This window comes from Bradyrhizobium sp. CCBAU 11434 (assembly GCF_028128895.1).
GTDB classification, from domain to species: Bacteria; Pseudomonadota; Alphaproteobacteria; order Rhizobiales; family Xanthobacteraceae; genus Bradyrhizobium; species Bradyrhizobium zhengyangense.
On record NZ_LBJX01000002.1, the window covers coordinates 435,773 to 490,716 of the forward strand.

At 63.2% G+C, this 54,944-nt stretch carries 58 protein-coding genes (2 of these 58 running past the window's edge); 36 read left to right on the forward strand and 22 right to left on the reverse strand.

The features are described from left to right. The 5 genes from XI06_RS04295 to XI06_RS04315 all read left to right on the forward strand — a co-directional run. Positions 1-446: the final stretch of a vWA domain-containing protein gene (locus XI06_RS04295; RefSeq protein WP_237865745.1), read on the forward strand. Its footprint begins 757 nt before the window's first position; 446 of the gene's 1,203 nt are visible here — the last part of the coding sequence; its start codon lies beyond the left edge, outside the window; its stop codon occupies positions 444-446. 13 nt (positions 447-459) lie between these two features. Further along, on the forward strand, positions 460-783 hold the full coding sequence (locus XI06_RS04300; RefSeq protein WP_271604689.1) for an XdhC family protein: 324 nt from the start codon (positions 460-462) through the stop codon (positions 781-783). 2 nt (positions 784-785) lie between these two features. Then, positions 786-1,487 carry an XdhC family protein gene (locus XI06_RS04305; protein ID WP_237872701.1) on the forward strand — a complete coding sequence of 234 codons (702 nt, stop codon included), beginning with the start codon at positions 786-788 and terminating at the stop codon, positions 1,485-1,487. After that, entirely contained in the window at positions 1,484-3,088 is a 1,605-nt protein-coding gene (locus XI06_RS04310) for an NTP transferase domain-containing protein (protein ID WP_237865747.1), read from the forward strand. Before XI06_RS04305 ends, XI06_RS04310 begins: the two co-directional genes overlap by 4 nt. 216 nt (positions 3,089-3,304) lie before the next feature. Further along, positions 3,305-3,694, forward strand: coding sequence for a DUF4189 domain-containing protein (locus tag XI06_RS04315; protein ID WP_237865748.1), 390 nt, complete (start codon positions 3,305-3,307; stop codon positions 3,692-3,694). Between the two features lie 18 nt (positions 3,695-3,712). Here XI06_RS04315 and XI06_RS04320 read toward each other — a convergent pair whose 3' ends face one another. Continuing rightward, a complete protein-coding gene (locus XI06_RS04320; RefSeq protein WP_237865749.1) occupies positions 3,713-5,320 on the reverse strand; it encodes a CYTH and CHAD domain-containing protein in 1,608 nt (535 codons plus the stop codon). 413 nt (positions 5,321-5,733) lie between these two features. On the opposite strand from XI06_RS04320, the gene XI06_RS04325 reads away from it, so the two are divergent. Both XI06_RS04325 and adhP read left to right on the forward strand, forming a co-directional pair. Beyond that, positions 5,734-6,144 (forward strand): DUF2000 family protein, encoded by a 411-nt coding sequence (locus tag XI06_RS04325; RefSeq protein ID WP_237865750.1) that lies wholly within the window; start codon positions 5,734-5,736, stop codon positions 6,142-6,144. A 131-nt stretch (positions 6,145-6,275) separates the two neighbouring features. After that, complete coding sequence (gene adhP, locus XI06_RS04330) at positions 6,276-7,301, forward strand: alcohol dehydrogenase AdhP (RefSeq protein ID WP_237872703.1); 1,026 nt, start codon at positions 6,276-6,278, stop codon at positions 7,299-7,301. 4 nt (positions 7,302-7,305) lie between these two features. Here adhP and XI06_RS04335 read toward each other — a convergent pair whose 3' ends face one another. From XI06_RS04335 to XI06_RS04345, 3 genes are read right to left on the reverse strand one after another with little or no spacing between them, the layout of a single operon-like run. Beyond that, positions 7,306-7,719 (reverse strand): GFA family protein, encoded by a 414-nt coding sequence (locus XI06_RS04335; protein ID WP_237872706.1) that lies wholly within the window; start codon positions 7,717-7,719, stop codon positions 7,306-7,308. Positions 7,720-7,731: 12 nt separating this feature from the next. Next, positions 7,732-8,196 carry an SRPBCC family protein gene (locus XI06_RS04340; RefSeq protein WP_237865752.1) on the reverse strand — a complete coding sequence of 155 codons (465 nt, stop codon included), beginning with the start codon at positions 8,194-8,196 and terminating at the stop codon, positions 7,732-7,734. Next, positions 8,193-8,528 carry an ArsR/SmtB family transcription factor gene (locus XI06_RS04345; protein ID WP_237865753.1) on the reverse strand — a complete coding sequence of 112 codons (336 nt, stop codon included), beginning with the start codon at positions 8,526-8,528 and terminating at the stop codon, positions 8,193-8,195. Before XI06_RS04345 ends, XI06_RS04340 begins: the two co-directional genes overlap by 4 nt. Positions 8,529-8,638: 110 nt before the next feature. On the opposite strand from XI06_RS04345, the gene XI06_RS04350 reads away from it, so the two are divergent. From XI06_RS04350 to XI06_RS04395, 10 genes are all read left to right on the forward strand, one after another. Beyond that, entirely contained in the window at positions 8,639-9,322 is a 684-nt protein-coding gene (locus tag XI06_RS04350) for a TetR/AcrR family transcriptional regulator (protein ID WP_237865754.1), read from the forward strand. Continuing rightward, the gene (locus tag XI06_RS04355; RefSeq protein ID WP_237865755.1) at positions 9,319-10,107 is read left to right on the forward strand and encodes an HlyD family secretion protein; all 789 of its coding nucleotides are present in this window, start codon (positions 9,319-9,321) and stop codon (positions 10,105-10,107) included. Before XI06_RS04350 ends, XI06_RS04355 begins: the two co-directional genes overlap by 4 nt. Further along, positions 10,104-11,033, forward strand: a complete 930-nt coding sequence (locus XI06_RS04360) for an ABC transporter ATP-binding protein (RefSeq protein ID WP_237865756.1) — start codon at positions 10,104-10,106, stop codon at positions 11,031-11,033. The genes XI06_RS04355 and XI06_RS04360 overlap by 4 nt, the downstream gene beginning before the upstream one ends. Further along, positions 11,030-12,193, forward strand: a complete 1,164-nt coding sequence (locus tag XI06_RS04365) for an ABC transporter permease (protein ID WP_237872710.1) — start codon at positions 11,030-11,032, stop codon at positions 12,191-12,193. The genes XI06_RS04360 and XI06_RS04365 overlap by 4 nt, the downstream gene beginning before the upstream one ends. A gap of 29 nt (positions 12,194-12,222) precedes the next feature. Beyond that, positions 12,223-13,524 carry an adenylate/guanylate cyclase domain-containing protein gene (locus XI06_RS04370; protein WP_237872712.1) on the forward strand — a complete coding sequence of 434 codons (1,302 nt, stop codon included), beginning with the start codon at positions 12,223-12,225 and terminating at the stop codon, positions 13,522-13,524. Positions 13,525-13,640: 116 nt separating this feature from the next. Next, the gene (locus XI06_RS04375) at positions 13,641-13,841 is read left to right on the forward strand and encodes a hypothetical protein (protein WP_237865759.1); all 201 of its coding nucleotides are present in this window, start codon (positions 13,641-13,643) and stop codon (positions 13,839-13,841) included. A gap of 116 nt (positions 13,842-13,957) precedes the next feature. Then, positions 13,958-14,689 carry a GntR family transcriptional regulator gene (locus XI06_RS04380; protein WP_237872714.1) on the forward strand — a complete coding sequence of 244 codons (732 nt, stop codon included), beginning with the start codon at positions 13,958-13,960 and terminating at the stop codon, positions 14,687-14,689. A 49-nt stretch (positions 14,690-14,738) separates the two neighbouring features. Continuing rightward, positions 14,739-15,983 (forward strand): MFS transporter, encoded by a 1,245-nt coding sequence (locus tag XI06_RS04385; RefSeq protein ID WP_237865761.1) that lies wholly within the window; start codon positions 14,739-14,741, stop codon positions 15,981-15,983. A 21-nt stretch (positions 15,984-16,004) separates the two neighbouring features. After that, complete coding sequence (locus tag XI06_RS04390) at positions 16,005-16,901, forward strand: amidohydrolase family protein (RefSeq protein WP_237872716.1); 897 nt, start codon at positions 16,005-16,007, stop codon at positions 16,899-16,901. Positions 16,902-17,020: 119 nt separating this feature from the next. Beyond that, positions 17,021-17,935: a PhzF family phenazine biosynthesis protein gene (locus XI06_RS04395; RefSeq protein WP_237872718.1), complete on the forward strand. Its 915-nt coding sequence runs from the start codon at positions 17,021-17,023 to the stop codon at positions 17,933-17,935. Positions 17,936-17,938: 3 nt separating this feature from the next. Here the strand turns inward: XI06_RS04395 and XI06_RS04400 are convergent, their stop codons facing one another. Next, complete coding sequence (locus XI06_RS04400) at positions 17,939-18,400, reverse strand: DUF488 domain-containing protein (RefSeq protein WP_237872719.1); 462 nt, start codon at positions 18,398-18,400, stop codon at positions 17,939-17,941. A gap of 9 nt (positions 18,401-18,409) precedes the next feature. After that, the gene (locus XI06_RS04405; protein ID WP_237865765.1) at positions 18,410-19,231 is read right to left on the reverse strand and encodes a DUF72 domain-containing protein; all 822 of its coding nucleotides are present in this window, start codon (positions 19,229-19,231) and stop codon (positions 18,410-18,412) included. 120 nt (positions 19,232-19,351) lie between these two features. Between XI06_RS04405 and XI06_RS04410 the strand changes: the two genes are divergently transcribed. The 4 genes from XI06_RS04410 (at position 19,352) to XI06_RS04425 (ending at position 22,926) form a co-directional block, all read left to right on the forward strand. Then, on the forward strand, positions 19,352-19,732 hold the full coding sequence (locus XI06_RS04410) for a hypothetical protein (RefSeq protein ID WP_237865766.1): 381 nt from the start codon (positions 19,352-19,354) through the stop codon (positions 19,730-19,732). 89 nt (positions 19,733-19,821) lie between these two features. Continuing rightward, the gene (locus XI06_RS04415) at positions 19,822-20,028 is read left to right on the forward strand and encodes a hypothetical protein (protein ID WP_237865767.1); all 207 of its coding nucleotides are present in this window, start codon (positions 19,822-19,824) and stop codon (positions 20,026-20,028) included. A gap of 246 nt (positions 20,029-20,274) precedes the next feature. Further along, positions 20,275-21,402, forward strand: a complete 1,128-nt coding sequence (locus tag XI06_RS04420; protein ID WP_237872720.1) for a glycosyltransferase — start codon at positions 20,275-20,277, stop codon at positions 21,400-21,402. An 18-nt stretch (positions 21,403-21,420) separates the two neighbouring features. Then, on the forward strand, positions 21,421-22,926 hold the full coding sequence (locus XI06_RS04425; protein WP_237872721.1) for a glycosyltransferase family 39 protein: 1,506 nt from the start codon (positions 21,421-21,423) through the stop codon (positions 22,924-22,926). Positions 22,927-22,930: 4 nt separating this feature from the next. Here the strand turns inward: XI06_RS04425 and XI06_RS04430 are convergent, their stop codons facing one another. Both XI06_RS04430 and XI06_RS04435 read right to left on the reverse strand, forming a co-directional pair. Beyond that, the gene (locus XI06_RS04430; RefSeq protein ID WP_237865770.1) at positions 22,931-23,959 is read right to left on the reverse strand and encodes an NAD-dependent epimerase/dehydratase family protein; all 1,029 of its coding nucleotides are present in this window, start codon (positions 23,957-23,959) and stop codon (positions 22,931-22,933) included. A 52-nt stretch (positions 23,960-24,011) separates the two neighbouring features. Further along, positions 24,012-25,091, reverse strand: coding sequence for a DegT/DnrJ/EryC1/StrS family aminotransferase (locus XI06_RS04435; protein ID WP_237865771.1), 1,080 nt, complete (start codon positions 25,089-25,091; stop codon positions 24,012-24,014). Between the two features lie 274 nt (positions 25,092-25,365). On the opposite strand from XI06_RS04435, the gene XI06_RS04440 reads away from it, so the two are divergent. Together XI06_RS04440 and XI06_RS04445 are read left to right on the forward strand one after the other, a co-directional pair. Beyond that, complete coding sequence (locus XI06_RS04440; RefSeq protein ID WP_237872722.1) at positions 25,366-26,112, forward strand: glycosyltransferase family 25 protein; 747 nt, start codon at positions 25,366-25,368, stop codon at positions 26,110-26,112. Positions 26,113-26,128: 16 nt separating this feature from the next. After that, entirely contained in the window at positions 26,129-26,839 is a 711-nt protein-coding gene (locus XI06_RS04445; protein WP_237872723.1) for a WbqC family protein, read from the forward strand. Between the two features lie 49 nt (positions 26,840-26,888). On the opposite strand, the gene XI06_RS04450 is transcribed toward XI06_RS04445, so the two are convergent. The 5 genes from XI06_RS04450 to XI06_RS04470 all read right to left on the reverse strand — a co-directional run bounded on the left by XI06_RS04450 (position 26,889) and on the right by XI06_RS04470 (position 30,923). After that, positions 26,889-27,656 (reverse strand): TylF/MycF family methyltransferase, encoded by a 768-nt coding sequence (locus tag XI06_RS04450; protein ID WP_237865774.1) that lies wholly within the window; start codon positions 27,654-27,656, stop codon positions 26,889-26,891. A 58-nt stretch (positions 27,657-27,714) separates the two neighbouring features. Next, positions 27,715-28,395: a metallophosphoesterase family protein gene (locus XI06_RS04455; RefSeq protein ID WP_237865775.1), complete on the reverse strand. Its 681-nt coding sequence runs from the start codon at positions 28,393-28,395 to the stop codon at positions 27,715-27,717. Beyond that, the gene (locus XI06_RS04460; protein ID WP_237865797.1) at positions 28,373-29,284 is read right to left on the reverse strand and encodes an ATP-grasp domain-containing protein; all 912 of its coding nucleotides are present in this window, start codon (positions 29,282-29,284) and stop codon (positions 28,373-28,375) included. The genes XI06_RS04455 and XI06_RS04460 overlap by 23 nt, the downstream gene beginning before the upstream one ends. Before the next feature lie 62 nt (positions 29,285-29,346). Beyond that, positions 29,347-30,189 carry an NAD-dependent epimerase/dehydratase family protein gene (locus tag XI06_RS04465; protein WP_237865776.1) on the reverse strand — a complete coding sequence of 281 codons (843 nt, stop codon included), beginning with the start codon at positions 30,187-30,189 and terminating at the stop codon, positions 29,347-29,349. Next, positions 30,186-30,923, reverse strand: a complete 738-nt coding sequence (locus XI06_RS04470) for a class I SAM-dependent methyltransferase (RefSeq protein ID WP_237865777.1) — start codon at positions 30,921-30,923, stop codon at positions 30,186-30,188. Before XI06_RS04470 ends, XI06_RS04465 begins: the two co-directional genes overlap by 4 nt. A 220-nt stretch (positions 30,924-31,143) precedes the next feature. On the opposite strand from XI06_RS04470, the gene XI06_RS04475 reads away from it, so the two are divergent. After that, the gene (locus XI06_RS04475; protein WP_237872724.1) at positions 31,144-33,174 is read left to right on the forward strand and encodes a glycosyltransferase; all 2,031 of its coding nucleotides are present in this window, start codon (positions 31,144-31,146) and stop codon (positions 33,172-33,174) included. Here XI06_RS04475 and XI06_RS04480 read toward each other — a convergent pair. Both XI06_RS04480 and XI06_RS04485 read right to left on the reverse strand, forming a co-directional pair. Further along, positions 33,146-35,032, reverse strand: coding sequence for a CHASE2 domain-containing protein (locus tag XI06_RS04480; protein WP_237865779.1), 1,887 nt, complete (start codon positions 35,030-35,032; stop codon positions 33,146-33,148). The genes XI06_RS04475 and XI06_RS04480 overlap by 29 nt on opposite strands. A gap of 66 nt (positions 35,033-35,098) precedes the next feature. Continuing rightward, positions 35,099-35,641, reverse strand: coding sequence for a FecR domain-containing protein (locus tag XI06_RS04485; protein ID WP_237872725.1), 543 nt, complete (start codon positions 35,639-35,641; stop codon positions 35,099-35,101). A 619-nt stretch (positions 35,642-36,260) separates the two neighbouring features. On the opposite strand from XI06_RS04485, the gene XI06_RS04490 reads away from it, so the two are divergent. Further along, entirely contained in the window at positions 36,261-37,349 is a 1,089-nt protein-coding gene (locus XI06_RS04490) for a tlde1 domain-containing protein (protein ID WP_237865781.1), read from the forward strand. Between the two features lie 75 nt (positions 37,350-37,424). Here the strand turns inward: XI06_RS04490 and XI06_RS04495 are convergent, their stop codons facing one another. Both XI06_RS04495 and XI06_RS04500 read right to left on the reverse strand, forming a co-directional pair. Continuing rightward, positions 37,425-38,063: a glutathione binding-like protein gene (locus tag XI06_RS04495; RefSeq protein ID WP_237865782.1), complete on the reverse strand. Its 639-nt coding sequence runs from the start codon at positions 38,061-38,063 to the stop codon at positions 37,425-37,427. A gap of 12 nt (positions 38,064-38,075) precedes the next feature. Then, positions 38,076-38,669: a cysteine hydrolase family protein gene (locus XI06_RS04500; protein ID WP_237865783.1), complete on the reverse strand. Its 594-nt coding sequence runs from the start codon at positions 38,667-38,669 to the stop codon at positions 38,076-38,078. Positions 38,670-38,797: 128 nt separating this feature from the next. On the opposite strand from XI06_RS04500, the gene XI06_RS04505 reads away from it, so the two are divergent. Together XI06_RS04505 and lepB are read left to right on the forward strand one after the other, a co-directional pair. Beyond that, a complete protein-coding gene (locus XI06_RS04505; RefSeq protein WP_237872726.1) occupies positions 38,798-39,631 on the forward strand; it encodes a LysR family transcriptional regulator in 834 nt (277 codons plus the stop codon). A 125-nt stretch (positions 39,632-39,756) separates the two neighbouring features. Beyond that, positions 39,757-40,503 carry a signal peptidase I gene (gene lepB, locus XI06_RS04510; RefSeq protein ID WP_237872727.1) on the forward strand — a complete coding sequence of 249 codons (747 nt, stop codon included), beginning with the start codon at positions 39,757-39,759 and terminating at the stop codon, positions 40,501-40,503. Between the two features lie 136 nt (positions 40,504-40,639). Here lepB and groL read toward each other — a convergent pair whose 3' ends face one another. Beyond that, positions 40,640-42,280, reverse strand: a complete 1,641-nt coding sequence (gene groL, locus XI06_RS04515; protein ID WP_271604690.1) for a chaperonin GroEL — start codon at positions 42,278-42,280, stop codon at positions 40,640-40,642. A gap of 47 nt (positions 42,281-42,327) precedes the next feature. Continuing rightward, positions 42,328-42,642: a co-chaperone GroES gene (locus tag XI06_RS04520; protein ID WP_130369321.1), complete on the reverse strand. Its 315-nt coding sequence runs from the start codon at positions 42,640-42,642 to the stop codon at positions 42,328-42,330. 401 nt (positions 42,643-43,043) lie between these two features. On the opposite strand from XI06_RS04520, the gene XI06_RS04525 reads away from it, so the two are divergent. Both XI06_RS04525 and XI06_RS04530 read left to right on the forward strand, forming a co-directional pair. After that, positions 43,044-43,331, forward strand: coding sequence for an usg protein (locus XI06_RS04525; protein ID WP_237866194.1), 288 nt, complete (start codon positions 43,044-43,046; stop codon positions 43,329-43,331). A 163-nt stretch (positions 43,332-43,494) separates the two neighbouring features. After that, entirely contained in the window at positions 43,495-44,046 is a 552-nt protein-coding gene (locus tag XI06_RS04530; protein ID WP_237866195.1) for a cupin domain-containing protein, read from the forward strand. A gap of 117 nt (positions 44,047-44,163) precedes the next feature. Here XI06_RS04530 and XI06_RS04535 read toward each other — a convergent pair whose 3' ends face one another. Then, complete coding sequence (locus XI06_RS04535; RefSeq protein WP_237873439.1) at positions 44,164-45,414, reverse strand: NupC/NupG family nucleoside CNT transporter; 1,251 nt, start codon at positions 45,412-45,414, stop codon at positions 44,164-44,166. 157 nt (positions 45,415-45,571) lie between these two features. Between XI06_RS04535 and XI06_RS04540 the strand changes: the two genes are divergently transcribed. The 7 genes from XI06_RS04540 (at position 45,572) to XI06_RS04570 (ending at position 53,745) form a co-directional block, all read left to right on the forward strand. After that, positions 45,572-46,810 carry an MFS transporter gene (locus XI06_RS04540; protein ID WP_237873440.1) on the forward strand — a complete coding sequence of 413 codons (1,239 nt, stop codon included), beginning with the start codon at positions 45,572-45,574 and terminating at the stop codon, positions 46,808-46,810. Positions 46,811-47,015: 205 nt separating this feature from the next. Then, positions 47,016-47,900: a helix-turn-helix domain-containing protein gene (locus XI06_RS04545; protein ID WP_237873442.1), complete on the forward strand. Its 885-nt coding sequence runs from the start codon at positions 47,016-47,018 to the stop codon at positions 47,898-47,900. A gap of 216 nt (positions 47,901-48,116) precedes the next feature. Next, the gene (locus XI06_RS04550) at positions 48,117-49,190 is read left to right on the forward strand and encodes an ABC transporter substrate-binding protein (protein WP_237873444.1); all 1,074 of its coding nucleotides are present in this window, start codon (positions 48,117-48,119) and stop codon (positions 49,188-49,190) included. Between the two features lie 62 nt (positions 49,191-49,252). Beyond that, positions 49,253-50,077 carry an ATP-binding cassette domain-containing protein gene (locus XI06_RS04555; protein ID WP_237873446.1) on the forward strand — a complete coding sequence of 275 codons (825 nt, stop codon included), beginning with the start codon at positions 49,253-49,255 and terminating at the stop codon, positions 50,075-50,077. Further along, positions 50,074-51,330 (forward strand): sugar ABC transporter permease, encoded by a 1,257-nt coding sequence (locus tag XI06_RS04560; protein WP_237866201.1) that lies wholly within the window; start codon positions 50,074-50,076, stop codon positions 51,328-51,330. Before XI06_RS04555 ends, XI06_RS04560 begins: the two co-directional genes overlap by 4 nt. Positions 51,331-51,354: 24 nt before the next feature. Further along, positions 51,355-52,083, forward strand: coding sequence for an SDR family oxidoreductase (locus XI06_RS04565; RefSeq protein ID WP_237873448.1), 729 nt, complete (start codon positions 51,355-51,357; stop codon positions 52,081-52,083). A gap of 48 nt (positions 52,084-52,131) precedes the next feature. After that, on the forward strand, positions 52,132-53,745 hold the full coding sequence (locus tag XI06_RS04570) for an FGGY-family carbohydrate kinase (protein ID WP_237873452.1): 1,614 nt from the start codon (positions 52,132-52,134) through the stop codon (positions 53,743-53,745). 50 nt (positions 53,746-53,795) lie between these two features. Here the strand turns inward: XI06_RS04570 and XI06_RS04575 are convergent, their stop codons facing one another. Both XI06_RS04575 and XI06_RS04580 read right to left on the reverse strand, forming a co-directional pair. Beyond that, positions 53,796-54,554, reverse strand: a complete 759-nt coding sequence (locus XI06_RS04575) for an SDR family oxidoreductase (protein WP_237873454.1) — start codon at positions 54,552-54,554, stop codon at positions 53,796-53,798. A 25-nt stretch (positions 54,555-54,579) separates the two neighbouring features. Further along, on the reverse strand, positions 54,580-54,944 hold the 3' portion of the coding sequence (locus XI06_RS04580; protein WP_237866205.1) for a proteasome-type protease. Its footprint extends 394 nt past the window's final position; the window shows 365 of its 759 coding nt (coding positions 395-759); its start codon lies off the right edge, out of view — the gene reads right to left on this strand; the stop codon is at positions 54,580-54,582.

Below are 54,944 nucleotides of genomic sequence, written 5' to 3' on the forward strand. Positions count from 1 at the left end.
GCACCCGGCTCACCAATGTGACGCGCGCGTTACGCCAGCGCGATCCGGACGAGGCGCTGGCGAGCTGCTCGGCGGCGGTCGAGGATTGGGCCGGCGGCACGAGGATCTCGGCCTCGCTGCACAACTTCAACAAATTGTGGGCGCGGCGGGTGCTGAGTCAGGGCGCCATCGTGCTGCTGATCTCCGACGGGCTGGAGCGGGAGGCCGATTCCAGGCTCGCCTTCGAGATGGACCGGCTGCACCGGTCCTGCCGGCGGCTGATCTGGCTGAACCCGCTGCTCCGGTTTGGCGGCTTCGAGGCCAAGGCCCAGGGCATCAAAATGATGCTCCCGCACGTTGACGAATTCCGCCCGGTACATAATTTGAGTTCGATCCAGGAGCTGATCACCACGCTCTCCCGGCCGCTGCCGCCGCATCACCGCAGCCTGATCCGCTCCGCAGCCTGAGAGGCAAAAGCCCATGCTCGATCGCGACGAAAATATTCTGAAGGCGGCAGAGGACTGGCAGAAGGCCGGCCGTGGTGTCGCGCTGGCAACCGTTGTCGAGACTTGGGGCTCGGCCCCGCGCCCGGCGGGCTCGAGCCTCGTTATCAACGACGAGGGCACCTTCCTGGGCTCGGTCTCCGGCGGCTGCGTCGAGGGTGCCGTGGTTACCGAGGCCATGGACGTGATCGAGAGCGGCAAACCCAAGATGCTGGAGTTCGGCGTCGCCGACGAGACCGCCTGGAATGTCGGTCTGTCCTGCGGCGGCACCATCCGCGTCTTCGTCGAGAAGGTCGGCTGACCGTGAAGCTCGCAATCCTGCATGAACTCAATGCCGAGCGCGCCGCGCGCCGGCCGGTGATTTTGCTGACCGACACCGAGAGCGGTGAGCAGCGCCTGGTGAAGGCTGCCGATTTCGCCAAGGATCCGCTGCGCGCGGAATTGGACAAACAGCTCCGCATGGGCAAGAGCGCCAATGTCGAGGCCGGCGGCAAGAAGCTGTTCTTCAACGTCTACGCGCCAACCGCAAAGCTCGTCATTGTCGGCGCGGTCCATATCAGCCAGGCCCTGGCGCCGCTGGCGCGTTCTCTCGGCTATGACGTCACCGTCGTCGATCCGCGCACGGCCTTTGCGAGCCCCGAGCGCTTCCCTGATATTCCGCTCGTCGCCGAATGGCCCGACACGGCATTGCCGCCGCTCAATGTCGATGCGTACACCGCCTTCGTCGCCGTAACGCACGACCCCAAGATCGACGATCCAGCACTGCTGCATGCCTTCGAGCGCAACTGCTTCTATATCGGCGCGCTCGGCTCGCGGAAGACGCATGCCAAGCGCGGCGACCGGCTGCGGGCGCAGGGCGCCAAGGAAAGCGATATCGCGCGCATCCACGCGCCCATTGGGCTGGCGATCGGTGCGGTCTCTCCATCCGAGATCGCGGTGGCGATCATGGCCGAGATCACCGCGGTTCTGCGCCTGCCGCCCAAAGAAAAAGAAGAAGCGGCATGAAATTCGGCCCGGCGAGTCCCAGGGATGCGATCGGCGGGGTGACCGTCCACACCCTGCGCCAGGGACCGCTCGTGCTGAAGAAAGGCACGACGATTGGGCCTGCCGAGGTCGAGCAGCTCGAGCGCGCCGGCATCAAGGACATCGTCGTGGTGCGGATGGAGGCGGGCGACGTCTCCGAGGATGTTGCCGCCGCCAGCATCGCGCTTGCGATCGGTGGCGAGGGCATCCATGTCGAGCGCGCCTTCACCGGCCGCGCCAATTTGTTCGCCGCGCAGCCGGGCGTGCTGGTGATCGACCGCGCCGCGGTCGACCGCATCAACAATGTCGACGAGGCCATCACCTTTGCCACGCTCGCCGCCTACAAGCCGGTGGTCGAAGGCGAGATGGTCGGCACCGTGAAGATCATCCCGTTCGGCGTTGAAGGAAATTTGCGCGATGCCGCGGTGAGGGCCGCCGGCAAGGACGTGCTGAAAATCGCGCCCTATGTCGTCAAGCGTGTCGGTGTGGTCTCGACGTTGCTGCCGGGCTTGTCGTCCAAGGTGGTCGACAAGACACTGCGCGTGACCGCCGAGCGTCTCGCGCCGGCGGGTGCCAGCATCATCGCCGAACGGCGCGTACAGCATGAGGAGCGCGCGCTGTCGGCTGCGATCAAGGAATTGCTCGCGCTTGGCGCTGAGCTCGTGATCGTGTTCGGGGCATCGGCGATCGCCGACCGCCGCGATGTGATCCCGGCTGCCGTTACCGGAATCGGCGGCGAGATCGAGCATTTCGGCATGCCGGTCGATCCCGGCAATCTGCTTTTGATCGCGCGCGCCGGCAGCGTGCCGGTGCTCGGGGCGCCCGGCTGCGCGCGTTCTCCGGTCGAGAACGGTTTTGACTGGGTGCTGATGCGGCTGCTCGCCGGCATCAAGGTGACGCGCTCCGAGCTGATGGGCATGGGCGTCGGCGGCCTGCTGATGGAGATCGTGACGCGCCCGCAGCCGCGCGCCAAGCCCGAGATCGAGGACAACAGGCAGGTTGCGGCCATCGTGCTCGCGGCCGGCCGCTCCACCCGCATGGGCGGGCCGAACAAGCTGCTCGCCGAGCTCGACGGCAAGAAGCTGGTGCGGATCGCCACCGAGCAGGCGCTGGCGTCGAAAGCATCCGAGGTGATCGTCGTCACCGGCCATCAGACCGAGCTGGTCGAGCAGGCGTTGCAGGGACTGAAGGTGAAATTCGTCAAGAACCCGGATTTCGCCGGCGGCATCGCGGGCTCGGTCAAATCAGGCATCGCGGCGGTGTCTGACGCCAGCGATGGCGCCGTGATCTGCCTCGGCGATATGCCGCTGATCGATGCCGGCCTGATCGATCGTCTCATCGACGGCTTTGCGCCGGATCGTGGCAATCTCATCGTCGTGCCCGTCAGCGAAGGCCGCCGCGGCAATCCGGTGCTGTGGTCGCGCCGCTTCTTCAAGGAATTGATGACGCTCGACGGCGACGTCGGCGCGCGGCATTTGATTGCCAAGCACACGGAAGCGGTGGCCGAAGTGCCTGTTGATGGCGAGGGCGCGTTTCTCGACATCGACACGCCGCAGGCCTTGGAAGCTGCTAGAGGCGGATGAAGGTGCCGTAACTTCGTAGGGTGGGTTAGACAGCGGCGGCGCGAAGCGCAGTCCGCTGGCGTAACCCACCACTTCCGTTTCCGCAGTGACACATTTGGCGGATTTACGCTTCGCTAATCCACCCGACGGCTCCTCGATTTCAACTCTCCATTCACCATCTGGAAACGGTCCCAGCTTAGAGTCGCCTGCACCTGCCTTGGGGGGAGGGGTTTTTCCATGGTTTCGAACCTCGTCGCGCGCCGTTGCGCGATGTTTTTCTTTGCGCTGTCGATCTGTGTCGCTGGCGCCCGTCACATCACCGAGGCTCATGCGGCCGGCGCCTTTGCCGTCGGCAGGTGCGGCGCCTATGGCCAAGCCTATGATTACGGCGCCGAGCACGAGGCGCGTGCCGCCGCTCAAAAGCAGTGCAAGGGTGAATGCACGACGGTGACAATGAAGCGGGCCTGTGCGGCCATGTCAGTCGACATGACCAACCCCTGTGGCGCTTATGGCTACGCCGTGAAGCCGAAGATCTCGGCCTCGCTCAACGCCGCCACCCGCGAATGCTACAAATATGGCGGCAAGGAATGCGTGATCCGTGCCTGGGCCTGCGACGCCAAGGGGTGATCAAGGGTTGAGCTGCGGTTAGCGCAGCCATCCCGCGTTGGCTTGCACCAGCTTGACCGGCTGCTCCGGCGCGTCGATCGACCAGGGCACCTTGGCCCCGGTGAATTCCGACCAGGCTTTTAGCAGGCGGACCTCGACGCCGACCATGGCGTGGGCCTGCCAGCCCGCGATCGCGGCTGCCGCCATGCCGCTGCCGGTCGCGCCGGCGTTGACGTCGGCAAGCAGTGACGTCGTCGTCGCCATGTCATTGTAGACGCCGAGCTGCTGCTGAAGGTCGGCCAGCCTGCGCGAAAATCGCTTTGCGGATTTGCCGTGCCCGCAGAGCGGAAGCAGGAAGTCGGCGACGTAGCGCAGCTTCTTGGCGGCGAGGCGGACACGATGCCGCTCCTCGATCGGCAGCGATTTGAAACGGCGACCGCGCTTCAGCACCTTGGCATGCTGCGCCGACAGGATGTTGCGGGCGAAATTGATCGCCGGCTCTGCCAGTTGCGCCAGGCCTTCGGGCGCAACGTCGCTGCGCCAGCCGCGCGCTTCGATCCAGGCGCCGAGCCCGATCACGAAGTAAGCGCAGCGCCGGTCGGCAAGGGCGCGGCGGGCCTCGTCGTAGAAGCTCGCGCGGCGTTCGTCGGCGAGCGCGCCGAGCGTGTCGAAGCCTGCAACCGACGGGCAACCCTCCGCAACGGTGTGCAACGTTTCCTGCCGGAACACATCCCAATCACGCGCGCCCGAAAGGCTACCCGCAAGCCATTTTGCTTCGGCGCGCATCAGGTCGAGCTTGGCCAGCGACACCACCGACCGCATCAGGTCCAGCGCGGAGCGCAGGCGGCGCAGCGCGACGCGAAGCTGATGCATCCCCTCGGGGTCGCGGCCATCCTCGGCGGCAGGCAACGCCTGGAGCAAGTGCAGGAGACAGGATCGCAGGATCTCGGAGAAGGCCTCGTCCAGCGAGATCGACGGATCGAGACGAAGCTTCGGCGGCTTCGGTGTGCGCGGCGGCGTATCGGCCGCGAGGTCAAATCCACGCGCCGATTTGGTGCGGATCGACGGCTTCACTTGACCATGCTCGGCGAGCCGAAGCGCGAGGTCCCAGATCGCGGACGGGCTGCCGCTCCTAAGCTCCAGCTCGATCTCGCTGACGGGCAGCGAGCGATCGCCTGACGTCAGATGGCCATGATCAAAGGCGACCTCGACCGTGCCCGACGGCAAGTCGACGAGGCGTTGATGCCGGTGGATATCGCTGCGGAAGACGGCTTCGATCGGGTGACGCTCCAGCTCGGCGCGCAGCTTGTCCGAAACGAGCGGCATCGCCAGCGCGATATCGGGCGCCATCGACGGCACCGCTGCCTCCCACTCGCCACGTCGCAGCGGATCGTTGCTGGATTCCGTTTTCACGGTCTGCGTGAATCGCGTGCCGCTCTGGCGAACCCTGAAGCTGAATCCATCGCGGCGAAGCGTGCGCTTGGGCGTATCGTAGTAGACAGCCTTGAGATGCTTGCGCGCCCCCTTGTTGCGCGCATTCGCGGCGATGATCGGCGCATCGTTGAAGTCAGCCAGACGATCGGAGTCCACGAGCAGCTTGAGTTCGATTTCAGTCGCGCGAGGCACACCGTCGCGGGGCGAAGACACATCCGGCCTCGTCGCATCGGCGCGAATATCTTCGGCGGACAGGTCGGCGTGAGAGAAACCGCTGCGCGGGGGCCCGTTGTCGGAGATTTCGGAACCAGGCTTTTGTTCCGCGTTGGAAGTTGCGGCGTTCCTGATCGCAATGTGTTGATTGTTTGACCCGGCGAGACGCCGCCTCGGTTCGAGGGCTCCCTTGATGGCGTCAATTTCGGACATTCGCAGCTTTATGACAGTTCAGTGACGGGCATCGACATATATCCGAGTTGTCCTGCGGAGAGAAGCACAGCCGATCGCATCCCGCATTGAAATTTCTACGCTGTGATCGCCCGGACAATCCGCGTTACATTGACATAAGCCGTCGCAGCGCTCGGAATTTCTTTTTCTTTCCAGACGCTTGGATGTGCGCGGGAGAGTTCATGCAGTTCGATACCAAGATTGCCGTTGTCATTCGCAACGACCTCCAGACTTGGCAGAAGCTCAATGTTGCGTCATTCCTGACGAGCGGCGTCGCGGCTGCTTTTCCGGAGTGCATCGGCGATGCCTATGAGGACGCATCGTCCACGAAGTATCTTGCGCTGATCGGCCAACCGATCCTGATCTATGGTGCCGATGGTCCGGCGCTGTCGCGTGCACTCGATCGCGCACTCACGCGCAATGTCACGCCGGCGGTCTATACCGAGGACATGTTCAAGACCACGCATGATGCTGCCAATCGCGCAGCTGTGAGAGCGGTCGCGCGCGGCGATCTCAATCTCGTCGGCCTCGCAATGCGCGCCGAGAGGAAGGTGATCGACAAGATCGTCGATGGATTGAAGTTCCATAGCTGACGCCAGGCGCGCTCTGCGCTGCCGCGGGCGTTCTGCGCAGCGCGACCAATAAACTTGCGTCGTTTGACTCCAATCAAGTGAGACCTGGGCGGTATCGCTAGTCTGCTTACGTAATGCAATGGAGCAGACCGATGCCGACCATGAAAGCCGCTGTTGTCAAACAATTCGGCAAGCCCCTGGCGATTGAGGATGTGCCGGTACCGCAGCCCGGTCCCGGCGAAGTTCTGGTCAAGGTGAAGGCCTGCGGTGTCTGCCACACCGATCTGCACGCCGCCTCCGGTGACTGGCCGGTCAAGCCGGTGCCGCCGTTCATTCCCGGCCATGAAGCAGCCGGCATCGTCGCGGCGCTCGGACCCGGCGTCAAAAATCTGAAGGTCGGCGATGCTGTCGGCGTCGCCTGGCTGCACGATGCCTGCATGTCGTGCGAATATTGCGAGACCGGCTGGGAGACGCTGTGCGAGCATCAGCACAACACTGGCTACAGCGTGAACGGCGGCTTTGCCGAATATGTCATCGCTTCGGCGGCCTTTGCGGCGAAGCTGCCGCCGACGATCGATTTCGCGGCTGTTGCGCCGATCCTTTGCGCTGGTGTCACCACCTACAAGGGACTGAAGGAGACCGACGCGCGGCCCGGCGAGTGGGTCGCGATCTCAGGCGTCGGCGGGCTCGGCCATGTCGCGATCCAGTACGCCAAGGCGATGGGGTTCAAGGTCGCGGCGATTGATATCGCCCAGGACAAGCTCGAGCTCGCGCGCGAGACCGGTGCCGATCTCGCGGTCAACGCGCTCGCAAGCGATGCCGTTGACAAGGTGCTCACAGCGAGCGGAGGAGGGGCTCACGGCGTGCTGGTCACGGCGGTGTCGACCGCCGCGTTTGCTCAGGCGCTGAAGATGGTGCGGCGGAAGGGCACCGTCAGCCTCGTCGGCCTGCCGCCGGGTGAATTCCCGACGCCGATCTTCGATGTCGTGCTCAAGCGCATCACCGTGCGCGGCTCCATCGTCGGGACCCGCAGGGATCTCGACGAAGCCATTGCGTTCGCTGCGGACGGCAAGGTGAAGGCCGAAGTGACGAAAATGCCGCTTGCGCAAATCAACAACGTGTTCGAGCGGATGAAGGCCGGTACGATCAACGGCCGCATGGTGCTCGACTTTGGCTAAACTCTCAGCCCGGCGGCATCCTCTCGAACTTCGTCAGGCCGGAATCGAGAGGATCCCAATCATACGCGCGCACGGCGTAGGTGATCGCTTGCGGCTTGTAGCGGGCCGGCTCGTCGAGGCTGGCAGCGCGGATGGTGAAGATATCGGGCATGGCCTTGAAGGTCATGTAAACGGCGACGCCGCATTCGGGGCAGAAGGCGCGCGTCTTCACGTTGCCGCTGTCGCCGGTCATGTCCCATGTCCTGGCTTCGCCCGTCACCGTGACGCCGCCGCGCGGAAAGGTGGCGTAGGAGCCGTGGCCGGTGCCGCTTTCACGCTGGCAGTCCCGGCACTGGCAATGGTTGGAGAACATGGGCTCGCCGACAATCGAATAGCGGATCACGCCGCAGGCGCAGCCGCCGGTATAGGGCTTGGTCATCGCATTAACTCCTCAACTGTCTTCGCCGCTGATTTCGTCGAGCTGCCGAATGACCTTCTTCCATCCGCCGCTCATGACGGTGTAGGCGCTGTCGTTCCTCGGCATGACGAAGCCCGCATGAACCAGCTGAATGCGCGTGCCGGCTTCGACCGGGGTGAGGGACCAGGTCACAACAGTGTCGAGCGGCGCGCCGTAGCCGGTGTTGCGTTCATCGCCACCCGTCCAGGCGTAGACCAGACGCCGGTTCGGGACGACTTCCAGGACGCGGCAATGGATGACGCCGTCCCAGTGGCCGCCCGGCTTGGTCTGGTAGGTGAAGACATTGCCTTCGACAGCCTCGAAGCCGGTCGGTGGCATGAGCCAGCGCGCGATCAACTGGGCAGATGTCAGCACCTTCCAGACCGTCTCCGGCGCGTGAGGGAGCACCTCGTCCATCACGATATCTTTGGTTTCGGCTTTCAACGCGGCTGCACTCACGGGTCGATCTCCTTCAACAGGTCACGCAGGTTCTGGAAGCGCTCGCGCCAGAAGACACCGTAATGATCCATCCAGGTGACCAGCGGTTCGAGACCTTGCGGCGCGGCGCGGTAGTAGACGTTGCGGCCCTCGGCGCGCTCGGCGACGAGGCCCGCCTGCTTCAACGATTTCAAATGTTGCGAGATCGCGCCCTGCGTCACGCCACTGCCGCGCGTCAGCTCGGCGACGCTGATCTCCTTGCTGTCGAACACGCGCTCGAACACCGCGCGCCGGGTCGGATCGGCGAGGGCGCGCATGACGGCGGTGACGGGACTGGGGGCGGCATCGATCATGTCAACAGATTAGTATTCGCTAATGCATTAGTCAATACTAATTTGTTTGAGCGACGATCGAGTCAGCCCCTCTCATTGACTATGACTGACTAGTCAGTCATAAATGCAAAATGACAAAGAAGCTCACTAAAGCGGCTGCGGCCAAAGCTGCGACGCGCAATCCCGAAGCCGGCGAAGACGCCGCGCCGATGTCGAACCGCGCCACGCGCGCGGCCGAGCGGCGCGATGCGATCGTCGCAGCGGCGATGGAGGAGTTCATCGCGCGCGGCTTTGCCGCGACGCGGCTCGACGACATTGCCAAGCGTGCCGGCGTCGCGAAGGGCACCATCTACCTGCACTTCAAGGACAAGGAATCGATGTTCGAGGAGCTGGTGCGCACCGTGATCGTGCCAGTGGTGGTGAAGCTGAGTGCACTACCGCCGCCGACGGGCTCGGTCCGCGACCTCATTGAAACCTTTGCCGGCAACTTCCTCAAAGAGGTGATCGGCACGAGGCGCGGCGATCTCGTCCGCCTGATCGTGGCGGAGGGTCCGCGCTTTCCGGCAGTGGCCGACTTCTACTACCGCGAGGTGGTCTCGCGTGGGATCGCCGGCATGCGCGCGCTGATCGAGCTCGGCATTGCCCGTGGCGAGATCCACCAGGCAAATCTCGCGCGCTATCCGCAGATTGTGATCGCGCCGGCGATGATCGCGGTGATCTGGCAGAGCCTGTTTGCGCGGCACGCGCCGCTCGATGCGCAGGACATGCTGCGCGTCCATCTCGATTTGATCTTTGGCGAACGGAGGACGACATGACGTCGTCGCAAAGGATTTTTGCAGTCGCATTGGCCGCCGTGCTCGCAACCGGACTAGCCGGCTGCAAGGAGAAGCGCGATCCCGGTTTCCAGGGATGGGTCGAGGCCGACATGATCTATGTCAGTCCGGACGAGGCAGGCCGCGTGACCAAGCTCGATATCCGCGAGGGCGATTTGGTGAAGGTCGGCGATCCCCTCTATTCCGTCGACGACGACCTCCAGCTGGCCGATCTCAACCAGACCAAGGCGACGCTGGCCAACGCGCAGCAGGTGTTCGATCGCGCAGAGTCCCTGCGCAAAACCGGCTCCGGCACGCAAGCCACTCTGGATTCCGCTGTCTCTGACTTACGGGTCGCGCAGGCGCGGGTGGTGACGTCGGAGACGCGGCTGGCGCGGCGCAAGGGCTTTGCCCCGGTCGCCGGCACCATCCAGCAGATCTATTTCCGCGAGGGCGAGATGGTCGCCGCGCAGCGGCCGGTGCTCTCGATCATGCCGCCCGGCAACATGAAGCTGCGCTTCTTCGTGCCGGAAACGGAGTTGCCGAAGCTGTCGATCGGCGACGAGGTGCGGGTCGCCTGCGACAATTGCGCCGCCGACCTCACCGCAAAGATCTACTTCATCGCGACCTCGGCCGAATACACCCCGCCCGTCATCTACAGCCTCGAGGAGAGGGACAAGCTCGTCTACCTCATCCAGGCGCGGCCGTCGCGGCCCGATGCGTTGCGGGTCGGCCAGCCGATCGACGTCTATCTCAACCCGAAGACCCCGGTGGCGGACAAGCGATGAGCGTGAGCAACGAGATCGCGATCGACGTCAAGGGCCTGACCAAATCGTTTGGTGGTCGCGAGGTCGTGCACGACCTGTCGATGCAGGTGAAGCGCGGCTCGATCTACGGCTTCCTCGGGCCGAACGGCTCGGGCAAGACCACGACCATCCGCATTCTCTGCGGCCTGCTGACGCCCGACAGCGGCGAGGGCACCTGCCTCGGCTACGACATCCTGAAGGACGCGGAAAAGATCAAGCGCAAAGTCGGCTACATGACGCAGCGCTTCAGCCTGTACCAGGATCTTTCCGTGCGCGAGAACCTCGAATTCGTTGCGCGGCTCTATGGCCTTGCCGACGCGCGCGGGGCTGCCCGCGACATGATCAAGCGGCTCGGCCTCTCGGGCCGCGAGGAGCAGCTCGCGGGCGAGCTTTCCGGCGGCTGGAAGCAGCGTCTTGCATTGGGGGCCTGCACCCTGCCCAATCCGGAATTGCTGCTCCTGGACGAGCCGACCGCGGGCGTCGATCCCAAGGCGCGGCGCGATTTCTGGAACGAGATCCATGCGCTCGCCGCAGGTGGTCTCACCGTGCTGGTCTCGACACATTACATGGACGAGGCCGAGCGTTGCCATGAGATCGCGTATATCGCTTATGGCCATCTCCTGGCGCACGGTACCGTTGACGAGGTGATCGCGAAGTCCGCGCTGACGACCTACACCGTCACCGGCGAGTTGAATGGCCTCGCGGCCCAGCTCGCCGGCAAGCCCGGAATCGACATGGTGGCGCCGTTTGGCACCTCGCTGCACGTCTCGGGCCGCGACGTCGCGGCTCTCGAAGCCAGCATCGCGCCGTGGCGCGAGAAGGGCGACCTACACTGGCTGAAATCGGCGCCGTCGCTGGAAGACGTCTTCATCGAGTTGATGGGCCGTTCCAAGGACAATTTCCAATGAGCAGCATCCGGACAACCGGCCCAGTGCGGGAGATCCGCGACCGCTTCGGCTTCTGGCGCCGCTCCTATGCCATGATGGCGAAGGAGTTCATTCAGCTTCGGCGGGACCGCGTGTCGTTTGCGATGATCGTGGCGATCCCGGTGATGCAGCTCCTCCTGTTCGGTTATGCCATCAACACCACGCCGCACCATCTGCCGAGCGCGGTGCTGCTGCAGGAGGACTCGGATCTTGCCCGCTCGGTCCTGAAGGCGTTGGAGAATACCGCCTATTTCCGCTTCGTCTACGAAGTGCACGACGTCGACGAGTTCGACAATTTGCTGAAGTCCGGCAAGGTGCTGTTCGGCGTCGAGATCCCGCGCGGTTTCGAACGCGCTGTGCGGCGCGGCGACAAGCCGGCGCTGCTGGTTGCAGCCGACGCGACCGATCCGGTCGCCGCAAGCTCCGCACTCGGCGCGCTCGGCATGATCGTGCAGACGGCACTTGCGCACGATCTCTATATCGGCGATCCCCCGGCGATGCCGTTCGAGATCCGCGCGCATGCGCGCTACAATCCGGCGGCGGAATCGCGGCTCAACATCGTGCCGGGACTGGTCGGCACCATTCTCACCATGACGATGCTGATCTTCACGGCGCTGTCGGTGACGCGCGAGATTGAACGCGGCACTATGGAGAGCCTCCTGTCGATGCCGATCAAACCGGTCGAGGTGATGATCGGCAAGATCGTGCCCTACATCCTGGTCGGCTTCATCCAGGCCTTCCTGATCGTCAATATCGGAGTGTTCCTGTTCGGCGTGCCGGTGCTCGGCAGTCTGTTCCTGCTGGCGGCTCTTTCGACCCTTTTCATCGCTGCAAATCTCGCGATCGGCTACACGTTCTCGACCATCGCGCAGAATCAATTGCAGGCGATACAGATGTCATTCATGTTCTTCCTGCCAAGCATCTTGCTGTCCGGCTTCATGTTCCCGTTCGCGGGGATGCCGGCCTGGGCGCAATATGTCGGCGAATGCCTGCCGCTGACGCACTACATTCGCATCGTCCGCGCCATCATGCTGAAGGGCGCCTCCATGCCGAACCTGCGGTTCGATACGCTTGCGCTGGCAGCGCTGATGCTGGTCGCCATGACCATCGCCGTGACGCGCTTCCGCCGCACGCTGGATTGAGGCAAACTGCCCCGGAATCGGGGGATGGAATGGTCAGCTTTTTGAAAGCCCGGCAAAGGGCCGTCTTGTCGGAGGAGTTCGAGCGCGAGCTGACGCGCGAAGTGCTGCGCACCGAGTTGCTGCGGGTGAAGGCGCTGATCGCCACGGGCCTCGTCATGCTGGTCTTGCTCACGGCGACCTTCGTGATCGACCCTGCCATCGCGAACCGGATCTGGCGCGGGACCGAGGGGATGGTCCGCGAATACGTCCTTGTGGCAGGATTCCTGCTGTTCGAGGTCTGGGTCCACAGCCAGATCAGGCGAAACCTCAAGCTTGATCGCGACCTGCCGGTGGTCAGGCGCTATATCGGCGCCTTTATCGAGACGTCGCTGCCGACGCTCATCTTGATCCTGCAGATCCGCAGCATGGGCGCTGGGCCTGCGCTCGGTTTCGTGTTGCCGATGGTCTATTTCATCTTCGTCATTCTTTCGACGCTGCGGCTCGATTTCTGGCTGTCTACCTTCACGGGATTTGTCGCAGCCGCCGAACTCCTGACAGTCGCGCTGTATTACAATTCCGCAAGCGACACCGGAGAACCCCTGATCTATTTCCACACCGTGCGCAGCATGGTGATCCTGGTCTGCGGCGTGCTTGCGGGCTCCGTCGGCGCGCAGTTGCGGCGACAATTCAGCGCGAGCATCGCGGCGGCCACCGCGCGCGATCGGGTGACCAACCTGTTCGGCCAGCACGTCTCGCCGCAGGTGGTCGAGCGGCTGATGGCGGAGGGGACGAGCGTCGCCGGCGATATCAGGCGCGTCGCGGTGATGTTCGTCGATTTCCGCGGCTTCACCGCCGGCGCGCAGTCGCGCACCCCGCAAGAGGTCGTCGACCGGCTCGACGGCGCATTCGCCGTGCTGGTCGACATTCTCGACCGCCATGGCGGCATCGTGAACAAGTTTCTGGGCGACGGATTTCTCGCGCTGTTCGGCGCGCCGCTGGAGGCGTCCGATGCCGCGCATCGTGCGGTCGCCGCAGGCCGCGACATGCTGACCGCGATGGATCACATCAATGCGCAGACGAGCTGGCCGCTGAGAATCGGCATCGGCATTCATTTCGGCGAGGTCGTCGCCGGCAATATCGGCTCGCCCCGGCGCAAGGAATACACCGTGATCGGCGACACCGTGAACTTTGCATCGCGGCTCGAGGCGCTCAACAAGGAGTTCGGCTCGCAGCTCCTGATCTCGGCGTCCGTGCGCGAGGCGCTCGGAGACGACGGCGAGGATGCGGTCGCGCTCGGCGAAGTCACCGTGCGCGGTTATGAGCAGCCGGTCGCGGTGTTTCAATTGGGGTGAGGGGACTGCTCGCGTTTCTTTGAAGGCGCGTGCCGAAATATCCTGGGCTGCCCTCCGCTCTTGCATTCGGGACGTCGAAATTGTTTCGACCTCCATTTGCTACGCGGAGAATATCCATGATCCGATTGAGCGTCGTCTCGGCCGCCGTGATTGCCGCGGCCGTTTATCAAATCGAGGCCGCGTCGGCCCGCGATGCGGCCCCCGCCCGGCGTGGTGTTGCGCATGCGACGGCGGATTGCGTCAGGGCGCCGGCCGAGGCGGCCTATGCGACCGCTCCCTACAAGGAGCCGCCCTGCATGCCGAAAGCTACGAACTGAGTTCGAACCCGGCGAAGCCGGGCTGGCCAGTGCCGCCAGCCCGGCTGTTTCTGCTGGCATATGCGGTATTCCAGTAGCGCTTGACTCCTCTTTCAACTAGTCATCTATATGACTATATGAATTCAGCTCCGCGCGACGGTCGTCTGCCCCGCTACCAGCGCCTGCGCGACGACCTCGCCGCGCGGATCAACCGCAATGAATGGCGGCCGGGCGAGCCGATTCCATCGGAGGCCGAGCTTGGCGCGCATTACGGTGTCGCCATCGGCACCGTGCGCAAGGCGATCGACCAACTCGTGGCGGATGCCGCGCTGGAGCGCCAGCAGGGCCGCGGCACCTTCGTGCGCCGTGCGCGGTTCAATTCCTCGCTGTTCCGCTTCTTCCGTTTCCAGTCCGAAAGCGGCGAGCGGCGCGTGCCCAAGAGCCGCATCCTCCGGCGCAGAAGCGTGCCGGCGACTTCAGCCGTGGCATCGGCGCTGCGCATGCCGGTCGGTGAACCCGTTGTCAGCCTGTCGCGCCTGCGGTTGATCGATGATGTGCCGCTGCTCGCCGAAGAGATCTGGCTCCAGCAATCGCGCTTCGCGCCAATTCTCGAAATCGATACCGCTGAGTTCGGCGACCTGCTGTATCCGCTATATGAGGAGCGCTGCGGTGAGGTGGTGGTTTCCGCCGAGGAAATTCTGACGGTCGAGACCGCCAACGAGATGCAGGCGCGCCTGCTCAGGCTCGAGGCCCATGCGCCGCTGATCGTGATCGAGCGCCTCGCGCTCGACCTCGAGCGGCGGCCGATCGAATGGCGCAGGTCGCGCGGGCCGGCGGACCGCTTCCGCTACCATGCCGAGATCCGATAAAGCGGCTCTTCAACGTCATCAAGCAATAACGAGTACAGGGGTAGGGAACATGTCGAACTGGTATAGCGAAAGCTCGCCGCTGGAGCGGCGCACGTTCTGGGCAAGTTTTGGCGGCTGGGCGCTGGATGCGCTCGACGTTCAGATGTTCGGCCTCGCGATTCCGGCGTTGATCGCAGCCTTCGGCATCAGCAAGGCTGATGCGGGACTGCTCGGCTCGGTTACCCTGTTCTTCGGCGCGTTCGGCGGCTGGCTCGGCGGCGCACTCGGCGATCGCTTCGGCCGCGTCAAAGCACTCCAGATCACGGTCGCGACCTTCGCGCTCGCGACCTTCGCGTCGGCATTCGCGATGAGCTACACCCAGCTCCTGGTGCTCAAGGCGATCCAGGGCCTCGGCTTCGGCGCCGAATGGGCCTGCGGTGCGGTGCTGATGGCCGAGATCATCCGCCCCGAACATCGCGGCAAGGCGCTTGGCACGGTACAGAGCGCCTGGGCGGTCGGCTGGGGCGCGGCCGTGCTGCTGTCCGCGCTGGTCTTCACTTATGCACCGGCCGATATCGCCTGGCGCATCCTGTTTGCGATCGGATTGTTGCCGGCGCTGCTCATCATCTTCATCCGCCGCGGGCTGAAGGAGCCGCCGCGCGCCGTGGCCAAGGACGCAGAAGCGCCGTTCTTCGCCACGCTGGCAGGCATCTTCCATCGCGATGTGCTGCGCTCGACCCTGGTCGGCGGTCTGTTCGGCATCGGCGCCCATGGCGGCTATGCCGCACTGACGACGTTCCTGCCGACTTACTTGCGCGAAGTGCGGCACTTGTCGGTGCTCGGCTCCAGCGGATATCTCGCCGTCATCATCATCGCCTTCTTCTGCGGCTGTGTCGCCAGCGGGATCATCAGCGACCGCATCGGCCGTCGCGCCAATGTCGCGTTCTTCGCCAGCGCCTGCATCGTCACCGTGCTGGTCTACATCTTTGCGCCGCTGACCAACGGCCAGATGCTGTTGCTCGGCTTTCCACTTGGCTTCTTCTCGGCCGGAATCCCTGCGAGCATGGCCGCGCTGTTCAGCGAGCTCTATCCGGCCGGCGTGCGCGGCACCGGCGTCGGCTTCTGCTACAATTTCGGCCGCGTGGTCTCCGCCGCGTTTCCCTTCCTGGTCGGCTTTCTCAGTGATCGCATCGGCCTCGGGCCCGCAATCGGCATCGACGCGGCGTTCGCCTATGCGCTGGTGCTGATCGCGGTGGTTCTCCTGCCCGAGACCCGCGGCAAGGTGTTCGAGCAGGCCGCAGCCGCCCGCGTTTGACGGGAATGAGGAGCAACAACCATGACATCGTTCAAGCGCGGCCTGACGCGCCGCCAATTCGGCGCGGGCGCTGCAGCCCTGGTGGCAAGTGCGGCTGCGGGCAAAGCGGCAGGTGAGGCGACGATGCCTGTGATCGATACCCACGCCCATGTCTTCCATCGCGGATTGAAGCTCGCACCGGGCCGGCGCTATGCGCCCGAATACGACGCGCCGCTGTCGCTGTATCTCGAGCAGCTCGACCACAACGGCATGAGCAACGGCGTGCTGGTGCAGCCCAGCTTCCTCGGCACCGACAATTCCTACCTCGTCGATTGCCTGAAGCAGACCAATGGCCGCCTGCGCGGCATCGCTGTCGTCGATCCCTCTATTTCGGCAGATGAGCTGCGCGCGCTCGACAAAGCCGGCATCGTCGGCATCCGCCTCAATCTCGTCGGCCAGCCCTTGCCCGATCTCGCGGCGAGCGAATGGAAGGGACTGCTCGCCAACCTGAAGGCGATGGGCTGGCAGGTCGAGATCCAGCGCAACGCGTCCGATCTCGCCGTGCTCACCCCGCAATTGCTCGATCTCGGCGTCACTGTCGTGCTCGATCATTTTGCGCTGCCGGATCCCAAGCTCGGCGTCTCAGATCCCGGCTTTCAATCCGTGCTGAAGTTAGGGGCGACGCGAAACGTGTGGGTCAAGATCTCTGCGCCGTATCGCAACGGCCCAGCCGGCGAGAGCTTTGCGAAGGAGGCCTATCCGCTGCTTCGCAGTGCCTATGGTCTCGATCGCCTGCTGTGGGGCAGCGACTGGCCGCATACGCAGTTCGAGGCAACGCAAACCTACGCGAAGAACCGCCAATTTCTCGACATCCTCGTGGCCGACGGGCGCGAACGCGCGCAAGTGCTGTCCTCGCCGCGGCCTCTCTTTCGCTTCTGATACGCGCAGCGATTGCTCCGATTGCACTCAATTTTGGGGCATGACGAGCGATATTTTGCCCTTGTAGAGTGCTGCGGGAGGCGGCCGGTTTGCGGCCGCCATTTGCGTGAGGAAACACCATGCAGCGCCGCTACGTCACCGTCGACGTGTTCACCGACCGCGCCTTCGGCGGCAACCAGCTCGCCGTGGTGCTCGATGCTGCCGGGCTCTCGACGCGTCAGATGCAGGCGATCGCGACGGAGTTTAACTATTCCGAGACGACCTTCGTGCTGCCGCCGCGCGACAAGGCCAACGACGCCGAGGTGCGCATCTTCACGCCGGTGAGGGAGATGCCGTTCGCCGGTCATCCCAATGTCGGCACCTCCTTCGTGCTGGCAAGTCTTGCGAAAGAGCCGAAGCCACGCCTTTTGTTCGAGGAGATTGCGGGCCTCGTGCCGGTCGACATTTTTCGCGAGCAGGGAAGGGTGGTCGGCACCGAGCTCACCGCGCCGCAGCCGCTGTCGCGACTGGCGGAAGTCTCGGCCGCTGACGTTGCAGCCTGCATCTCGTTGACGGCTGATGACATCAGGACCGATCACCATGCGCCGCAAGTGGTCGGTGTTGGAACGCCGTTCCTCGTGGCAGAGGTGCATTCGCGCGATGCGCTCAAGCGCGCGAGGCCCGACGCAGCCGCGTTTGGCAGGGTCCTTCCTCGCGACGATGCCCGCTCCGTGTGGTTCTACACGCGCGACGTGCCGGCGTCCGAGGCGCCGACCGAGCGGCAGGCGCGTATGTTCATGCGCGGTGCTGGCGGACTCGCCGAAGATCCCGCCACCGGCAGCGCCACCGTCGCCGCCGCCGCGCTGTTCGCCGATCTCGATCCCTTCAGTGACGGCGAACTGAAGCTCACCGTTGGCCAAGGCTTTGACATGGGCCGGCCGAGCATCCTGCAGACGCGCGTCGTCAAGCGGGACGGCAAGATCGTGTCAGCGCATGTCGGCGGTGCCTGCGTGCAGATGATGGAGGGGACGTTCAAGCTGGCAGGAGCGGAATGACGGCTACAGCTGCCGCCCCGCCAGATTCTTCACCGCCACGCCTTCGCGCTCCTCGATGATTTCCGCGATCATCTGGCGGTGGCAATGGGTGTGGTCGCGCTCGTAGCAGAGCAGGCAGACCGGGCCGGCCTTCTTCACCAGCGCCGAGAGTTCGTCCATCTGCTCCCTGACCTCCGGTGTCTTCAGGTGCTTTGCGAAGATCTTCTCCAGCACGTCGTATTGGCCGCTGCGCGCGGCGAGGCGGCCTTCCTTCGGCGTGCCGAGGCCAGCAAGGTGGACATAGGCAATGCCGCGCTCGTCGAGGCCAGCGGCCAGCTGCTTCTTGGAAAAGCCCGGCCGCCGTGACGACGTCACCGCGCGTACGTCGACCACAAGCTTGACACCGGCCTGCTCGAGCTCATCCAGCACGGCCTTGGGCGGCGTCTGCTCATAGCCGATGGTGAAGAGTTTCTTCGCCGTGGCCATCCATTCTCCTCAGCTCACTCGCGCGATCAATTCCATGGCGCCGTGCGGTGCGCGCACCTTGCCCTCGTGGATGACATAGGCGAACACGTCGCGCGGTTCCTTCTTCGGCTTCGCCTTGTCAACCTTCGGCAGGTCGTCGGGTTCACTTCCCTCCGCCCAGGCTTGAAAACGTTCGGCCCAGGCGTCCAGCTGCTTCGGCGGATAGCAGGTCTTGATCTCGTCATTGCCCTTCTGCAACCGGGCATAGACGAAATCGCCGGCGACATCGGCAATCGCTGGATATTTTCCGTGTTCGGCAAACACGACCGGCGTCTCGAATTGGCGGATCAGCGCGATGAAATCGGGTGTGCAGAAACTGTCATGGCGCACCTCCACCACGTGACGCAGCGGGCGTCCGTCGAGCTTGCGTGGCAACAGCTCCAGGAACTTGCCGAAATCGGCGCCGTCGAATTTCTTGGTCGGCGCGAACTGCCACAGCGCCGGGCCAAGATGGTCGCCGAGTTCCAGCACGCCGGAATCGTAGAAGCGTTTGATGGAATCGCCGGCCTCGGCCAGTACGCGCCTGTTGGTGGCAAAGCGCGGCCCCTTGACCGAGAACACAAAACCATCGGGCACTTCGCTCGCCCATTTGCGAAAGCTCTCCGGCTTCTGCGAGCCGTAATAGGTGCCGTTGATCTCGATCGAGGTCAGCTTCGAGGCGGCGTAGGACAGCTCCTTCGCCTGCGTCAGCTTCTCTGGATAGAACACGCCGCGCCAGGGCTCGAAGGTCCAGCCGCCGATGCCGATGTAGATGTTGCCGGATTTCTTGGACGCGGTTTTTGCTTTGGCCACGGAGGATCTCGCATCGACGGGAAGGGGATGGCTGCATCCTATTCAAACCAGATGTGATTGGCCAGTTGTCGCATCCCGTCTAAGCTCGCCTCGCGATCTGCGAAAAAAAGGGAGAACAAGATGCGGATGCTGATACTGGGAGCGGCGCTCGTCATGATGACATCTGCTGCCATGACGCCTGTTGCGAGGGCGGATGACGACGATGCGAAAGGCGCGCAGAAGCTCGCCATGCAGGGCCGCGACGATTACTGGCATTGCCTGGCGCGGGAGTATTCGCGCGACAGCAATCAGGGCCTGTCGGAGCAGGAGTTCGGTCGCTCGGTGGCCGGGGCCTGCCCGTCGGAGCGGCAGTATTACCGGGTGGCGCTACTCGACTATCTCACCTCGCAATATCCGAACATCGATTCCGGTGCCCATCTCGCGACCGCGAACAGGGCGGTGGAGTCGGCGCAGAAGGACATCGTGACCGCCTACGTCAAGCACCGGCCGCCGACGAAATAGGGCCATGACCTGTTGCGGCCCGGCAGCCCTTCCGACCGCGCCTTCATCCGTGATATGAGAGGGCTCATCTGGAACAGGGACGTGGTGGTATGTCGTCTGAGTCGGTAGGTGGCATTTTTGGCGCGATCGTCGCCGCGGTCGTGCTCGCAGTCGCCGTCGTCTTCGGGCCGATCGGCCAGTACGGCAAGCCCCCCAAGCCGGCCAAGGTCGATCCAGCCCCCGCCGCCATGGCGCCTGCCGCCCCTGTGGCCCCCGCGCCTCGGGGCCCGGTGATCCGGGAAGTCCCGAATCAATAATGGCCTGAAAAGGGCGGTTTCGGCCACTTGCAAAGCGGCTTAGCCATTCCCATTTAGCTTGTAACGGCGACGTTGAGTCAAAAGCTCCGGCGCTGGAACGACCTTGGAATAGCTTGGGCCTGCGCCGGATGTACGCGCGGTCCCGCCGTTCCGGGGTCGTTGGCATTTTAGGCCCCCTTTTGGGGCTGTCTCCCTGAAAAAGCTCCGGCTTGGCAGCGCAGGACGCGGCGGATATACGCTGCCGTCATGAATGAAGCGATCAAACCGGGCGTCGACGGCCAGACCCAAGAGGGGCCGGAACTGTCGGTCATTGTCCCGACCTTCAACGAGCGCGACAACGTCACCGTGCTGTACCGGCGGCTGGAGGCGACGCTTCCCAACGTCGCCTGGGAGGTCGTGTTCGTCGACGACAACTCGCCTGATGGCACCTGGGACGTCGTGCGCGAACTGGCGCAGAAGGACAGCCGCGTGCGCTGCATCCGCCGTATCGGCCGCCGCGGCCTGTCAGGCGCCTGCATCGAGGGCATTTTGGCCTCCAGCGCGCCTTATGCGGCCGTGATGGACGCCGACCTCCAGCACGACGAAACCCAGCTGCCGAAGATGCTGCTGCTGCTCGCAAGCGACAAGGCCGACCTTGTCGTCGGCAGCCGCTACATCGAGGGCTACAAGAGCGAAGGCTTCAACAAGCAGCGCGCCGGCGCCAGCGCGCTGGCGACCGAGGTCGCCAGGAAGATACTCCGGGTCGAGATCGCCGATCCGATGAGCGGCTTCTTCATGGTTCGCCGCGACCGTTTCGAGCAATTGGCGCCGAAACTCTCGGTGCACGGCTTCAAGATCCTGCTCGACCTCGTTGCGACCGCGCACGGCTCCCTGCGTGCGATCGAAATTCCCTACACGTTCGGCGCCCGCCAGCATGGCGAAAGCAAGCTCGATTCCCTGGTGGCGCTCGACTTCCTCGGCCTCGTGCTGGCGAAGCTGACCAACGACATCGTCTCGCTGCGCTTCATCCTGTTCGCGATGGTCGGCGGCATCGGCCTCATGGTGCATCTCGCAACGCTGTTCATCGCACTTCAGCTGATCAGGGTGCCGTTCGCGGAGGCGCAGGCCGCCGGTGCGATCGTCGCCATGACCACCAATTTCATCATGAACAACTTCCTCACCTATCGCGATCAGCGGCTGAAGGGTTTTGCGATCCTGCGCGGCCTGATCATGTTCTACGTCGTCTGCAGCGTCGGCCTGCTCGCCAATGTCGGCGTGGCCTTCTCTGTCTACGATCAGGAGCCGATCTGGTGGCTGGCCGGCATGGCCGGGGCGCTGATGGGCGTGGTGTGGAATTACGCGATGTCCGGACTGTTCGTCTGGCGCAAGAAATAGCGCGCCAAGGATTCAGCTATGGGTGGGGCTGACGCGCGGATCGTCCGCAATACGGCGCTGGTGATTCTCGCGCTGGTCGTCTTGCGGCTGGTCGCGGCCGCCTTCACGCCGATCACCTTCGACGAAGCCTATTACTGGATGTGGTCGAAGAATCTGGCGGGCGGGTATTACGACCACCCGCCGATGGTGGCTTACGTCATCCGTGCCGGCACTATGATCGCCGGCGATACCGAGCTCGGCGTCCGCCTGGTCTCGATCCTGCTCGCGCTTCCGATGAGCTATGCGATCTATCGCTCGGCCGCGATCCTGTTCGGCGGTGCGCGGGTGGCTGCGACCAGCGCCATCCTGCTCAACGTCACCATGATGGCCTCCGTCGGCACGCTGATCGTGACGCCGGATGCGCCGTTATTGGTTGCCTCCAGCTTCGTGCTGTTCTTCCTCGCCAAGGTGCTCGAGACTGGCCGCGGTGTCTGGTGGCTTGCGGTCGGCGCAGCCGTCGGCGCGGCGCTGCTGTCGAAGTACACTGCGATGTTCTTTGGCGCTGCGATCCTGATCTGGCTCGCTTCCGTGCCGAAACTGCGGCGCTGGTTCCTCTCGCCCTGGCCCTATCTCGGCGGCCTCGTCGCGCTGGCGCTGTTCTCGCCGGTGATCCTGTGGAATGCGGATCATCATTGGGTCTCGTTCGTCAAGCAGCTCGGGCGCGCCAAGATCGAGGATTTCCGCCCGGTCTTCATCGCCGAGCTGATCCCGACCCAGATCGCATTCGCGACGCCGCTGGTCTTCATCCTTGGCGCGATGGGCCTGCATGCGCTGACCTGGCGCCGGGCCGGCGCGCTGGCCTCCCGCGTGCTGATCGAGACGATGTTCTGGACCATTGTCGTCTATTTCTTCTGGCATTCGCTGCATGCGCGCGTCGAGGCCAACTGGTTTGCGCCGGTTTATCCGCCGTTCATTGTCGCCGCCGCAGCCGCCGCCAACCTTGCACAGTGGAAGCCGCGGGCGCGACGCCTGGTGGATTTTTGCCTGCGCTGGGCCGCGCCTGCTGGCATCGTGATGTTCGCCGCACTGATCCTGCAGGCCAATACAGGCTGGCTATCCGGTTATCGCCGCGATGCGACCGTGCGCAGCGTCGGCGTCGGCTGGCGCGAGCTCGCTGCCAATATCGAAGCAGAACGCGTGCGCCATGGTGCGACCTGCGTGCTCACGCCTGATTACGGCACCACCGGCTGGCTCGCCTTCTATCTGCCGCGCGGGGCCTGCGTGGTGCAGCAGAACCAGCGCATCCGCTGGGTCAACATGCCCGAGCCGGATCCGAAACTGCTCGCAGGCAAGCTGCTCTATGTCGACGAAGTCAGGCCCGATGGCCATCCCTTCCTCAACGATCTCTTCACGCATGTGACGCGTGTCGCCGAGCTGCAGCGCAAGCGCGGGCCGCTCGTGGTCGAGACCTACGGCGTCGACCTGCTCGAGGGTGCCAAGGGCGACGTCCTGGATCGCTCGCCGCCGCCCGAACTGGTGCCTTGAGCGATCACAAGATCTTGCCGTTGAACGACAATTCCTTGATCCGCTTTTCCCAGTCGATCAGGGAACGGTACCATCCCAGCGTATGGGTGGTGGGATCGTCGCCACTCACCGTGCCACGCTCCAGAGCCTGTTTTATCTCCACGATACCTTCATGGACGCGGGAGGATGGATCGAATTTCAGGCGTTGGATGATCTTGGCAAAGGACAAATTATAGGTTCGCTTGTCCGTCGCATCCGGGATCGTATGCGTAACGATGTTCGGGATGATGTCCTTGACGAAGTTGGCGAGCTGCTTGATCTGATAGTTGAGATCGTCACTGCCGACGTTGAACGTTTCCCCGGACACGACTGACGCTTCGCTCTCGATGCCCATCATCAGGGCGCGGCAGACGTCATGAACGTGGATGAACGGCCGCCATTGCTCGCCGCCTCCCATGACGTAGATCACCCGCTCCTTCCAGGCGCGGAGCGTCATGACGTTGATGGCGAGGTCGAAGCGCATGCGCGGAGCCAGGCCAAACACGGTGCTGTTGCGCAAGATGACCGTTTCGAACGTATCGCTTTGCAGCTTGCGCAGCTCGTCCTCGACGTGGAGCTTGCTTTCGGCATACAGCGTCTGCGGCCGGCAGACCGCGTGCTCGTTGAGCGACACTTCCTGGCCGTGGCCGTAGACCGACGCCGAGCTCGAATAGACATAGCGGCGAACGCCGGCCCGCTTAGCCGCGCGAGCCAGACGAACGCCCCCCTGATGGTTGATCGAGACCGTCAGCTCGGGGTCGATTTCGGCGGAGGCGTCGTTGCTCAGTCCCGCCAGATCGATGACAGCGTCCATGCCTTCGAACTGTTGGGGGTCGACGGTGCGGATGTCGTCGACGAGCATCTTGATGTTCGGGTGGGAAGCCGCCTGCATGAATCGATCCCGGCCGAAAAAACATCGATCGAGCGCAGTCACCGAATAACCCTTTTGGGCCAGCATCTGGCACAGTGGAATGCCGATATAGCCGCCTGCTCCAGTGACGAGAACTTTCTGCATGTCCTAGACTTCTATATGCTTGGGAAACATCGGGTTGGCTGCGACTATGCGATTAAGGCTTCGTTCTGTTTTGCGCCGATTGGCGCGCATACCGGATGGCGGCAACGATGAGATCGCATTCCTCGTCGGTCATGTCGTTGTAGACCGGGAGCGCAATGACGTTGTAAGCGACCCTTTCCGTCACGGGTAAATTCACTTCCCTCTGCGTCGTGTAGGCGGTCATGTGGTGGCAGGGCGGGCTGTAATACTTCCGGACGAAGACATTGTGGGTCTCGAGCGCTGACGTCAGTGCATCCCGGTCGAGCCCGAACTCCCTGGCGTCGACGACGACCGGCAGATAGAGCCAATTCGTTTGCACGCCTGCAGGCTCTCGCCCCACACGCAAACCGGGAATTTTGGAAAGCCCGGTCCGCATGCGCTCGACGGCGTGTCGGCGCGTCGCAATGGCCTGCTCGAACGTCTTGAGTTGCTCGAGGCCGATGAGGGCCGATATCTCGAGCATTTTCCCGTTCAAGCCCGGCTCGTGACAATCGGCGCCGTCGACTTGCCCGAAGTTGCGCATCGCCTTGACGCGCGCGAGCAATTCCAAATCGTGGCTGCAGACGCAGCCGCCTTCCATTGTTGCGAAAGCCTTGGTGGCGTGGAAGCTGAACATCTGCGCGTCTGCGCAGCCGCCCACCAATTGCCCATTGAATCGCGTTCCGAAAGAGGGCGCGCTATCGACCAGAAATCTCAGCTTGTGAGTTTCGGCTATCCGGGCGAGCGTCGCGTAATCGCTGGCGATCCCATAAGCGTCGACAGCAAGAATGGCGACGGTACGGTCAGTGATCCTGCGCTCGACATCATCAGGGTCGAGGCGCATCGTCTGGTCGTCGAGAATGTCGGCAAAGACCGGTTCGGCGCCGACCCATTTGATGGCATGCGGTGTTGCGCTGAACGTGAACGACGGCACGATGACTTCGCCGCCGGTGATTCCCGCAGCCCGCAACATGGCCATCATCCCGATCTGGCCATTGCAGAAAACAAGGGTAGGAACGCCGAGATACTCGCTCAGGCGCGTCTCGAATTCGACGACCCAGCGGGAATTGTTCGTGACCTGGCCCGTCTCCAGCGCGGTTTCGAAAGCGGCCAAGAACTGTTCGGTTCTTGGAAACCTTGGACGCACGATATGAAGCGGGCTCCTGGCCAGGGGCGTGAGAGATTCAAGCGGGACTGCGGCAGTCATCTCGAGTCCTGAATATCGATTCAAGTCTGTGACGGCTTACCGATATAGATCGAGACTTGCGTGGAGCATTCGTGCGCGACGTGATCCGCGATTGACAGGCGCGTTTGGACTAGCCCCGACTGGCGAATCAATATTCTAGTGGCGCTCTCCGGCATCCATTCGCGAACGGTCCTTTTGGCATATGAAGAATTTCGTCATTAATCTCGATCGCCATCCAGAGAAATTCGAGAACTTCCTGAAGCGCAATGCGGGCTGTGGAATCGCCTTCGAGCGCTTCTCCGCGACGAATGGCCTTGAGTTGACCGATCAGGAGGTGATGGCGATGCGGCTCGTTGCGCCCGGATCGCAGTTCACCAGGGGAGCCGTTGGCGGCGCCGCTTCACTGTGGCGGATCTTGAACTGGATCGCCAAGCAGAATGAGCCTGCCCTTGTCTTTGAGGACGATTGTACCATCCGCCACGACATCATCGGACGCCTGGAGGCGCTTCTTCCGTCCCTTGGGAGCTGGGATCTTTTGGTGCTCGGATACAATACGGATTCGATACTTGATCTCGAGCTCGCGCAGGGCATGAAGTCGATGATGGTCTTTCGGCCCATCCACCCGGATGACGCGAGTGATGCCGCTTTCCAGAGGTCGAATTCTCAGGTGGCCGCGCTCCGGCTCAATTGTTGTTTCGGCCCGGCCGGGACCGCGATCTCTCCCCAGGGAGCGTCGAGGTTGCTGGAGCTCTGTTTCCCGATGGACAACCGGCCTGTCAGAATCGAGGCGCTCGGAAACCGCATGCTGCCAACGATAGGATTGGATGGGATGGGGAACAGCACCTACCACCTCTTCAAGGCGTATGCTTGCTTCGCGCCGCTTGTGGTGCCGCGCAACAACAATGCGACGTCGACTACCTATACTCACGATGCGCGCATCTGGGGCTAACAGGGCGTCGCGCACGATGAAACTCGCGATCATGCAGCCGTATTTTCTTCCTTATATCGGCTATTATCAGCTCATTAGTGCGGTCGATCTCTTCATCGTCTATGATAACGTAAAATATGTAAAAAAGGGCTGGATCAACCGCAACAGGATGCTGGTCAACGGCAAGGACGCGTTGTTCTCGCTCCCGTTGAAGAAGGACTCGGACGCCCTCGATATTCGCGACAGGGAGTTGGCGGCCGACTTCGACCGTGCAAAGCTGCTCAATCAATGGCAAGGGGCCTATAGAACCGCGCCTTTCTTCAAGCAGACCTTTCCACTTCTGGAAGAGATTGTTGGCTTTCAAGATCCTAATCTATTTCGCTATCTCTTCAATTCGTTGCAGATGACCTGCGAGCATCTCGGTTTGAAGACCTCATTCAAAATCTCGTCCGAGGTGCCGATCGATCATTCGCTCAAGTTCCAGGATAGGGTGCTTGCATTGTGCGAAGCGGAAGGCACGCAAAAGTACATCAACGCGATCGGCGGCCTGGAGCTCTACGATGCCAATGCTTTCAGTGCCCGTGGAATCGAATTCAGAGCGCTTCGCGCGCGACCGTTTCCTTATCAGCAGTTCGGGCAGCCTCATGTGCCGTATCTATCGATCGTCGATTTGCTGATGTTCAACTCGGTATCGAAGCTGGGCGAGATCATCGCCGAAAACTACGATCTGGTTCAACAGAACGTATAGGCCTTAAGCCCGGTTCGTCCGAAAACGGTCCGGCGTCGAGATCGACGCCTCATTCGAATACGACGTAACTCTGCTGCGGCGAGATCGTGCTGCGGCAGATGCGATAGCCCTGGGTGCCCCATGCCTCGCGCAGGGCCAGGGTTTCGCCCGGATTCTCGGCGAGGACCAACTCGTCAAACCCGACGATGCTGTTCTTTGCCAGATAGGGGCGAATGAGTTCGAGGCATCTCTTCGTCGGCTCGTAGAGATCAAGGTCGAAATAGGCCAGCGAGATGATCGTCTCGGGATGCTTCTCCAGATACACGGGAAGGGTTTCGGTCACGTCGCCCTTGACCAACTCGAACTTGCGAAGGTGGCTGCGCGGTGCGAGCTTCTCCTGCGCCGACAGGATGTCTGCCAGTACGTCTTCGTAATGGGGCGTGACGCTGAGCCCGCCGACCTTCAGCCCGTCGAAATCGCCATCCTGGGGCGCTACCGACGGGAAGCCCTCGAACGTATCGAAGCCAACAACCTTGCGGCTCATGTTGTAGGGCTCGTAGATGTGGCGCATCGTCGTGAACAGCGCCATGTTCTGCCCCCAGCGCACGCCGAATTCCATGATGACGCCATGCGTGTGCAGGGTCATCGAATAGAGATCGTGCATGAAGAGAATACGCGCCAGCGACGGGCGATTGAGGAACAGGCCGAGATTCGCGTGGAATTCGCGCGCAGGCATCGGCGACGTCTTCATCAGTTCCTGCAGCCGGCCGTAAGCGGCCACTTCGTCCTGGGCAGCAAAGGTAAAGTTCTGCGCGTCCTGCGGATCGCTTGGCGTCATGATTTGTGCTCACACGTTGCTATGTTGATGAGAGGAGAGGGCGCTGAGATCCCGACGCTCAATCCGCGAGCCGCCTGAGATTTTTCGCGCCAGTCTTCAGCCCGCCATAGTAGTAGTCGTGGAATCCAGCGGTCTCCATCAGGTCAAAGACCTTTTGCATGTCGTACTTGACCCGGTGCAGCGCGAAGGTCTCGCCGTCGAAGGTTGCAAACGCGGCGCGTGGATCGCCGTCGCGCGGCTGGCCCACGGACCCCGGATTGCAGTAGGTCTTTGCGCCGAAGCGGTGGATGCTTTGCACGTGGGTATGGCCGCTCACGAAATGGGTGCCGGACAGGCGCGCGAAATAGTCTTCGCTCGGGTTGGTCAGGTACTCGTCGATCGGATCGCCCCATCCGGCGTGAACGACCTGAACATTCCCGACCTGCATTTGCAGGTGAAAGGCCCTCAGCCAGTTCACGTTTTCGGACGTGATCGCCTTTCTCTGATAAGCCAGGCACTCGTTCACGCTCTTGGATCGGGTGCAGAACCCGCCGAAGCCCAGGTACCAGTCGTGGTTGCCGAGAACGCTGTGGATGCCGCGTCGCTTCAGTTCATCGCAGCATTCGTTCACCTGGGAATAATAGCCGACCACGTCGCCGACGCAGACGATCTCGGCGACGCGCATACGGTCGATCTCGGCGAGAACCGCTGTCAGCGCCTCGAAATTTCCGTGGATGTCAGAGATGAACGCTATTGTCATGGAAGATGAAATCCTCGGTATAGCGGACGGCTCTGCCACGCTTTATGTCCGGTTGCACCGGCAGTCGTTGCTCGATAGCCATGTCGACCGCCATGAGCGCTTCGTTGTAGCCAAAGGCGGCGCGGATCGAGGTGGATGACGAAATCCGCGGATTGATCTCGAGCAACTTCAGACCTGCATCGGTCTTGCGAAACTGAAAATTTGTCGGTCCGATCGGCGAAAACGCCTTGCACAAATCCCGGACCGCTTCGGAGAACTCGGCCTGGTCGACGACTTCGGCCTTTTCCGTGAATCCATCCTTGGAAAGTCTTCGCTGAAGCGCCATCGAGGCTGAATAGCCGCCTTGACCGTCGCAGAACGCGGACACCGTGAATTCGTCGTCGTCTCGCCCGACGATGGGTTGAGCCATCAACGTTGTCTTTGTCGCGGGAGCAATCTTGGCAAGCTGCTCCGCAGTCTCGACCACCACGATGCCCTTCGAGCCAAAGCCCCGACGAGGCTTCAGCAAGAACGGCAGGCCGCAATTGGCTTTGAGGGCATCGAAGTCCATGTCCAGATAGCTCGGGATCGCATAGGTCGGCATCAATTCCCGCTGCCGTTCGTAGAATGCCCATTTGTCCGAGCACATGGAGATCAGCGCTCGTGAGTTGAGAACCACCTTGGTTCCCGTCGCTTTAAGTTCAGCGACATGATCCGCCCACTTGTACATGTCGGCATCGATGCCGGGGAACGCCACGTCGACCCGATGCTTGCGCAGGAGCGCGACAAGCTGATCGATGTAGTCCGAAGCATCGGTCCTGGGTACGGCTTCAAACACGTCGCAAAATCCTGGTGCGACCGAGTCGGTATAGATCGAGGTGCCGATGAGCTTCATCGGTCGCTTCGACATCCTCAGGGAGCGAAGGATTCCGTAGCCGACGATTCCGGCGGCGCCGGAAACCAATATCGTCGTCACGATGCCAGCTTTCGATGAACCGCTTCCATCTGCATGCCTTGCACGGAGGAAACGCGGGGAAGATAGTCGACCATCCGGAATAACGTGTCGTCGCAGGAAAAGCCGTTGTCCGGGATATCGGGCTTGTCCGTCAGGAACCTGACTTTGCTCGTGCTTGCAAAAGCCGAAATCGCCGCCGCCGCGATCTGCGAATATCTGACGTTGTCGGGGTTCACGCACCGATAGACGCCTTCGATCTTCATCGCAATGATGGCCGAGATAATTTTGGCGATGTCGTCGGCGTGAATGAAGTTTCTCAGCGGGTCGTTCGAGCCGAAAATGTCGATGTCTTCGTTTCTCTCGGCCTTGTCCATGATGGTGTACAGGAAAGGCTGATGTTTTCGAAACGACTCTCCCACCCCATAAATCTGAGAAGGCTTGAGTACCGCGACAGGCAGCCGAAACTTTCTGGCGCAGAACTGCGCAACATCCTCGGAATGCCTCTTTGAAAGAGCATAGGCTCCGAAGAAGGGAGAATCGTTCGCGAGATCCGAGAAAATACTGGAGATGTGCACGAAGTGCTTCGTGTTTGCTCTTGAGCTTGCGTGACAGAGCTTCATCAGGCCGAGTACGTTGACATTCATGATTTGCAGCGTGTCGGGCAATTCATTGCCATCGAAGGCGGCCGCCATATTGACCACGCAGTCGATCCTGTCGGGAATCTGGACGTGGTCCGAACAGAGGTCCAGCTCGACCTCACAGCCCCGGCGCCCGGCCGTCAGCACGTCGTACCGTTCACGAAGCAGCGGGATAACCGCCTGCGCTAGCGCGGAGGTTCCGCCTATGATCAACACCCTCATGATCGCGCCGAATCGTCCGGCGCGAGTTGCGCGAGTAGCCCGCAGGACAGTTCTGGGTAGTCAACACCGATCTCGCACAGGGCTCGGATGATCTTGGTGTCGAGATGTAGCGACAGGAGCTGACTTGTCGCAAAGGGCTTGAGATAGATGCCTTCGATCTTCTCTATCTTGTAGCCGGCATCGGTCGCCAGCTTGGTGAGGGAGCCGACCGTAAAGTACCGCTGGTGCCCAAGAACCAGATCGTTGTCCGAAAGAGCCTCCATGTCCGGCAGCATTCCCGCAAGATGTCCAAGCCTTCGGTTCATGACCTCGGCATTGGGAACCGCAACAAAGAGCTTCCCCGCGGGGGCCAGAAAGTTCCTGAAACGGTTCAAGATCAGAAGCGGGTCGTCGACATGCTCGAGGATGAAGCCCATGACGATGAGGTCGAATGTTTCGTCCGTCTCGAACTCTTCGAAATAGGTTTCAATGATCTCGCTTCTGCTCTCCGGAAACCGCAGCTTGAAGTTTTGGATCACCGCGGGAGAGCCTTCAAGAACCACATGACGCTTGCAGCCGTCCGAAAAGAGTTCAGTGGCGAAGCCGTGCCCCAGTCCGAGATCGAGGACGGCACGTGGATCTTTCACGACACGAGCAATGCGCTTCGGATACCAGGTCAGCGAAATCTCGTTGTCGAAATCGTAGATGCTTTTGCCCTCGTAGGCAGCGACATGGACATCCAGCCGACTGTTCATGGGTTCTCTTTCGTCAAATTCGATGCGCCATTGGACGCCCGATCTCACGCTTATCAACGGCCCCTTTGATTCGCCACGCGCCGGCGCGGTAGAGCGAAGGCGGTGTCAAGCCTCAAGCAAGCTTCAAGCAAGCTACGAGCGGGATAGTCGAGATGCGGCGAGCTTCCCAAGAGTTGGGAAGCGGATTGCTGTCTGCTGTGCCATGATCCGGAAGGTCCCCATGAACTATCACGACGGCACTCTCGCAAAGGCAAACGAGATCTCGACAGAGCCGTCTTCGCTGACGCGGGATGAAGTTTACCGGATCTGCCTTCGGCACCTGAAGACCGGTGAGTTCGAGCAGGCCGAAGCCCGTTGTCGGGAAGGCCTTGCCTCGGACGCTAACCATGCCGGGCTGCTTCATCTGATGGCCGGCGTCTCTCTGCTCAACGGCGATTACGACGCGGCCATCAACTGGGCCGGCCGCGCTCTCACGAACGAGATGAAGGCGACCTATCTCGCAACGTTCGGGACGGCACTGCTGGGCAAGGGGCTCCAGGCGCAGGCGCTCGAGGCGTTTCAGCGCGCGGTGGCGCTCGATCCCGTTGATCCGTCGATCTGGGAGAATTTCGGCAACACCCTGAACAGGGTGGGGCAGGCCAACCAGGCGAGCTTCTGCTTCCTGATCGCGCGGGCCTATCAGAAATTGCCGTTCCTCGGCGAGTGCCGCTCCGTCTCCCGCATTGCCTGGAACGCCCTGACGGCGCAATTCAATCCGCATCTTCGAACCCGCGCGACGCCGGACGTGGCGCGCGATCCCATCCACTGCTTCTGGTCGAACGCGCCGCTGAGCGACATGTCGCGCCTGTCGCTGCAATCGATGGTCCGTCAGGGCCATCCGGTGAAGCTGTACACCTATGACAACGCCGCCGCGATGCAGGCGCGCGTGCCGCCCGGGGTGATGGTGGTCGATGCGGCAAGCCTCGTGCCTGCTGCGATCTACCAGCATGCCGTTCTCAACAGCGAGATCCGCTATTTCAGCGACATCTACCGCTATGCCGTTCTTCACGAGTTCGGCGGCTGGTGGCTCGATACGGACATCGTGCTGGTCAAACCCCTGGATTTCGGCAGGGAGCATGTGTTCTCCGCGCAATGGTCCGGCGTCGAGCAGGGGCATGTTTGCGGCGGCGATGTGATGCGCGCGCCCAGGGGCTCGATTCACATGGCCAATCTCTATGCGCTGTCGCTCCAGCGGCTGTTCAGCGAAAAGCGCGTCGAATACGGCGCGGTGGGGCCGCTGCTGCTGAGCGAATATCTGCTCGTTGCCGGCGATGAGGATCTTCTGGCGTCGATCGTGCCGCCGACGACCTTCAACGCGATCGATCGGCGTGAAGTGGAGCTGTTCGTCTCCGAGAGCCGCGCCGGCTTCGAGCTGTTGAGCGACCCTCGCGTGACCGGTGTCCATCTCTGGGGCAGGATGTGGGCCGAGCGCGGCTTGCGCATCGATGCCGTCCCCGAGCAGAGTGTGGCGGGTTATCTCAAGAATCTGGTGCTCGAGCCGAACTGGCTGACGCAGCTCGCGGCGAAATACGACTCGGACAAGGGTGCGGTCTACAAGGGGCATGTTGCCCACCACTACACGCGCATCTATCACCAGCTGTTTCAGTCGAAGGCACTCGAGCCTATCCGTATCCTGGAAATCGGCCTGTGCCGCGGCCGCGTCGAAGGCTGGGCCCAGGATCAGGTGCCGTCGCTGCAGATGTGGCTGGACTACTTCCCGAATGCCGAAGTTATCGGCGTAGACATCGAGGATTTCAGCTGGTTCTCGCATCCACGCGTCCGGATCCATCGTGTCGATCAAGGCGACCGCAGCATGCTGGAAGAGCTGGCACGCAAGGAGGCGCCGCTGGACATCATCATCGATGACGGTTCTCACGCCTCAGTGCATCAGCACCTGACGCTCGGCGTGCTGTTTCCTTCGCTGAAACCGGGCGGCCTGTTCGTCATCGAGGATCTGGATTGGCAGCCGCCGGAGATCCCGTCCAATGGCGCGCCGCTGGTCAAGGATGTGCTCAACGCGATGAAAGCGGGCGGCGCGTTCACGTCCAACGTCATGACCGAGGCGGAGGCGAAGCTGATCTCGGACGAGGTCGACGAGATCCTCATCAATGACAGTTTCCGCGAGCTGATGTCGCGCGGGCTGCTCGGCGGCCTCGGCGTGCTCAGGCGCAAGGCGCAGAAGCTCAGTCGATCATCTCGGCCCGCGCAGTGATCTGGCTCGGGCTGTCCTGGTCGCGCCAGAACCAGACGGTCACGACGCCGGAGCGGCCGCGGACCTGGGTGAGCAGGGGACCCGACAGCACGCCGTCGGGCGCGCCGTGGAAGTCTGCGGCGTCCAGCAGCGTGTCGGTCAATGCGAGACGCGCATTGTTTTGCGCGGCGACCTCCATCAGCCGGCTGGCGAGATTGACGGTGTCGCCATTGGCCGTGATGTGCTGATGACTCTCGCCGAGACGCGAGGCGACGATCGGACCACAATGCGCGCCGATCTTGAAGCCGAGCCGTCCGCTGATCGCAGGCGGCAGCGATGCGATCCACCGTTCGACGCCGCGGTGCAGGTCGATCGCACATTTCAGTGCACGCGCCGCGTCGTCGGGCATCGCGCGCGGCAGGCCGAACAGGATCATGGCGCCGTCGCCGAGAAAGCTCGTGATCATGCCGCCGCAATCGACCGCGGCCTTGTCGATCAAGGCGTGGAACGCCTTCAGAATGTTCTGAAGTTCGTCCGGATCGATCTGTTGGCTCAACGCGGTGAAATCCGAGAGATCGATGAAGACGATGGCCCCATCCTGCCGAACGGGCTTCGCCAGGAAATCGGGATCGCGCGCCAGCCATTCCTGCACCGCTGGCGCCTGGAGTTGCGCCAGCGACCGGCTCTTGGCGGCGAGGTACTGCGTGCGGCGGGCTCCGGCCCAGGTCTGCACGCCGACGAACACGGCGACCGGCGGCACCGCGGCCGCGAGCGTGGTCGCGGCATCGAGCCAGACGCCGTGCGTGAACGCAAATAAATTGAGCCCGGCCCAGGCGATCATCAGCGCGGCCGCCGCGACGAAGCCGAGCGCGCTGCGCCGCCAGGCCAGCAGGCCGACCAGCAGCATCGGCAGCAGGATCGCGATCAGCGCATCGGCGATGTGGACCTTGCGGTCGCGCACGATGTTGTCGCCCGCGATGAGATGCGTGATTGCGGTCGAGATCACCTCGGCGCCGGGCATCAGGGAATCGAATGGCGTGGGGAAGAAGTCGCCGCCGCCGGCAACCGCAGCGCCGATCACGACGATCCGGTTCTCGATCACCTTGCGATCGAGCGTGCCGTCGAAAATGCTCTGCGCGCTCACGGTGCGGATGGTGCGGCGCGGGCCGTAGTAAGTGATAGGCAGCGAAAAGTCGGTGTCGGTCGGCACCGCGCGATCGCCGAGCATGAGGTGATCGGGCGCGATCGTCAGCTTCTTGTCGAGGGCGCGGCTTGCGACCCGCAGCGGCAACGACAGTTCGACCCTGTCGCGGGTCCGGAACAGCATCGGCACCGAGAGCGGCGAGCCGGATTGCCCGGTCGCGACGTTGACGACGCCGACATCGGCGTGATCGGCGAAAGCAGGTAACGGCAGCAAGAAGCGCTCGGCCTGGGGCAGAGCGGCGAGCGGCCCGGCGCTGCCGGGCGCCACCGTCTCGCTCGCGCTCGGGAAGATCGCCGCGGCCGCGAGCACCATGGGACCGGTCGCGAGCGTGTTGGCCAGCGTGGCGTCGCCGATCGCAGCGCTGCGGTCGACCAGCAGCAGATCGATCGCGATGACCTTCGGCTTGAACTGCACGATGGTGTCGACCACGCGCGCCAGATCGGCGCGCGGCAGCGGATAGCTGCCGCCGCGCTTGACCACGGTGTCGTCGATGGCGACGATGGTGACGAGATCGGGCGGCGCTTGCACGCCGCGCGCGAGCGTGCGCAGGTCCGTCAGCGTCGCCTCGAGCCGGTCGAGAAAGGCGAGATGGCCGTAAGCGTGAGCGGCAAAAATGCCGGCACCCCACAAAGCAGTGAGGATGAGGGCCACCAATATCTGTACGCGTCTATTCATTAGGTCTGACTTGCAATCTTCTTTTTGTTCTCAGGGCCTGCCTGAGCAGGTCGTGCGGACCGGGGCCTATTGACCCAGCCTTGCCATCAGCGCGTCGACGCGTGGCTGGCCCCAAGTCTTGACAGTCAGCGTCTTGACGGTCAGTGGGCCGGTCGCTTCCACGTCTACGCCTTCGCCGGGGCCGAGCACCACGCCGCGTCCACGTGCCGCCCTGCGGGTTACGCCAACGCGGCCGTCGGCGACGAATACGGAGGTTTTGGTCTCTGCGACATCGACCGCCCATTTGGTCCCGCGCACCGCGGCAATCGCTTGCGGTGTCAGCACCTTGAAGGGATTGCCGCCGGGTTTCTTGGGCACTTCGACCAGCAGCGCTTTGTCGCTCAACTCGACGGCATCTATATGTCCGTCGCGGTTGGCGTCTTTCAGTTCAAATCTCGCGCCGTTTTCCGCAACGATCGTGACGCCGTTGTCGCAACGCCAAACTTGCGGGCCGGCGGCGGATGGCGATGCCGTGCAGCCCGCATCCGTAGCGGGCTGAGCCGTCGCGGAGCCAATCAACAACAACGACCACGCCAGGGCGCAAAACCCCGCGCGCGAAAACCCTCTCATGCCAGCCTCCGTTTGACGGGCTCGGCACAGTTCAAGGCGATGTTGATACGGTACCGTATCACACGCAGAGGCTGCTGAAAAGTGCCGAGCGTGTAGCTATTTTCGCGGCTCGGCCATTTCCAGATTGGCGCGATCAACTTTCAGTCAGGGCAACGTTTCTCTTCCGCCTCTCACCGCAAGCGGGGAGAGGCGGAGAGCGCGCAGCTCACCAGCCTCGCGCAACGCTTCCCCGTTATCTTCCCGATATTGATGACCACGAAAATGACTTGGTTGGCGGGTCCAAAGGTGAGGTCGGTGAGGCCCTCTGACCGTGCTAAACCGGCCGAGAATTATGGTTAACAGCGTCGTCTAAGTCCGTATTTCTGCGGGCTTTTTTCTCGAAATGGCACAGCGTTAACGAGTTGCCCTACAACTGCCCGAACTTAATCTGCATTTAACTAAAAGTCGCCTTAATGACGCTCCGACCCTCTGCGAGATGCTGGTTCCGGAACGTGACCAGCGGCACTTCGAAGGGGGACTGAGTGACACCGTCCTGGACGCAAGGCGAATGAGTACGAGTATCGCTGCGCAGAGTTACGCGGCACGGAAGCCAAACAATTCTCGGAAGTCTTCCCGGAAAATGACCACCCAAAACGTGCTTGGCGCCGCCGTGGCCGGCTGCGTCTTGCTTGCCGGCTGGACCGTCTACAACAACATCTTCGCCGCCAGCGTCTATCCGACCGTCGGCAGCGCCGGTTACGACGAGCCCGTGGTCAAGCGCGCGCCCAAGGTGGCGCTGCGCGAGGCGGGCGAGGCGATCCGGGAAACCTTTGCCTTGCTGCCCGACCGGCTGCAGGTGGCTGCACCGATTTCGCGCGAACAGTTCAACGAGCGTTTTGCCGCAGCGGCGACGCAGGGCGTGGATTCGAACGCCGCGAGTGCTGCGCCTGCGACGAAGGTCGCCGAAGCCACTTCGAAGCCGACCGTCGTCGCGAAGGTCGCCGAAGTGCTGAAGCCGCTCAACCCCGCCAAGGTGGCTGAGAGGGTCGCCGACAAGGTCGCTGACGTCGCGAAGGGCAAGCGCTCCGACGCGCCGGTGCAACTCGCCTCCGCCGATCCGGCCCAGATCGTGCCGGCGCCGGAAGCCAAGCCAAAATCCTTTGCCGACCGCGCCAAGGCTGCGGTGATGTCGATCACCGGTCCGCGCCAATCGATGGTGGAGAAGCTGTGGGGCAAGCGTGAGCCCTCCGGCGGTCTGCTCGCCTATGCTTCGGCCGATGCCAGCGTGACCTCGGCGATCGCGCCGAAAGAGCAGAACCCGATGTTCGGCGGCGCGCCGCCCTATGAGCGCGACACCGCGGTCTACGACATCACCGCCAAGACGGTTTACCTACCCGACGGCACCAAGCTCGAGGCGCATTCCGGCCTCGGCTCCAACCTCGACGATCCGCACTCGCAGCGTGTCCGCATGCGCGGCGTCACCCCGCCGCACATCTACAATCTGAAGCCGCGCGAGGCGCTGTTCCACGGCGTGCCCGCGCTGCGCCTGACCCCGATCGGCGGCGAAAGCGCGATCTATGGCCGCGACGGCCTGCTCGCACACACCTTCATGCTCGGGCCAAACGGCGATTCCAACGGTTGCGTGTCGTTCAAGGACTACTACGCATTCCTCGACGCCTATCGCAACAAGGGCATCCGCAAGCTCGCGGTGCTGGCGCGGGTCGAGTAGATCAGGTCAATTCGAGATCATGCAAAAGGGCCGCTCGCTGCGGCCCTTTTCATTTTCTGCTTCCAGAGTGACCCGCTACGCTGCGTTGACCGGCACGGCCTTGCGCAGCACCATTTCGGTGGCAATCGCCTCTCGCACCACCGGCCGCGCCTGCATGCGCTCGAGATATCTGGCGAGCGAGGGCCATTGCGCGATGTCGACACCTGCGGGACGAAGCAGCAGTAGAGCCCAGGTGAGATGTGCATCCGCAACGGTGAAGCTGCGACCGACGAGGAATTCGCGGTCCGCAAGATGCGCTGACGGCACCGACAGCGTTTGCAAGATCCGCGCGCGCGGCTTGGCGAGCGAGCCGTCGTCCTTGTACCAGAACGTCGGAAACAGGAACGCCTTGTGGATCTCGGCGCCGACGAAGCTCAGCCATTCCTGCAGGCGGTAGCGATCCAAATCTCCCGGCCGCGGTGCAAGGCCGCGCTCGGGCTTCAGGTCAGCGATGTATTGCAACACCGCCGCGCACTCGGTCAGCCGCTCGCCGTTTTCCAGCACCAGCACCGGTACGGCGCCCTTCAAGGAGATGTCGCGAAAATCGCCGTCGCCGTCCGCGACCGTCTTGGTCGCGAGATGAACTTGGTGATAGCGCGCATCGAGACCTGATTCCATCAGCGCGATGCGGCTCGCAAGCGAGCAGGCCATCGGTGAGAAATAGAGTTGCAGCATCAGCTTGCTCCGTTATCTCAGTGCATCGCCGCGCGCGATGATCGCGAAGCGGTCGGAGAGTTCGGCCAGCGCAACCTCGTGAATGGTGCGCGCGTCCAGCGTGCCGCCGCGTCCGTCGGGCAGGTCGCGCGTGGCGCAGGCATCGGCATCAATAGTGGTGCGAAAGCCGAGATCGAGCGCGGCGCGCGCCGTGGAGCTGATGCACATATGCGTCATGAAGCCGGCCAGCACGATGTTCTTCTTCTCGGTCGCGTCAAGACGCGCCTTGAGATCGGTGCCGGCAAAGGCGTTGGGCAGCTCCTTCTCGATCACGAGCTCACCGGCACGAGGCGCGAGTTCGGCGACGATGGCACCGCGATCGGCGCTGCGATCGAACAGGCTGCCAGGCTTGCCGCGATGGGCGATATGGATGATCGCGGCTCCGCTCTCGCGCGCCCGTGCCAGCAGCGCAGCCGCCCGCGCGATCGCGGGGCGCGCGTCGGGCAAGGCGAGGGGGCCTGCAAGATATTCATTCTGGATATCGATGAGCACCAGCGCGGCGTCGGAGAGGCGCGGCGGGTTGAGGTCGGCGCCGGCGAGCTGGAGCAGGGTCTTTGCGGTCGTCATGGTCGGGCAATCTCCGGGGCGAAAGGCTTGGCCAACATAGCGCCGGAGCCGCCTGCCGATATGCAGGGATATTGCAGCCGGTGGCTGCGATATTGCAGGCATCTCGCCGCCGATGTAGCCTCAGGCCCATGAACTGGGACGATCTGCGCATCATCGCCGCCGTCAGGGACGAGGGCACCTATGCAGGCGCCAGCGCGCGGCTGCGCATCGACGAGACCACGGTCGGGCGCAGGCTGTCGCGCATCGAGCGCGCCCTCGGCCTGCGCCTGTTCGAGGCCGCTGACGGCGTGCGCCGGCCGACGCGGAGCTGCGAGGCGGTGCTGGCGCATGTCGAGGCGATGGCCGCGCATGCCGCCGAGATCGGCCGTCTCAGCGAGAACCTGGAAGGACCGGTGGGGCGCCTGCGCATTGCCTCCACCAACACGGTGGCCGAAGCGGTACTGTCGCCGCGCGCGAGCGACTTCCTGCACGCCAATCCGGGCCTGACGCTGCAATTCCTCACTTCCAGCGAGAACGTCAAATTCTCGCGCTGGGAGGCTGATCTCGCCATCCGTCTGCGCAAGCCCGACAAGGGCGACTTCGTGATCTCCAGGCTTGGCGACATCAAGCTCTATTACTTCGAGCCTGTGACGACCGAGGGCGAGTCGATGCTGTGCGCCTATCCGGACGAGCTCGGCGCCATTCCCGAGATGCAATTCCTGCGCACCAAGACGTCGCGCGCGCGCTGCGTCACCGACAATGTCCGCGTCATCCGCAATCTGATCCGCGCGCATCGGGCCGCCGGCGTGTTGCCGGAATATGTCTGCGCGGACCTGCTCGGCGATCGCCGCCTGCGCGCCAGCCTGCTGCCGAAACGGCGCGATGCCTGGCTGCTGGTGCAAAACCACCTCAAGCGCGACGCCGCAACGCGCGTGACGATCGACTGGATACGCCACTGCTTCCGGGATCTGGCGCAGAGTTGATTGCCGGCTAGCGGCGGCCTTGAACGCAGCCCGTCATCCGCACGACCTAGTCAGGAAGGCCGGGATTGCGCGCGCCGACAGGTTGCGCAATCCTGTGGCCGCGACAATCTCGGGCAGGGAAGGCGATGACCACGCTTCAGGACACCGTCCGGCCGAAGGCCAGATCCAGCGGGTGGAAGGCGACTGTCATCCTGATCCTGCTCGTGCCCGTGCTGTGGTCGCCACTCCTGCTGTTTCGCTACGTCCTGTATCAGCCGTTCAATATCCCGTCCGGCTCGATGATGCCGACGCTGGTGGTCGGCGACTACGTCTTCGCGGCGAAGTATGCCTATGGCTACGGCCGTTATTCGTTTCCCTTCGCGCCGTCGTTCATCTCCGGCCGTTTCCGCGCCGCTGATCCCGCCTATGGCGACATCGTCGTCTTCCGATCGCCGAAGGTCGATGAGATCGACTATGTCAAACGCGTTGTCGGATTGCCTGGCGATCGCATCCAGATGCGGCAGGGACAACTCTTTCTGAACGACAAGCAGGTCGCGCGCGTGGCGTTGAAGGAGGTGGCCGCGGGCTCTGCCTGCGGCGGCGAGACCGGGACCAGGGTCAAGCGCTGGCGCGAGACGATGCCGAACGGTGCGAGCTACATCACCTACGATTGCGTCGACAATGGCTATGCCGACAACACCGAGGTTTACACCGTACCTCCGGGCCATTTCTTCGCACTCGGCGACAACCGAGACAACTCCACCGACAGCCGCTTCAAGTCGGTGATGGGCTTCGTCCCAATGGACAATCTCATCGGCAAGGTGACGCGGATCTTCTGGTCGCTCGATTCCGAAGGCGAGCTGCGCGTAGACCGGCTGGGGAAGGTGGGGTAGCCCCGCTGTCATTCCGGGGCGGCGCGCAGCGCCGAGCCCGAAATGACAAGGGGGGAGAGAGCCGACGCCCCCCAAACAAAAACCCCGGCATCGCTGCCGGGGTTTCGCATTTCGTTGTTTTGCCAGAATGGCTGGATCAGAAGTCCATGCCGCCCATGCCGCCGCCCGGGGGCATTGCGGGGCCGGCGCCGCCCTTCTTGGGCAGCTCGGCGACCATGGCTTCCGTGGTGATCAGAAGCGCTGCAACCGAGGCTGCGTTCTGGATCGCGGTACGGACCACCTTGGTCGGGTCGATGATGCCCTTCTTGACGAGGTCGCCGTACTCACCGGTCTGGGAGTCGAAGCCGAAGGCGTACGACTTGTTCTCCAGCACCTTGCCGACGATCACCGAGCCGTCTTCACCGGCGTTGATGGCGATCTGGCGAGCGGGAGCCGACAGCGCCTTGCGCACGATCTCGACGCCGGTCTTCTGGTCGTCGTTCTTGGTGCGCAGGCCCTTGAGCTGCTCGGAAGCACGGAGCAAGGCGACGCCGCCGCCCGGGACGATGCCTTCCTCGACAGCCGCGCGGGTCGCATGCATCGCGTCATCAACGCGATCCTTGCGCTCCTTCACCTCGACCTCGGTCGCGCCGCCGACGCGGATCACCGCGACGCCGCCGGCGAGCTTAGCCAGACGCTCCTGGAGCTTCTCACGGTCGTAGTCCGAGGTGGTCTCCTCGATCTGCGCCTTGATCTGGGCCACGCGCGCCTCGATGTCGGCCTTCTTGCCGGCGCCGTTGACGATCGTGGTGTTCTCCTTGTCGATCATCACCTTCTTGGCGCGACCGAGCAAGTTGAGCGTGACGTTCTCGAGCTTGATGCCGAGATCTTCCGAGATCGCCTGGCCGCCGGTCAGGATCGCGATGTCCTGCAGCATGGCCTTGCGGCGATCGCCGAAGCCCGGAGCCTTGACGGCCGCGACCTTCAGGCCGCCGCGCAGACGGTTCACGACCAGGGTCGCGAGCGCTTCGCCTTCGACGTCTTCGGCGACGATGACCAGCGGCTTGCCGGTCTGCACCACGGCCTCGAGCAGCGGCAGCAGCTCGTTCAGCGAGGAGAGCTTCTTCTCGTTGATGAGGATGTAGGCGTCGTCCATCTCAACGCGCATCTTGTCGGCGTTGGTGACGAAATAGGGCGAGATGTAGCCGCGGTCGAACTGCATGCCCTCGACGACGTCGAGCTCGGTCTCGAGCGACTTGGCTTCCTCGACGGTGATGACACCCTCGTTGCCGACCTTCTTCATGGCGTCGGAGAGGAACTTGCCAATCTCCTGGTCGCCGTTCGCCGAGATGGTGCCGACCTGGGCGATCTCGTCGTTCGAGGTGACCTTCTTGGAGTTCTTCTGCAGGTCCGCAACCACGGCCTCGACCGCGAGGTCGATACCGCGCTTGAGGTCCATCGGGTTCATGCCGGCGGCAACGGACTTGGCGCCTTCGCGCACGATCGCCTGGGCCAGCACGGTCGCCGTGGTGGTGCCGTCGCCGGCCGCGTCAGCGGACTTGGAGGCGACTTCGCGCACCATCTGCGCGCCCATGTTCTCGAACTTGTCCTCGAGCTCGATCTCCTTGGCGACGGTGACGCCGTCCTTGGTGATGCGGGGAGCGCCGAACGACTTGTCGAGCACGACGTTGCGGCCCTTCGGACCGAGCGTGACCTTCACCGCGTTGGCGAGAATGTCGACGCCGCGCAGCATCTTGTCGCGCGCATCAACCGAGAATTTGACTTCTTTGGCTGCCATCTGGAATTTTCCTTGGATAGTGTTTGACTGGAGGGAGAGAGGGGCTCTTAGGCCGCCTTCTTCTTGGAAGCGGGGACGTCGAGGACGCCCATGATGTCGCTTTCCTTCATGATCAGCAGGTCGACGCCGTCGATCTTGACTTCAGTGCCCGACCACTTGCCGAACAGCACGCGGTCGCCGACCTTGAGGTCGATCGGAACCAGCTTGCCGGCTTCGTCGCGGCCACCCGGGCCAACGGCGACGACTTCACCCTGGGAAGGCTTTTCCTTGGCAGTGTCGGGGATGATGATGCCGCCGGCGGTCTTCTCTTCTGCGTCGATGCGCTTGACCACGACGCGGTCGTGAAGCGGACGGAATTTCATGCAGCTCTCCTAAGCATTTGCTCAGATTGATGTTTTGAGGGTGTTAGCAATCGATGTCCGCGAGTGCCAATGCGGACATAGCTCAAATAGGACAGGAATTTTGCGGGGACAAGGGCTTCTAGCAGAAAAATCGGCACTCAGAAGGACCAAGTGCCAGAATCCCTCTCCCGTCGTTAACCGATTTCGGAGGGCTTCTTGGCACCCCCCTTGGGGACCGTATTAGCACGGGGGCGTCTCTGCTGCTAACGCATTGAATTTCAACAGCTTGTTAAACTTTTGGGCTTGAGATGGATTGTCAGTTTGCGTCACATTTCTCTCATGTGAGCGCATCGTTTCCGGGTGGCTCCCCGGGGCACGGATCAAGCCACCCCCTGTATGCGCTCCTGCAAAGGAGGTTTGGCATGGGACTGCGCGTTGGGGGCGTTTCCGAGGATTTCCGGAAACAGATGCTGGGTTACGGGCTGACGACGGCGGAAATTCTCTATCGGATGCCGGATCATCCCTCGCTGCTTCAGACTTACGTCTGGCAGAACTACGACATGTTTCCGAAATTCCCCGCGCTCAAGGATTTCCTGGCGTTCTGGACGGAGAAGCTCGACGGCCCGCTGTATTCGGTGACCGTGGCGCACTCCAAGCTGATCAAGCCGGCCGAGCTCCGCGCCGTGGACGGCGTGTTCCGGTTGAATTGACGAGAACACCGGTCTCGTAAGGTGGGCAAAGGCGCGCTCTTCGCGCGCCGTGCCCACCATATCTCTCCGATCGCACACGATAGGTGGGCACGCTGCGCTTTGCCCACCCTACGATATCTCGTTCTGTGGTAGCCTCCGCCATAACAACACGGGAGGCCGGCCCATGGCCAAGAAATCAAAATCGAAAGCAAAGTCGCGCAGCGCAGTCCAAACCGCGGTGAAGAAGCGGAGCGCGGCCAAGTCCGTTGCGCGATCATCAGCGCGCAAGACGGTGAAATCCAAAGCCCGCGCAGCGCCTGCCAAGACCTCGGCAAAGAAACCCGCGCGCCCGAAGCAGCGCATCGCCATCAGCCACCACCGTGAGGAGGACTTCAAAGCCGACGGCCTGCGTGCCTATGCCAAATACCGCGACCTCGGCATCGCCGCTGCCAGCCAGGGCCTCGCGCAAGCCCACGTCATCCGCCTGCAGGGCCCTTGCGATCCGGCGGAAGTGTCGAAGCTGCACTTCCACGACGTCGACTTTCAGATGGTCTACGTGCTCAAGGGCTGGGTGAAGACCTACATGGATGGGCAAGGCGAGACACTGATGCTGGAGGGCAGCGCCTGGACCCAGCCGCCGAAGATCAAGCACATGATTCTGGATTATTCTGACGACGTCGAACTGCTGGAGGTGATCTTGCCGGCGGAGTTCAGGACGGTGGAGTTGAAGGCTTGATGTCATTCCGGGGCGCGCGTAGCGCGAGCCCGGAATCCATTGGGCGACGGAGTCGGTGGATGAATGGATTCCGGGCTCGCGACTTCGTCGCGCCCCGGAATGACTGCGTGGAGAGACCTACGTCAACACCCCCACGATCGCGCCCATCAGACACGTTGTCAGCGTCCCCGATACGATCGACTTCAGCCCCAGCGCGTTGATCTCGTCGCGACGCTCCGGCGCCATCACGCCGAGGCCGCCGATCATGATGCCGAGGCTGGCGAAATTGGCGAAGCCGCACAACGCGTAGAGCATGATCAGGCGCGAGCGCGGATCGAGCGTGTCGGGCGGCAGCTTCGCGAAGTCGATATAGGCGACGAGCTCGTTGAGCACGGTCTTGGTGCCCATCAGGCTGCCGGCGGCGATCGCCTGGTCCCAGGGCAGTCCCATCAGCCAGCATATCGGCGCCATGATCAACCCCAGCACCCGCTGCAGCGAGATCGCGGCGCCGCCGACGGCAGGCAACAGGCCGAGCACTGCATTGGCGAGATAGACCAGCGCCACCAGCACCAGCAGCATCGCGACGATGTTGATCAACAGCTCGATGCCGGCACTGGTGCCTTTCACGATCGCGTCCATGGTGCCGGAGACCGCCATCTCCGGATCCTCAAGAGCGCCGCCGGTGCGCTTGTCGGAGGTTTCGGGGATCATGATCAGGCTGACCAGGATCGCGGCCGGCGCGCCCAGCACGGAAGCGATGACGAAATGCGCGGCCGCATCAGGAATGAGGGGAGCAAGCAGCGTCGCATAAAGCACCAGCACCGTGCCGGCGATGCCCGCCATGCCGCCGGTCATCACCAGAAACAATTCGCTGCGCGACATCTGCGCCAGATACGGCCGCACGAACAGGGGTGCCTCGACCATGCCGAGAAAGATGTTGGCGGCGGTCGAGAGCCCGACTGCGCCGCCGACGCCCAGCGTGCGCTCCAGCAGCCAGGCCATGCCGCGCACGATTGGCGGCAGCACGCGCCAATAGAACAGCAGCGTCGTCAGCACGCTCATCACCAGCACGATCGGCAGCGCCTGGAACGCCAGAATGAAATCGGCGCCCGGCACCTTCAGCTCGAACGGCAGGGCGCCGCCGCCGACATAGCCGAACACGAAGGAGGAGCCGGCGCGCGAGGCCGCGGAGATGGCGCCGACCGCGTCGTTGATGGCGCCGAAGGCATGGGCCACGAACGGCACCTTCAGCAGCACGATCGCGGTGACGAAGGTCACGACAAGGCCGATCAGTGCCTGGCGCAACGAGACCGCACGGCGATTCTCCGCGAGCGCGAAGGCGATCAGCAGCAATGCGAAAACGCCGAGTGTCGATTGCAGCCGCAGCATGATGTCCCCAAACCCCCAATCATTATGGCCGCGCCTGCGTTGCAAACGCAATGCCGGGAATGTTGCGGGCGGCCCGGCTGTTGACATCCAGGCCCGGGTCGGCCACCCCGGCGCGTCGATATCAAGGGCCGATCATCCGCGCGTGACCGAAGAGGCGATGCCAGAGCAGCCAGGATCCGTCAGTCCGCCGGTCACCGCCGGTGAGCTTCTTCGCCATCCCGCCTTCCTGTTCTTCCTGCTCTCCCGCAACCTGTCGCGCTTTTCCAGCCAGATCGCGGCGGTCGCCATCGGCTGGCAGATCTACGACCTCACCGGCTCGGCCTTCGACCTCGGCATGGTCGGGCTGGTGCAATTCGCGCCTACCGCGCTCTTGGTGTTCGTCGCGGGCCACGCCGCCGACCGTTTCGAGCGCAAGCGCGTGGTCCAGCTCTGTCAGCTCGTGGAAGCCGCCACCGCGCTCTATCTCGCATTGATCACCTATCTCGGCGCAGTCAGCGAAGTGCAGATTTTCGTCGCGACCTTCGTGCTCGGCATTGCCGGAGCCTTCGAGAGCCCGACCACCGCGGCGCTGCTGCCGCTGATCGCACCGCAGGGCTCGCTCCAGCGCGCGACGGCGATCGCGAGCGGGGCAGCTCAGGTCGCGACCATCACCGGGCCTGCGCTCGGCGGCTTTGCCTATGCGATCGCGCCGCATCTCGCCTACACCATGATGCTGCTGTTCTGGATTTTCGGGATGATCCTGACCGGATTCGTCCGGCCGCGGCCGCAGGCGGTCGCCAAGGAGGGATCCGACGAGGACAACATCTTTGCCGGCGTCCGCTTTATCAGGAGCAATCCGGCGATCCTCGGCACCATCTCGCTCGACCTGTTCGCCGTGCTGTTCGGCGGTGTCACCGCGCTGTTGCCGATCTATGCCCGTGACATTCTCCAGACCGGCCCGGTCGGGCTCGGCGTGCTCCGGGCTGCGCCTGCCGTCGGCGCGCTCTTGATGACCGTGGTGCTGGCGCGTCACGCCATCTCCAGGCATGTGGGCCTGCGCATGTTCCAGGCGGTGATCGTGTTCGGCATCGCCACGGTCGTGTTCGCGCTGTCGTCCTGGATGTGGCTGTCGGTGCTGTCGCTCGCCGTGCTCGGCGCCGCGGATACAATCAGCGTTGTGATCCGCTTCTCGCTGGTGCAGCTCGCCACCCCCGACGAGATGCGCGGCCGCGTCGGGGCGGTGAACTTCCTCTTCATCAACGCCTCAAACCAGCTCGGCCAGTTCGAGAGCGGTCTGACGGCAGCCCTATTCGGCGCCATGCCGGCGGCGGTGCTCGGCGGCGTCTGCACCGTCGCAGTGGCGCTGCTCTGGATGAAGCTGTTTCCGAGCCTGCGGCGCGTGGAGAGTTTGGAGTAGGAGCCGGGCCGAGCCCGAAGGCAGCCGATATTGCAGCGCCCACCGAACGAATGTCAAAAGAGTATCGGTTGGGCGTCTGAATCGTGGTGGCGGCAGCGGCTCCCACCCGATACGGTTTCGAACAATAGATAGAGCTGAGCAAAATTCAGCCGTCGGGTACGAGCTCAGACGTTCATAAACCGGGCCGGCCCAGGAGGGAATGGATATGGAACCAGACCTGGAAGTCGTCCAGATACGGCGCGGCGAGTCCTTCAAGGCTTGGTCGCACGGGTATCCCTTCCACACGGTCAGGTGGCATTTCCATCCGGAATACGAGATTCATCAGGTCGTGGCGACGAGCGGTCGCTACTTTGTCGGCGATTTCATCGGCCAATTTGAGCCGGGCAATCTCGTGCTCACCGGACCCAACCTGCCGCATAATTGGGTCAGCGATCTGCCGCCGGAAATGACCATCCCGCTGCGCGGACGCATCATCCAGTTCAGCGAAGAATTCATCGGCGACACGATGAGGCTGATGCCGGAATTGTCGGGTCTCGGCGCGCTGCTGGAATCCTCCCGACGCGGCGTCCTCTTTGCCAGCAGAACGAGCAAGGAGCTTGCCCCGCTGATGGAGGAGATCGTGGCGGCGACGGGTGTGCGCCGGATCGAGCTGTTCATGATGATCCTGGGGACGCTCTGTCGCGCCCGGGGCGCACTGCCGCTCTCCAGCCCAAACTATTTGCCCGACCCGTCCGGCTACATGTCGGCGGGAATGAACAAGGCGCTCGCCTTCATTCGCGAGAACCTGACGCAGCCGTTCGGCGAAGCAGATCTCGCTGCAATCGCCGGCCAGTCGCAAAGCGGGTTTTCGCGTTCGTTCCGCCGGCACACGGGGATGTCGCTGGTGCAATACGTCAAGCGGCTCCGCATCAATCTCGCCTGCCAGATCCTGATGAGTGACGAACACGCGTCGATTACCGACATCTGCTTCCAGGTCGGCTTCAACAATCTCTCCAATTTCAATCGTCAGTTTCTGGCCGAGAAGGGCATGCCGCCCTCGCGTTTCAGGCGATTGCTGGCGGACAACATCAACGCGGCACGCGCCGCCTAACCGGGAGGAGCAAGGGAGGAGGACGATTACGGGAAGTATGACGTGGGCGCGCCGATGGCAGCCCGCGAAGGAGAACGTCTGTCCGGAAATTCCGCGTGGCCTTGGAGGATATCGGCGCTCACCGCCTTTGCCATCCGGCTGCGGAAGCAGGAATGGCGCGTCTCCAGACCTCAACGAGCAGCACTTTAACACCCAGTTTCCGAAAGGGAAGTCCGAATGACAAAGCCCTCGCTCAAGACTACGCGCTCTGCCGCTCTCGCCCTGTCGCTACTCGGCGCGACGGCCATGTCCTCGCATGCCGCCGAGGTGAAAGACGCAACCGTCGCCTTCCTCATGCCCGACCAGGCGTCCACCCGCTACGAACAGCACGACTATCCAGGTTTTGCTGCCGAGATGAAGAAGCTCTGCGCCAGTTGCAAGGTCATCTACCAGAATGCCAGTGCGGACGCCGCGCGCCAGCAACAGCAATTCAACTCGGTGATCTCGCAGGGTGCCAAGGTGATTGTGCTCGATCCGGTCGACTCGGCTGCCGCCGCGTCGCTGGTGAAAATGGCACAGTCCCAGGGTATCAAGGTGATCGCCTATGACCGTCCGATCCCCGACGCCAAGGCCGACTTCTACGTTTCCTTCGACAACGAAGGTATCGGCAAGGCCATCTCGGAATCGCTGGTCAAGCATCTGAAGGACGCCAAGATCACGCCGAAGGAAGGCGAAGGGGTGCTCCAGATCAATGGATCGCCGACCGATGCCGCCGCGGGACTTATCAAGAAGGGCATCCACGCGGGCCTTGATAAAAGCGGCTATCCGATCCTCGCCGAATACGACACGCCGGACTGGGCACCACCCAAGGCGCAGCAATGGGCGAGCGGCCAGGTCACCCGCTTCGGCAAGAAGATCCTTGGCGTCGTCGCCGCCAATGACGGTACGGGCGGTGGCGCAATTGCCGCTCTCAAGGCTGCCGGTGTCGATCCGGTGCCTGCGGTGACAGGCAATGATGCGACGATTGCCGCGCTTCAGCTCATCATCGCCGGTGATCAGTACAATACGATCTCCAAGCCCAGCGAGATCGTTGCAGCCGCCGCGGCGCAGGCCGCGGTGGAGTTCCTCTCGGGCGGCACGCCCAAGGCGGAAACCACGCTCTATAATACGCCCTCGAAGCTGTTCATTCCGGCTGTGGTGACCGAACAGAATTTGAAGGCGGAGATCATCGACAAGAAGATCCAGACCGCCGATCAGCTTTGCACCGGACGATATGCCGCCGGATGCAAGAAGCTCGGCATCACGCAGTAAGCGAAGCTGCATCCCGGCCGCGCAATGCGGCCGGGATGAACCAAGGGAAGGCGGACGCGGACATGTCCACGAGCTCGGATGTCGATCACCCGCAGGAGGGCCCAGGCAAACTGGTCTTGAAGCTTCGCGGCATTTCCAAGAATTTCGGCGCCGTGTCCGCCCTTGCCGATGTCGATCTCGACGTCCATGCCGGCGAGGTCGTGGCGCTTGTCGGTGACAACGGTGCCGGAAAGTCCACGCTGGTGAAGATTCTGGCCGGCGTGCACCAGCCCACTTCGGGGACGATCGACTTCGATGGCGAACATGTCGTGCTGTCCGATCCGGCCACGGCACTAGGCCTTGGCATCGCCACGGTCTTCCAGGACCTGGCGCTCTGCGAGAACCTCGATGTCGTTGCCAATATCTTCCTTGGCCGCGAACTCAATCCCGTCAGGCTCGATGAAGTGTCCATGGAGATCCGGGCCTGGACATTGCTCAACGAATTGTCGGCCCGCATTCCGAGCGTGCGCGAACCCGTTGCGTCGCTGTCGGGCGGGCAGCGCCAGACCGTGGCAATCGCGCGTTCACTGCTGACAGAACCCAAGCTCATTCTGCTCGACGAGCCGACCGCGGCGCTCGGCGTCGCCCAGACCGCGGAGGTACTCGATCTGATCGAGCGCGTGCGCGCCCGCGGCCTCGGCGTCATCGTGATCAGTCACAACATGGAGGACGTCCGGGCCGTCGCCGACCGCATCGTGGTGCTGCGCCTCGGCCGCAACAACGGCGAATTCGGACCCGATGTTTCCAACCAGGATCTCGTCACGGCCATCACGGGTGCCGACGAGAATTCGGTCTCCCGACGCGCCAGCCGACGCGGCATGCAGCAATCGCGGGAGGCGCTGATATGACCGACGATACGCAACGGGTTTCGACCGCGCGGTTGCTCGACCGTCGCGACGAGCGCGTCGCACACGCGGATACTCTCAGTGGCACGATCGGCGCCTTCGTCGACCGGGTCCGGTCGGGCGACCTCGGCTCCCTGCCGGTAGTTGTCGGCCTGCTGATCATCTGCACCGCATTCCAGAGCCTCAATCCGGTTTTCCTGGCGCCTGACAATCTGGTCAATCTGCTGTTCGATTGCTCGACCGTCGGCGTCATCTCGCTCGGCATCGTTTGTGTCCTGATGGTCGGCGAGATTGACCTTTCGGTCGGTTCGGTGAGCGGGTTCTCCTCCGCGCTGATCGGCGTGCTCTGGGTCAATCAGGATTGGCCCGTCGCGGTGGCAGTCGTCACGGCGCTGGTGCTGGGCGCCTCGATCGGCGCACTCTATGCGTTCCTGTTCAACCGCCTGGGCATGCCGAGCTTCGTCTCGACTCTATCAGGCCTGCTGGCGTGGCTCGGCCTGCAACTCTACCTGCTCGGCTCGTCCGGCTCGATCAATCTCCCTTACGGATCGCCGCTGGTCAATTTCGGACAGATGCTGGTCATGCCGCCGATCGTATCCTACACGCTCGCGGCACTTGCCGGCGTGGTCGTGTTCGCGACTGGTTACCGCATGGCTGCGCGCAGGCGAGCGGCAGGGCTGTCTGCAAGTACGCTCAGTCGCCTTCTGCTGAAGGCTGCGCTCGTTATCGTCGTGCTCGAATTCATTGTCTACTATCTCAATCTCGCGCGCGGCGTTCCGTGGATGTTCGGCCTGTTCGTCGGCTTGTGCGTGGTCATGAACTACGCACTGAAGCGGACCAAATGGGGCCGCTCAATGAGCGCGGTCGGAGGCAATCGCGAGGCCGCCCGTCGTGCCGGCATCAACGTTCGCCAGATCCATATGACCGCCTTCATGCTATGCTCCACGCTGGCAGCCGCCGGCGGTATCCTTGGCGCCGCGCGGCTGGCCTCTTCCAGCCAGCAGGCCGGTACGGGAGATGTGAACCTCAACGCCATCGCTGCAGCGGTCATCGGCGGCACCAGCCTGTTTGGCGGCCGCGGCAGCGCTTATTCCGCGCTGCTCGGTATCATCGTCATCCAGTCGATCGCCAGCGGCCTCACGCTGCTCGATCTCTCTTCGTCGCTTCGGTACATGATCACCGGCGCCGTGCTTGCCGTTGCGGTTATCGTCGACTCGCTGGCACGACGCTCGCGTGTCTCCCATGGCCGAGCCTAACAAACTCCAACAAGAGGACCGACCGTGGGCCAGGAACTTGCAGGAAAGGTTGCCGCCATTACCGGTGCTGCGTCGGGCATCGGTCTCGAGTGCGCCAGGGCAATGATCGCAGCAGGCGCGCGCGTGGTGCTGGTCGACCGGGCGGAGGAGGCGCTGAACAGTGTCTGTTCCGAGCTTGGCGATAACGCGATTCCGCTGCGTATCGACCTGACCGATGCTGCTGACATGGCCGGCATGATGCCGCAGGTGCTCGAGAGGGCGGGCCGGCTCGACATCTTTCATGCCAATGCCGGCACCTATGTCGGCGGCGAGGTGCTTGGCGGCGACCCCGACGCCTGGGACCGCATGCTGAACCTCAACGTCAATGCGATGTTTCGCTCCATCCACGCGGTGTTGCCCCACATGGTCGAGCGCAAGAGCGGTGACATCATCGTCACCAGTTCGATCGCCGGTCTCGTCCCTGTCGTCTGGGAGCCGATCTACACCGCCTCAAAACACGCCGTGCAGGCTTTTGTCCATACCGTGCGTCGGCAGGTCGCCAAATACGGCCTGCGCGTCGGCGCGGTGGCGCCCGGCCCGGTCGTGACCGCACTCATCAGCGACTGGCCGAAGGAGAAGCTCGAGCAGGAAATGGCAGCCGGTGGCCTAATCCAGCCGACGGAAGTTGCGCAGGCCGTACTGTTCATGTTGACCCGTCCGAGAAATGTCACGATCCGCGACCTCGTGATCCTGCCGCAGAGCAACGATCTCTAAGCTACCGCGTCTGCGCTCTGTATGTCGCTTCATGTGAGGGACTCCGCGATGACTCGTCATTTTCTGGGCATCGACGTCGGCACGGGCAGTGCGAGAGCAGGGGTCTTCGATCGCTCCGGCAGGCTTGTCTCCTCCGATAAGGCCGACATCATGCTGTGGCGGGAGGCCGGCGATATTGTCGAGCAGTCGAGCGAGGACGTCTGGCGCGCCGTATGCCTCAGCGTGCGCGGCGCGGTCGAAAAGGCCGACATCGCGCCCGACAGCATTGCCGGCATCGGATTTGACGCGACCTGCTCGCTGGTGGTGTTGGGCAGTGGCGGCGCGCCGCTTGCCGTCGGCCCGTCCGGCGATTCCGCCCGCAATATCATCGTGTGGATGGATCATCGTGCGGTCGATCAGGCGCGCCGCATCAACCGCGCCGGCGCGAAAGTTCTCGACTATGTCGGGGGAACGATCTCACCCGAGATGGAGACGCCGAAACTGTTGTGGCTTGCCGAAAACATGCCGCGCAGCTTTGCGGACGCCTGGCAGTTCATGGACCTCACTGATTTCCTCACCTGGCGTGCAACCGGGAGCCTTGCCCGCTCCACCTGCACCGTCACGTGCAAGTGGACCTATCTGGGCCACGAAGATCGCTGGGATGCCGATTTCTTTCGCTCGGTCGGTCTCGGCACGCTGGCCGACGAGCAGTTTCGCCGCATCGGTACCGAGATCGTGCCCGGCGGCACACGGCTGGCCGCCGGCCTGACGGCAGAGGCAGCGACCGACCTTGGCCTGAAGTCGGGCACATCAGTTGCGGCAGGTCTTATCGACGCGCATGCGGGCGGTGTCGGCACGGTCGGCGCGCGCGGAACTGCGGGTACGGCGCTCACCCGCATGGCCTATGTGTTCGGAACGTCGGCCTGCACCATGTCAACCACCGAGAATCCGGTCTTCGTTCCCGGTGTTTGGGGACCTTATTTCTCCGCCATGGTTCCGGGGCTGTGGCTCAATGAGGGTGGACAGTCGGTCGCCGGTGCAGCCATTGACCATCTCATCCAGATGCATCCGTATTCTGCACAGGCGACACAGACGGCGCGTCAGCACCAACGGACGCTCGCGGATTGGCTGGCCGCGCAGGTGGACGCGCGCGGCGGTGCGGAGATGGTTCGCGACCTGGTGGGCGAGCTTCATGTCGTGCCAGAGTTTCTCGGCAACCGCGCGCCTTTCGCGGATCCCGATGCGCGTGCGCTGATCGCTGGACTGGATATGCGCTCCGACCTGGAGAGCTTGCTCGCCCTCTATCTTGCTGGCCTGTGCGGCCTCGGCCACGGCGCGCGCCAGATCGTGCGCACCCAGCAGGACAAAGGTATCGCCATCGATACGATCGTCGTCAGCGGTGGAGCGGCTCAGAGCCGCCTGGTGCGGCAGGTGCTCGCCGATACGACCGGCCTCACGGTTGCTGCCTCGGCATCTCCGGAGCCGGTGTTGCTCGGCTCCGCGATGCTCGGATCGGTCGCTTCCGGCGACCACACCGATGTCAGAGAGGCGATGGAGGCGATGTCGGCCCTAGGAGAAATCCATCCACCGCACGGGGCCCTGGCCAGTTGGAACGCCAGGCGGTTCGCAGCCTTCGAGGCCTTGCAGCAGGTCGGCCGAGCGATCCGAAGCACCGCTGGCTAGATGGCAACCCCATGCCTCTACTGTGCATGGGGTTGTTTTCGCGTTTTCGTTCAGCCACGGCCCACGAACGGCATCTTGGTCGCCATGACCGTCATGGTCAGCACGTTGGCGTCGAGCGGCAGGCCGGCCATGTAGGCCACGGCATCGCCGACCGCCTTCGCGTCCATGCGCGGCTCGTGCTTGGTGGTGCCGTCGGGCTGCAGCACGCCGGGGCCGTTGACCATGCGATCGGTCATCGGGGTTGCGGCATTGCCGATGTCGACCTGGCCGACCGCGATGTCATACATGCGGCCGTCGAGGTTGCTGGCCTTGGTGAGGCCCGTGATGGCGTGCTTGGTCGAGGTGTAGGCCGCCGAGAACGGCCGCGGCGCATGCGCCGAGATCGAGCCGTTGTTGATGATGCGGCCGCCGCGCGGGCTCTGGTCCTTCATGATGCGGAAGGCGTGCTGGGTGCACAGGAACGGGCCGGTGAGGTTGGTGTTCACCACCGCCTGCCACTGCTCGAGGCTGAGGTCCTCGAAATTGACGGCGGGCGCACCCATGCCGGCATTGTTGAAGAGCACGTCGAGGCGGCCGTAGGTCGCCTTCACCTTGTCGAACAGCGCGGCGATGGACTCCGGCTTGGTCATGTCGGCGGTGACGCAGAGGCTCTTTCCCGCGGGGCCGAGCTTGGCGGTCTCCTCGAGCATCTCCATGCGGCGGCCTGCGAGCACCACGGTGAAGCCGGTGTTCATCAGCGCCAGTGCAGCCGCGCGTCCGACACCGGTGCCGGCGCCCGTCACCAGGGCGATCTTTTTTGCTTCACTCATCGTTTCCTGCCTTTTCTTTGAGTTGTCAGGTTTTGGGTTCTTTTTCGTTCTTGTAGGGCGGCCGCGGAATGTTCTGATGCGCCGCGCGCAGTGCCGCCGACCAGCGCGAGCGAAGGTCGTGGAAATAAGGCTCGCCGGCCTCGATGCGGTGGTTCAGGTCCGCATCGTAAGCGTCCGAGCGCACCACCAGCACGTCGATCGGAAGGCCGACGCCGAGATTCGAGCGCATCGTCGAGTCCATCGAGATCAGGCCGGTCTTCAGCGCCTCGTAAAGCTCGACGTCGTAATGCATGGCGCGGTCGAGCACCGGCTTGCCGTATTTGTGCTCGCCGATCTGCAAGTAAGGCGTGTCGGTGGTGCACTCGATGAAATTGCCGGCGGTGTAGACCA

Coding starts and splice junctions, on each gene's coding strand:
- XI06_RS04300 (WP_271604689.1), top strand. CDS start 460: ATGCTCGATCGCGACGAAAATATTCTGAAGGCGGCAGAGGACTGGCAG.
- XI06_RS04310 (WP_237865747.1), top strand. CDS start 1,484: ATGAAATTCGGCCCGGCGAGTCCCAGGGATGCGATCGGCGGGGTGACC.
- XI06_RS04315 (WP_237865748.1), top strand. CDS start 3,305: ATGGTTTCGAACCTCGTCGCGCGCCGTTGCGCGATGTTTTTCTTTGCG.
- XI06_RS04325 (WP_237865750.1), top strand. CDS start 5,734: ATGCAGTTCGATACCAAGATTGCCGTTGTCATTCGCAACGACCTCCAG.
- adhP (WP_237872703.1), top strand. CDS start 6,276: ATGCCGACCATGAAAGCCGCTGTTGTCAAACAATTCGGCAAGCCCCTG.
- XI06_RS04335 (WP_237872706.1), bottom strand. CDS start 7,719: ATGACCAAGCCCTATACCGGCGGCTGCGCCTGCGGCGTGATCCGCTAT.
- XI06_RS04345 (WP_237865753.1), bottom strand. CDS start 8,528: ATGATCGATGCCGCCCCCAGTCCCGTCACCGCCGTCATGCGCGCCCTC.
- XI06_RS04350 (WP_237865754.1), top strand. CDS start 8,639: ATGACAAAGAAGCTCACTAAAGCGGCTGCGGCCAAAGCTGCGACGCGC.
- XI06_RS04355 (WP_237865755.1), top strand. CDS start 9,319: ATGACGTCGTCGCAAAGGATTTTTGCAGTCGCATTGGCCGCCGTGCTC.
- XI06_RS04360 (WP_237865756.1), top strand. CDS start 10,104: ATGAGCGTGAGCAACGAGATCGCGATCGACGTCAAGGGCCTGACCAAA.
- XI06_RS04365 (WP_237872710.1), top strand. CDS start 11,030: ATGAGCAGCATCCGGACAACCGGCCCAGTGCGGGAGATCCGCGACCGC.
- XI06_RS04370 (WP_237872712.1), top strand. CDS start 12,223: ATGGTCAGCTTTTTGAAAGCCCGGCAAAGGGCCGTCTTGTCGGAGGAG.
- XI06_RS04375 (WP_237865759.1), top strand. CDS start 13,641: ATGATCCGATTGAGCGTCGTCTCGGCCGCCGTGATTGCCGCGGCCGTT.
- XI06_RS04380 (WP_237872714.1), top strand. CDS start 13,958: ATGAATTCAGCTCCGCGCGACGGTCGTCTGCCCCGCTACCAGCGCCTG.
- XI06_RS04385 (WP_237865761.1), top strand. CDS start 14,739: ATGTCGAACTGGTATAGCGAAAGCTCGCCGCTGGAGCGGCGCACGTTC.
- XI06_RS04390 (WP_237872716.1), top strand. CDS start 16,005: ATGACATCGTTCAAGCGCGGCCTGACGCGCCGCCAATTCGGCGCGGGC.
- XI06_RS04395 (WP_237872718.1), top strand. CDS start 17,021: ATGCAGCGCCGCTACGTCACCGTCGACGTGTTCACCGACCGCGCCTTC.
- XI06_RS04400 (WP_237872719.1), bottom strand. CDS start 18,400: ATGGCCACGGCGAAGAAACTCTTCACCATCGGCTATGAGCAGACGCCG.
- XI06_RS04410 (WP_237865766.1), top strand. CDS start 19,352: ATGCGGATGCTGATACTGGGAGCGGCGCTCGTCATGATGACATCTGCT.
- XI06_RS04415 (WP_237865767.1), top strand. CDS start 19,822: ATGTCGTCTGAGTCGGTAGGTGGCATTTTTGGCGCGATCGTCGCCGCG.
- XI06_RS04420 (WP_237872720.1), top strand. CDS start 20,275: ATGAATGAAGCGATCAAACCGGGCGTCGACGGCCAGACCCAAGAGGGG.
- XI06_RS04425 (WP_237872721.1), top strand. CDS start 21,421: ATGGGTGGGGCTGACGCGCGGATCGTCCGCAATACGGCGCTGGTGATT.
- XI06_RS04430 (WP_237865770.1), bottom strand. CDS start 23,959: ATGCAGAAAGTTCTCGTCACTGGAGCAGGCGGCTATATCGGCATTCCA.
- XI06_RS04440 (WP_237872722.1), top strand. CDS start 25,366: ATGAAGAATTTCGTCATTAATCTCGATCGCCATCCAGAGAAATTCGAG.
- XI06_RS04445 (WP_237872723.1), top strand. CDS start 26,129: ATGAAACTCGCGATCATGCAGCCGTATTTTCTTCCTTATATCGGCTAT.
- XI06_RS04450 (WP_237865774.1), bottom strand. CDS start 27,656: ATGACGCCAAGCGATCCGCAGGACGCGCAGAACTTTACCTTTGCTGCC.
- XI06_RS04455 (WP_237865775.1), bottom strand. CDS start 28,395: ATGACAATAGCGTTCATCTCTGACATCCACGGAAATTTCGAGGCGCTG.
- XI06_RS04460 (WP_237865797.1), bottom strand. CDS start 29,284: ATGTCGAAGCGACCGATGAAGCTCATCGGCACCTCGATCTATACCGAC.
- XI06_RS04465 (WP_237865776.1), bottom strand. CDS start 30,189: ATGAGGGTGTTGATCATAGGCGGAACCTCCGCGCTAGCGCAGGCGGTT.
- XI06_RS04470 (WP_237865777.1), bottom strand. CDS start 30,923: ATGAACAGTCGGCTGGATGTCCATGTCGCTGCCTACGAGGGCAAAAGC.
- XI06_RS04475 (WP_237872724.1), top strand. CDS start 31,144: ATGAACTATCACGACGGCACTCTCGCAAAGGCAAACGAGATCTCGACA.
- XI06_RS04480 (WP_237865779.1), bottom strand. CDS start 35,032: ATGAATAGACGCGTACAGATATTGGTGGCCCTCATCCTCACTGCTTTG.
- XI06_RS04485 (WP_237872725.1), bottom strand. CDS start 35,641: ATGAGAGGGTTTTCGCGCGCGGGGTTTTGCGCCCTGGCGTGGTCGTTG.
- XI06_RS04490 (WP_237865781.1), top strand. CDS start 36,261: ATGACCACCCAAAACGTGCTTGGCGCCGCCGTGGCCGGCTGCGTCTTG.
- XI06_RS04495 (WP_237865782.1), bottom strand. CDS start 38,063: ATGCTGCAACTCTATTTCTCACCGATGGCCTGCTCGCTTGCGAGCCGC.
- XI06_RS04500 (WP_237865783.1), bottom strand. CDS start 38,669: ATGACGACCGCAAAGACCCTGCTCCAGCTCGCCGGCGCCGACCTCAAC.
- XI06_RS04505 (WP_237872726.1), top strand. CDS start 38,798: ATGAACTGGGACGATCTGCGCATCATCGCCGCCGTCAGGGACGAGGGC.
- lepB (WP_237872727.1), top strand. CDS start 39,757: ATGACCACGCTTCAGGACACCGTCCGGCCGAAGGCCAGATCCAGCGGG.
- groL (WP_271604690.1), bottom strand. CDS start 42,280: ATGGCAGCCAAAGAAGTCAAATTCTCGGTTGATGCGCGCGACAAGATG.
- XI06_RS04520 (WP_130369321.1), bottom strand. CDS start 42,642: ATGAAATTCCGTCCGCTTCACGACCGCGTCGTGGTCAAGCGCATCGAC.
- XI06_RS04525 (WP_237866194.1), top strand. CDS start 43,044: ATGGGACTGCGCGTTGGGGGCGTTTCCGAGGATTTCCGGAAACAGATG.
- XI06_RS04530 (WP_237866195.1), top strand. CDS start 43,495: ATGGCCAAGAAATCAAAATCGAAAGCAAAGTCGCGCAGCGCAGTCCAA.
- XI06_RS04535 (WP_237873439.1), bottom strand. CDS start 45,414: ATGCTGCGGCTGCAATCGACACTCGGCGTTTTCGCATTGCTGCTGATC.
- XI06_RS04540 (WP_237873440.1), top strand. CDS start 45,572: ATGCCAGAGCAGCCAGGATCCGTCAGTCCGCCGGTCACCGCCGGTGAG.
- XI06_RS04545 (WP_237873442.1), top strand. CDS start 47,016: ATGGAACCAGACCTGGAAGTCGTCCAGATACGGCGCGGCGAGTCCTTC.
- XI06_RS04550 (WP_237873444.1), top strand. CDS start 48,117: ATGACAAAGCCCTCGCTCAAGACTACGCGCTCTGCCGCTCTCGCCCTG.
- XI06_RS04555 (WP_237873446.1), top strand. CDS start 49,253: ATGTCCACGAGCTCGGATGTCGATCACCCGCAGGAGGGCCCAGGCAAA.
- XI06_RS04560 (WP_237866201.1), top strand. CDS start 50,074: ATGACCGACGATACGCAACGGGTTTCGACCGCGCGGTTGCTCGACCGT.
- XI06_RS04570 (WP_237873452.1), top strand. CDS start 52,132: ATGACTCGTCATTTTCTGGGCATCGACGTCGGCACGGGCAGTGCGAGA.
- XI06_RS04575 (WP_237873454.1), bottom strand. CDS start 54,554: ATGAGTGAAGCAAAAAAGATCGCCCTGGTGACGGGCGCCGGCACCGGT.